Raw genomic sequence first — 55801 nt, 5'->3', positions numbered from 1 at the left:
GTTCGGCCACCCGCTGGCCATCGACTCGTTTTCTCAGGTTCGAACTCATGTCGCCTCCCGGCTTACGGTGGTCGCCCCGGCTCCGTCACGGGCGGGCTGAGTGATCAGGCTGACGACGATCAGCGTCAGCACATTGGCCACGAAGCCCCAGGCGGGAGCGACGATGCCCCACGGCGTACCGATGACATAGGAGAACAGCAGCGCGGTGACCAGTCCGACGATCAGCGCGGCGATCGCTCCCTGCTTGGTCGCCTTCGACCAGAACAAGGCGGCGATCATCAGCGGGAAGAACTGGATCACACCGCTGTAGGTATTCGCCAGAATCGTCCAGAGGAAGGTCGGCTTGGTCAGCGCCGCCGCATAGGCGATCACGCAAGTGATCAGCACGAACGCGCGGGAGACGGCGATGATCCGGGATTCCGATGGACGCTTCTTGACCAATCGCAGATAGAGATCCTGCGCCACTGTCACCCCCTGGGAGTGGGCAAGACTGTTGATCGTCGAGAGCGATGCGGCGATACCGCCAGCGCCCAGGATGGCGATGGTCCAGAGGGGGGCGTAGTCGCCGATCAGCGAGATCAGTGCCGTATCGGGGCTCGCCAGGGAGGGAATCAGGATGGCGGCGGCGAGCGCCCCCAGCACGACGGGTAACTGGCTGGGCACCGAGGCCAGGGTGATCAGCGAACCAACGCGACGGGCATCCCGCGCGGAGCGCGCGGCGACCATGCGCATGTAGAGATGCGGCCACATGTATCCGCCGAGCCCGATGACCCAGGTCTGGGAAAGGAAGTATCCCCACTCGAGATTCTTCGGTCCGGGCAGGGTCAACAATTCGGGAACGCGCGAACGCGCCGCCTCGAAGAAGCTGCCGAACCCGCCGAAGGCATCGAAGAGGATCATGCCGACGACGAACCAGATGCTGGTCACGAAAACGATGCCGAGCAGGACGTCGGTCCAGGCGACGGAAGTCATGCCACCGAAGTAGATGAACAGTGCGCAGATCGCCACGGCGATCAGCGCACCCAGCCAGAACGGTACCAGGCCGTCTGTGAAGATATCGAAGATCAACCCGACGCCAACCACCTGAATGGTGATGTAGGGGATCATGCAGACCGTGCCCACGAGCCCGACGAGAAGCCCCAGCAACCGGCTGTCGAACCGGTGCGCGAAGAAGTCGGCTTGGGTCACGAACCGGTGGCGCTGCCCCAGCGCCTGCATGCGGGGCGCGATGAAATAGAAGACGAGACCCGAGATCGCGGTCGACGTGAACGCGAAGATCCAGCCGATCCCCTTGGCATAGACCTCCGCCACCGCACCGAGAAACAGCGACGAGCTGTACCAGGTCGCCATCGATGTGAAGAAAAGCACCACCGGCCCCATGCCCCGCGAGCCGAGAAAGTACTCGTTGACGCTGAGCGCCTGTTTCGCCTTGCGGTTGAACGCGGGCGCGAGGCCGACCCCCAGCGTCAGGATGAGAACGATGGAAATGCCAATCAACGCCGTCATGATTCGCCCTCTCCTTCCAGGGAGGACACGCGGCTATGCAACACCATCAGGATCCATAGCAGCAGCGGTACCGACCCGCACCACAGCAGGAAGAACGGAATCCCCAGCGGCGATGGGGTGACGCGATTGGCAAGAATGACGATCGGTGTGGCGGTCATGGCGATGACGATCGCCATCAGCAACCACAGGACACGTTGCGTTCGAGAGCGGGACATGAACAGGGCCTTTGTTGATGTTGTCTTCTAACCACTCAACATATAATACATGTTGATGCGACTTATAATACATCAGCGTAAGCAACGCAACGCCGTGGAGGGTCTATCCGGCAATCCAGCCGCCTGGGCCGATAGCCGCCCAAACCTGTATGACATCTCCGAAAGACGCTACACTGCGGGTAATGCACGAATGGAGATAAGAGGGGTTATGGAAGGGATCGATTTCTTCGCTGGTGGCGGATCGCGCCTTTACCGACAAGTGGGCGAACACCTGCTCGCTCGCTTGAATGCTGGCGAGTTTGCCAACAGCGGCCGGTTGCCTTCGGAAAAGAACCTGTGCGAGGCCTACGATGTCAGCCGTACCGTGATCCGCGAGGCGCTCATCATGCTCGAGGTCAAGGGCAAGGTGGAGATCCGCAAGGGCTCAGGCGTTCATGTGGTAGAGGGTGGCGATTCCAACGAGGATCTCGGCCACGACATAGGACCTTTCGAGCTGCTACAGGCGCGCCAGGTTCTCGAGGGCAGCATCGCCCGGCTCGCCGCCCGCACGGCGGGTCCACGCGATATCGCTCGCCTGGAGGCCGCCCTGGCGCTGGAAACCCAGGAGTTTGAGCAAGGGATCTACCAGGGCCAGGGGGATTTCGAGTTTCATCTGGGGGTCGCCGAGGCCACGCAGAACAGCCTGCTGATCGCCACGGTCCATCAGCTCTGGAAATATCGGGAAAAATCACCGATGTGGCAGAAGCTGCAGTCTCATATCGAGAACAAGCAACAGCTCAACTACTGGGTGCCGGACCACCGACGGATCCTCGACGCACTCTCCCGGCGCGATCCGACACTGGCCGAGAGCAGCATGAGCGAGCATCTCGAGCATGTGCGGGAGATGCTTTTCGAACTCTCCGACATCGACCGACCCGACATGGATCGCCAGTTCTTCGCGCCACCGACTCGCTAAGGCAGCACGACCCGAATCCCTATCTCCCGCTCGTCGAGGTTGTCGGCGCCACCGCGATCGACGACCAGAAACTCCCCCTCTTTCTCCAGTACCGAATGGATCGCGTGCCAGGTGCCGGCCCGGTAGTTGACCCCCTGGTGGCCGTCGGTGACGAAGGCGCGAATCGCGTTCGGATCGATAGCGTCGCCCGGCGGCGCCACGACCACGATGAAGCGCTCTTCATGCAGCGGCATGAACGCCTGGCTGCCCAGCGGGTGGCGCTCGAGCAGCTCGATCTCCAGCGGCAGCGACACCGGCTGGCTGACAAACACACTGATCAGCGGCGGCGTCGCGGCGTCACGGATCTCGACCCTGGCCAGCGCATGGTGGCGTCGGGTGCGCCCACCGTTGATCGGAAACGACTCGCTGCCACGCGAGTCGAGCACCTCGCCGAACGCGGCGAAGGCCGCCGGGGTCAGCTTCTGAGCTTTCAATTCCAGCATCGCTTATGTCTCCTCTGTTCTCGTGTCGTCCACCAAGCGCAACCCATCGTATACAAAAAGTGTCGCACGAACTGCACCCGGGTGGTGCAGGACTGTCGCAGACCGTGCATTGAGTGTGCGTTTTCGACCGCCTCGATCGCGATGCGGCTCCATCATGGGCGCGGGCCAGCCCAGCGCTGCTCTCGAGTCGCCGAGCACCGATCTATCCGGACGGGCCTAAAGACTTGAGCATGGGGCAGTTTCCTTGAGGTCATCCATGATCGCCTGGCGATGAGGCTCTCCGACTATTCTTCAATGGCGAATATGGCACGCATCTTGTATACAAAAAGTGCGGATCACAATCACAACACGGCCCCGCGGAGGGCGTTCGCCATGCCACAGCAACCGCATCACTCATCACGCCAGTACAGTAACCGGCTGCATAACGCCGATCTTGCGCCGACGCAACAGAACTGGAACTGGTACAACATTCTCGCCTTCTGGCTTTCCGACGTGCACAGCGTCGGCGGCTACGTGGTCGCTGCCAGCCTGTTCGCGCTGGGGCTGGCCGGCTGGCAGGTACTGATCTCGCTGCTGGTGGGTATCTGCATCGTGCAGATCTTCGCCAACCTGATGGCAAGACCGAGCCAGAAGGCCGCGGTCCCCTTTCCGGTGATCTGCCGGCTCTCGTTCGGCGTATTCGGCGCCAATATCCCGGCGATGATTCGCGGCCTGATCGCCGTGGTGTGGTACGGCATCCAGACCTTTCTCGCCTCCAACGCGCTGACGATCGTGCTACTACGGCTCTTCCCCGGCATGGAGTCGCTGGCCGGCCCCAGCTTCCTGGGGCTCTCCTATCTTGGCTGGATCAGCTTCATGCTGCTGTGGTGCCTGCAAGCGATCGTTTTCTGGCACGGCATGGATTCGATCCGGCGCTTCATCGACTGGAGCGGCCCGGCGGTCTACGTGGTGATGTTCGTGCTGGCGGCGTGGCTGGTGTGGCAGGCGGGCTGGTCCAACATCAGCTTCACCCTCAGCGACATCCAGCTCTCCCCGGGCGAGCAGCTGTGGCAGATGGTGATTGCCGCGGCCATCGTGGCCGGCTACTTCGCCGGCCCGACGCTCAACTTCGGCGACTTCACCCGTTACGCCCGCAGCTTCGAGGACGTCAAGCGCGGCAACTTCTGGGGCCTGCCGGTCAACTTCCTGGTCTTCTCCGCCACCACGGTGATGATGGTCTCGGCGACCCTGCCGGTGTTCGGTGAGATGATCGACGACCCGATCCAGACCGTGGCGCGACTCGACAACACCTTCATCGCCCTGCTCGGTGCCGCGACCTTCGTCACCACCACCATCGGGATCAACATCGTCGCCAACTTCGTCGCTCCGGCGTTCGACTTCTCCAACATGGCGCCCAGCAAGATCAGCTTCCGGACCGGCGGCTTCATCGCTGCGGTGGGCTCGATCTTCCTCACCCCGTGGAACCTGTTCAGCAATCCGGAGATCATCCACTACACCGTGGATCTGCTGGCGGCGGCCATCGGCCCGCTCTACGGCATCCTGATCATGGACTACTACCGCATTCGCCGCGGGCGGATCGACGTCGACGCACTGTTCAGCGTCGACCCCAACGGCCCCTACTGGTACCGCAACGGCTTCAATCCGGCGGCGGTGAAGGCAGTGGTCGCCGCGTCGCTGATCGGCATCGTGATCAACTTCCTGCCGCTGGGTGATCTCGGCCACTTCTCGGTGTTCATCGGCGGCGCACTCGGTGCCTCCTTCTACGCCATGGCCATGCGCCGCGCCACCACAGCGGCAGCGGTCGCCTCCTGACCCCAGTGCCCCGGCGGCTGGCCGCCGGGGCACTGCCGGCTATCTCTCTTGACCCTCTCTGTCTCGGTCGTCGGTAGCTGACGCCCCGCTGCCTCATGCCTAGGCCTTGCGCCCTTCTTCCTTGTCACGGCCGTGGACGCACGACTCCCCTCCGCCGCCTTGTGACAGGATCATCCGCCCCCGACTTCCCGCCGGCTTTCCTTATCCCCTCAAAGATTGTATAAAATCTACAATAGCGAAATCAGCCGCGCGCCTCGATGCCCGTCGGCCGCCACTCCAGCCCGTCCAGACCACGCCCAGATCAGAGGGGAAACCCCCATGCAGCGTATCCATGTCATCGATTCCCACACCGGCGGCGAGCCGACCCGGCTGGTGATGTCGGGCTTCCCGGCGCTGACCGGCGACATGGCCGCCCAGCGCGATCTGCTGCGCGAGCACCACGATCGATGGCGCCGGGCCTGTCTGCTCGAGCCGCGGGGCAACGACGTGCTGGTGGGGGCGCTCTACTGCGAGCCGGTCTCGCCGGAGGCCAGCTGCGGGGTGATCTTCTTCAACAATACGGGCTACCTGGGCATGTGCGGCCACGGCACCATCGGGCTGGTGGCGTCGCTGCACCATCTCGGCAAGCTGAATCCCGGCACCCATCGCATCGACACCCCGGTGGGGCAGGTCAGCGCCATCCTCCATGACGACGGCGCGGTCACCGTGGGCAACGTGCCCGCCTACCGCTACCGCCAGCGCGTGCCGGTCGAGGTGCCGGGCTACGGCGTGGTGCATGGCGACATCGCCTGGGGCGGCAACTGGTTCTTTCTGGTGGGTGAGCACGACCAGGCGCTGTCGCTGGCCAACGAGGAGGCGCTGACGGCCTTTACCTGGGCGATCCGCCAGGCGCTGGACGCGCAGGCCATCACCGGCGAGAACGGTGGCCACATCGACCATATCGAGCTGTTCGCCGCGGACACCCACGGCAACCCGCCGGCCGACAGCCGCAACTTCGTGCTCTGCCCCGGCAAGGCCTACGACCGCTCCCCCTGCGGCACCGGGACCAGCGCCAAGCTGGCCTGCCTGGCGGCGGACGGCAAGCTGGCCCCCGGCGAGACCTGGGTCCAGGCCAGCATCACCGGCAGCCGCTTCGAAGGGCGCTACGAATGGCAGGGCGATCGCATCCTGCCCTTCATCACCGGCAGCGCCCATGTCACCGCCGATGCCACCCTGCTGATCGATGACAATGATCCGTTCGCCTGGGGCATCACCGCGTCCTAGCCGCTCACGCATCACTCCCGACCACGCATCACTTCCGAAAACGCATGACTTCCGAAAACAGTGCCAGAGGACAACCATGAACGACTCCATCTTCACCGGCTGCATTCCCGCGCTGATGACCCCCTGCACCGCAGAGCGCACCCCCGACTACGACGCCCTGGTCGCCAAGGGGCGCGAGCTGGTCGATCTCGGCATGCGCGCGGTGGTCTACTGCGGCTCCATGGGCGACTGGCCGCTGCTCAGCGAGGCCGAGCGCCAGGAGGGCGTGGCCCGGCTGGTCGCCGCCGGCGTGCCGGTCATCGTCGGCACCGGCGCGGTCAATTCGAAGGAGGCGGTCTCTCACGCCGCCCATGCGGCCAAGGTCGGCGCGCAAGGGTTGATGGTGATTCCCCGGGTGCTCTCCCGTGGCACCGCCCCCGCCGCCCAGAAGGCGCACTTCTCGGCGATCCTGGCCGCCGCCCCCGAACTGCCGGCGGTGATCTACAACAGCCCCTATTACGGCTTCGCCACCCGCGCCGAGCTGTTCTTCGCGCTGCGTCGCGAACACCCCAACCTGATCGGTTTCAAGGAGTTCGGCGGTGCGGACGATCTGCGCTACGCCGCCGAGCACATCACCTCCCAGGACGACGATGTCAGCCTGATGGTCGGCGTCGACACCCAGGTGTTCCATGGTTTCGTCAACTGCCATGCCACCGGCGCCATCACCGGGGTCGGCAACGCCCTGCCGAAAGAGGTGCTGCAACTGGTGGCGCTCTGCGAGAAGGCCGCCACCGGCGATCTCGAGGCTCGGCGCCAGGCCCAGGAGCTGGAGTCGGCGCTGGCGGTACTCTCCTCCTTCGACGAAGGCGTGGACCTGGTGCTCTACTACAAGCATCTGATGGTGCTCAACGGCGACAGCGAGTACCGCCTGCACTTCAATGAGAGCGACGCCTTGAGCGAGGCCCAACGCCGCTATGTCGAGACCCAGTACGCGCTGTTCCGTGAGTGGTACGCACAGTGGTCGGCCCAGCTCGGCAAGGCCAGGTAGCGCTCCCGGCCGAGTCGACGGCGAGGCGGACCGGCCTGCCGCCTCGCCTGCCGGAAGCCGGCGGACAGCCACCCGCGCTATCGACACGCGTGGTGGGTGACTTGCGGTTTGCATACAATATCCAAAATACCGCGAGAACGATGACCCCCATGGCAAATTTCAAGACCCGAGCCCAGCATGTCGCCGATGACCTGCGTGAGCGTATTCTCGGCGGTGAATTCAAGGGCGGCTCCCAGCTGCGTCAGGATGCCCTGGCCAAGGACTACGACGTCAGCCGCATTCCCGTCCGGGAGGCCCTGTTGACGCTCGAGTCCGAGGGCCTGGTGGAGTTCCACGCCCATCGCGGCGCCTTCACCACCGAGCTCTCCGTGGCCGCGATTCGCGAGCTGTTCGATCTGCGCGTGCTGCTCGAGACCCATGTACTGCGCTACGCGATCCCGAACCTGAAGGCGGTGGATCTCGAGCACGCCGCGAGCATCCTTCGCCAGTACGACGCCGCGCTCGACGCCGGCAGCCAGATCGACAACTGGAGCGACTACAACTTCGCGTTCCATCACGCGTTGTACGCCCCTTCCGGGCTACCCGAGACGCTGGCCATGATCGGCCAGTTGAACACCAAGTCGGGGCGCTATATCCGCATGCAGCTGGTCTACACCCGCGAAATCGAGAAAGCCGAGCTCGAACATCGCGAGCTGCTCGAGCTGGCGCGCCGCGGCGATGTCGACCAGGCCTGCCGCTTGCTGGAACACCATATCAAGGACGCCGCGGAGGGCATCGCGGCGGTACTGGAAAAGAGCCTGCGCAGCGCCTGAACCGCCGCGCAATCTCTGCTTCCCCAACCCTGTCTCCTGGTCATGAGGTAGCCCATGACGGACCCATCCCCTTCGGCTCTGACCGATGCCGACTTCATCGTCGTCGGTGCCGGCCTCGTCGGCGTGGCGAGTGCCCTGGCGCTGGCGCGCCGGGGCCACCGCGTAAGGGTACTCGATCGCCAGGAGCCGGGGCGGGGCGCCTCCTACGGCAACGCAGGCCATCTGGCCACCGAACAGGTCTTTCCGATCGCCGATGCGTCGATCCTGCGCTCCCTGCCCGGCATGCTGATGGATCCCATGGGCCCCCTGCGGCTGGACTGGAAATATCTGCCCCGCGCGCTGCCGTGGCTGACCCGACTGGTCCTGAACCTGCGCCCGGCACCGTTCCGCGCAAGCGTGGCCGGCCTTCGTGCTCTCAACGAGCGCAGCCTGGCGGCGTGGCAACGCCTGCTGGCATCGGTCGACAGTGCTCACCTGCTCAAGGCGGATGGCTCGCTGCTGGTCTACGAAAAACCCGAGTCGCGCCGTGCTCTCGACACGCTCGAGTCGCGCATGCGCGCCCAGCAGGTGCCGGTGGAACGGTGGGATCGAGAGGCGATTCGGCTTGCGGCACCGCAGCTGTCCAACGACCTGCAGGGCGGGCTGTTCTTCCCCGGTACGGGGCATGTGCTCGACCCCTGGCGCGTGGTCAACACGCTGGTGGACGCGGCCCGGCGCGAAGGCGTCCGTTTCGAGCAGGAAACCGTGCAGTCGGCACGGCTGATCTCGACCGGCGTCGTCGTGACCACCGACGCCGGCGACCGCGAGGCCAGCCAGGTGCTGATCGCCTGTGGCGCCCACTCGGCAGCGTTGACGGCCCAGCTCTCCGGCAAGCGCGTACCGCTGGACACCGAGCGCGGCTATCACCTGATGCTGCCCCGCGAGCATGACCGACTGCCCTTCGCGGTGACCTCGCTGGAGCGACGCTTCATCATGACGCCGATGGAAACCGGGCTGAGACTGGCCGGTACCGTGGAGTTCGCGGGGCTGGTCGCACCGCCCAACATGGAACGGGCCTGGCAGCTTCACCGACTGAGCCGGGGCCTGTTCAAGACCGACCTCGACGCCGGGGACGCCTCGCCCTGGATGGGCTTCCGCCCGTCGCTGCCGGACTCGCTGCCGGTCATCGATCGTCTCGAGCATGGCCGCGTGCTGCTGGCCTTCGGGCATCACCACCTGGGGCTGACCCAGGCGGCGATCACCGCCGAACTGATCGCCGACCTGGCCGGCCCGGCCGAGGGCCACCCATCGACCGAGCCACCTGACCTGCCGCCGCGGGCGCCCTATCGGCTCTCCCGCTTCGACTGAAGCTGGCCGCTCCCCTCAGGAGAGGCCGAGCTTCATGTGCCGGTTGACGTCCTTGTAGAGCAGATAGCGGAACGGCGTCGAACCGGCCGCGTAGCAGGACTGCGGGCAGAAGGCGCGCAGCCACATGTAGTCGCCGGCCTCGACCTCGACCCACTCCTGGTTGAGGTGATAGACCGCGCGCCCCTCCAGCACGTAGAGGCCGTGCTCCATCACATGGGTCTCGTCGAACGGAATCACCCCGCCCGGCTGGAAGGTGACGATGGTGACGTGCATGTCGTGGCGCAGGTCGGCGGGATCGACGAAGCGCGTGGTCGCCCAGCGGCCATCGGTATCCGGCATCGGCGTCGGCGCGATCGTCTGCTCGTTGGTGACGAAGGCCGGCGGCACCTCGATCCCCTCGACGAACGCATACGCCTTGCGGATCCAGTGGAAGCGCACCGGCGCATCGCTCGTGTTGCGCAGCTGCCAGTCGCACCCCGGCGGCAGATAGGCGTAGCTCCCCGGCACCATCTCGTGGTGCTCGTCATCGACGGTCAGACGCATCTCGCCCTCGACCACGAACAGCACGCCCTCGGCACCCTGGTCCGGCTCCGGCCGCTCGCTGCCGCCACCGGGCGCGACCTCCATGATGTACTGGGAGAAGGTCTCGGCGAAGCCGGAGAGCGGCCGCGACAGCACCCACAGCCGGGTCTTCTCCCAGTGCGGCAGGAAGCTCACGACGATATCGCTCATCACCCCCTTGGGGATCACCGCGTAGGCCTCGGTGAACACCGCACGGCCATGGATCAACTGGCTCTGCGGCGGCAAACCGCCATGGGGGGCGTAGTAACTGCGTTGCGGCATGCTCTCTCCTTCTCATCGTCAAATCGGCTATGGGACGCTTGCGCCAAGCGCTGCCCTAAGGGGCGAGTTCGTCCAGGGCCTCGTACAGCTCGGTCACTTCGCCGATCCTGGCTCGCCCCTCGGCCAGCCGACGATGCAGCATGGCATTGGCGAGCAGGCTGACGAGGCTCATGGCGCTGGCGTAACTGTCGAACGCCGAGATCGTCTCCAACGCACACTCCAGCCGCCAGGTGACCCGATCGGCATATTTGGCGGTGGTCGGGTCGCCGATCAGCAGCACGCGATGTTCGCGCTCTTGGAGTGCGCCGATCAGCGTCTCGAACAGCCTGGGCCGGCGACGAAAGCCGATCAGCACGATCAGCGTACCGGGTTCGAGCTGGACCAGCTCCTCGGCCAGTGACTGGTTGGGCGCGGGCAGCAGACGCACGTTACCACGGGCCTGGAGCAGCTGCTGGCGCAGATGCAGCGCCACCGGATAACTGTTGCGATAGCCCACCACGGCCACCGCGGGCGCTTCGTCGAGCGCGTGCACGACCGCGTCGAACAGCACCGGCGTCAACCCTTCGAGGCACTGGCGCAGATTCTCCTGCTCGCGTTCGGCGTGACGGCGGAAGCGCTCGACGCCATCTCCCAGCGCATCGGAACCCGAGGCCAGCGGCACGCCATAGTGGCGCAGCTGGCGCGCATGCGCCTTGACCGCCTTGAAGTCCTGGTAACCCAAGCGCTTGAACAGGCGGGTCACGGTCGCCTTGGAAACACCACTGTAGCGCGCCAGATCGGCCGCGCTGTAGACCGCCAGATCCTCGAGGTGCGCCAGGATGAAACCCGCCACCCGACGCTCCTGCGGGCCCAGCTCGGCAAAATGCTGCTGCAGCCGGCGGCCGATATGTGCCTGCGTATTCGCTCCCGACATGAAAGACTCCCGCATGGACCTACAGAACGGAGGCGATGAACTGACTCAGCTCCGGTGTCCTGGGTTGGGTGAATAGCGTCTGCGGGTCGCCGGATTCATGGATCCGGCCCTGATGCATGAAGACCACGCGGTCACTGACGTCGCGGGCGAACTTCATCTCATGGGTGACCAGGATCAGGGTCATCCCCTCCCTCGCCAGCTCTTCGAGCACGCGCAGCACTTCGCCCACCAGTTCGGGGTCGAGCGCCGAGGTCACCTCGTCGCACAGCAGTACCTTGGGATTCATCGCCAGCGCCCGGGCAATCGCCACGCGCTGCTGCTGGCCGCCGGAGAGCTGGGCCGGATAAGCGTCGACCTTCTCGGACATCCCCACCTTGGCGAGCACCGACTCGGCAATGCGGCGCGCCTCGCCCCGGGGCGTCTGCTTGACCACCAGCGGTGCCAGCATCACGTTCTCGACCACCGTCTTGTGCGGGAACAGGTTGAAGCTCTGGAACACCATGCCGACGTTCTGGCTCAGCTCGCCCGGCGACATCGCGGCACCGTCGAGACGCTGGTCGGCCAGCACGATCGTCCCCCAGTCGTGACGCTCGAGCTGGTTGAGGCAACGCAGCAGGGTACTCTTGCCCGAACCGCTGCGACCGATGATCGATACCACCTCGCCGGCCTCGACCTCCAGATCGATGCCCTTGAGCACCTCCAGCTCGCCGAAGGATTTATGCAGGTCTTTAACGGATACCAGCGCCATAGAGCTTTTTCTCCAGGTGACGGGCATAGCGGGACAGCGGATAGCAGAGGATGAAATATCCGAGCGCCACCAGCGCGAAGATGGTGAAGGGTGCAAACGCCGCGTTGTTGAGCATGGTGCCGGCCTTGGTCAGCTCGACGAAGCCGATCACCGACGCCAACGCGGTACCCTTGATGACCTGTACCGAGAAGCCGACGGTCGGCGGCACCGCCAGGCGCAGCGCCTGCGGCAGGATGACGTGGCGCATCGACTGCAGATAGTTCAGCCCGAGCACCCGGGACGCCTGCCACTGGCCACTGGGTACCGCCTCGACGCAGCCGCGCCAGATGTCGCACAGGAAGGCACTGGTGAACAGCGTCAGCGCCACGCTGGCCGCGGTCCAGGCGGAAACATCGAACCCAAGCACCGCGGCACCGAAGTAGGCCAGGAACAGCTGCATCAGCAGCGGCGTACCCTGGAACAGATCGACGTAGAGCCGGATCAGCCAGCGAATCGGCTTCAAGCCGCCCATCCGCGCCAGTGTCAGTACCAGCCCGACAAGCGCGCCGCCGGCGAAGGCGATCAGAGACAGGACCACCGTCCAGCGCCCTGCCAGCAGCAGGTTGCGGACGATGTCCCACAGCGTGAAATCGGTCATGCCGAACCTCCCTGGCGAAACGCGAACAGGCGGCGCCCGACGAACTCGAACGCCAGTCGCAGCCCCACCGCCAGCAGCAGGTAGATCAGCGTCACCACCAGATAGACTTCGAAGCCGCGGAAGTTGCGGGACTGGATGAAGTTGGCGGCGTAGGTCAGATCGAAGACCGAGATCTGGGACACCACCGCGGAGCCCAGCATCACGATGATGCACTGGCTGATCAGCGACGGATAAACCCGCGAAAACGCCGGCACCAGCACCACGTGTCGAAAGCTCTGCAGACGCGACAGCCCCAGCGCGCGGGCGGCTTCATGCTGGCCTCTCTGGGTCGAGTCGATCCCGGCACGCAGGATCTCGGCGGTATAGGCACCGAGATTGAGGGTCATCGCCAGCAGCGCCGCGACCGTCGCGCTGATCGGGATGCCCAGCGCCGGCAGGCCGAAGAACAGAAAGAACAGCTGCACGATGAACGGCGTGTTGCGGATGACCTCGACATAGCCGCCCAGCAGGCGGCTGACGAGGCTCGGTCGCCCTTTGGAAGCCCCGTCCCGCAGGTAGGCGACGACGATCGCCAGAGCGATCCCGGCCATCGTCGTCACGGCAGTCAGCCACAGCGTCGTCATCAAGCCGTGCAGGATCTGATCCGTGTAGGGCAGCAGCGTGGAGAAATCCAGCGTCATGACTGCTTACCCACTCAGGAGGAGAGATCGTCGGGCAGCGCGGTGTGGAACCACTTCTGCGACATCGATTGCAGCGTGTCATCCTGCTTGGCCTGCTCGATCAGCGCATTGACGCGTGCCTTCAGCGCCTCGTTATCCTTGGCCAGGCCGATATAGCAGGGCGAATTCTTGATCCGGAACACCATGGTCGGCGCCCGCTCGGTGTTGCGCTCGGCGATCTGTGCCGCGACCACGTTACCGGTGGCGATGTAGTCTACCTGGCCGGACAGGAAGGCGGAGATCGTGGTGGCGTTGTCCTCGAAGCGCTGGACGGTGGTATCGCTCGGCACCAGATCGGAGAGCTCCATGTCCTCGACCGAGCCGCGGGTCACGCCGATGGTCTTGCCGGCGAGCCCTGCGGCATCTTCGACCTGTGCGGCATCGGGCGTGCCGAACACGCCGAGGAAGAACGGCGCGTAGGCCTCGGTGAAGTCGATCACCGCGGCGCGCTCGGGGTTCTTGCCCAGGCTGGAGATCACCAGATCGACCTTGTCGGTCTGCAGGAACGGGATGCGATTGGCACTGGTGACGGTTACCAGCTTCAGATCGACATCCATCTGGTCGGCCAGATACTGCGCCATGTCGATGTCGTAGCCCTGCGGTTGCAGGTCGGTGCCCACCGAGCCGAACGGCGGAAAGTCCTGCGGTACCGCGACCCGCAGTGTGCCACGCTGCTCGATGGTCTCCAGGTCGCTGGCCTGGGCCGAGACAGCGGCGAGGCCGGCGGCGATGGTGCAGCAGAGTGCCAGCACCAGCTGGCGCGAGAATCGATTCTTGACGCAGGCGAACATGCCATACCTCCTGAGGAGAGCTTGTACGTTGTTATGCCGACGGAGAAACGATTGGCGACTTCTCCATCGGATGAGAAACGTTTGTTTCACAACACTCCTTAGCAAGCTCGGCGCCAGAATCGGTAGCACTGCCATCGATTCAGGGAGTTAGCCTACACTCGAGGCCCAGATTTATCGCTTCGACAAGCCGGACAGAGTGGAAATTGACCGAATCAGGGGCACGGGATCACCCCCACGCACCATGAAGACGCGTGGTGGATGCCGGGTTCGCTTCACGCGACGCGAACCCGGCAAGACCGAACCGCTACAAGGCCGGGTGGTGGCTGGCCCAGTGGCGGGCGATATCCACACGTCGGGTTATCCACACCCGGTCGTGGGCCTCGAGATGATCGAGGAAGCGCTGCAGTGCACGGAAGCGTCCGGGCCGACCGATCAGCCGACAGTGCAGGCCGATCGAGAGCATCCTGGGTGTTTCTGCTCCCTCTGCGTAGAGCACGTCGAAGGCGTCGCGCAGATACTGGAAGAACGGCTCGCCGTGATCGAATCCGGTCGGCGAGGCGAAGCGCATGTCGTTGCTATCCAGGGTGTAGGGCACGATCAGGTGGCGCTGGCTGCGCCCCTGGCTGTCGTCGACATCGCTCCAGAACGGCAGATCGTCGCCGTAGTAGTCGCTGTCGTAGAGGAAGCCCCCCTCGTCGACCAGCAGCCGCCGGGTATTGGGGCTGTCACGGCCGGTGTACCAGCCCAGCGGGCGCTCGCCGTAGAGCGACTCGAAGATCGCCAGCGCGCGCTGCAGGTGCGCCCGCTCCACCGCCTCCGGCACGTTCTGGTAGTGGATCCAGCGATAGCCGTGGCAGGCCACCTCGTGGCCCAGCTCGCGGAATGCCTGGGCGGCTTCCGGATTGCGCTCCAGCGCCATCGCCACGCCAAACACCGTCAGCGGCAGGCCGCGCCGCTCGAACTCGCGCAGCACCCGCCACACCCCGGCGCGGGAGCCGTACTCGTAGATCGACTCCATGCTCAGGTGGCGCGCCGGATAGGCCTCGGCCCCGGCGATCTCGGAGAGGAACTGCTCGGAATGGGCATCGCCGTGCAGCACGCTGTTCTCGCCGCCCTCCTCGTAGTTGAGCACGAACTGCACCGCCACGCGGGCCTGGCCGGGCCAGTTGGCCTGGGGCGGATTGCTGCCGTAGCCGATCAGATCGCGGGGATAATCTGGGGAGATCATGCGCAACGCCCTTTTGGTCGAGATGCCGGTTTTGGACTGGTCTTCATCGATATTGTATTCAAAGTCGGTTATTTTTGTGGACAAAATAACCGTATCGCGATTCGTTCGAGTCGCCAAGGTGCCATGCCATGCAGATCCACGTCATCAACCCCAACACGACCGCCAGCATGACCGACAAGATCGGTGCCTGCGCCAACCGGGTGGCCGCGGAGAGCACGCGGATCCACGTCAGTCAGCCGGAGAGCGGTCCGGTCTCGATCGAGAGCCACTTCGACGAGGCGATCAGCGCCGTCGGCGTGCTGGAGGAGATTCGCCGCGGCGAAACCCTGGCAATGGATGCCTACGTCATCGCCTGTTTCGGCGATCCGGGGCTGCTCGCGGCGCGCGAACTGACCCGGGCGCCGGTGATCGGTATCGCCGAGGCCGGTTTCCATCTGGCCACGCTGATCAGCACCCGCTTCTCGGTGGTGACCACGCTTTCGCGCACCGCGATCATCGCCGAACATCTGCTCGACCAGTATGGCTTCGGCGAGCACTGCCGACGGGTACGCGCCACCGACCTGCCGGTGCTGGAGCTGGAGAACCCGGCGGGCAATGCCTATCAGGCGCTACTGGAAGAGTGCCAACGAGCCCGGGACGAGGATGGCATCGGCGCCATCGTGCTTGGCTGCGGTGGCATGGCGGATCTCACCGAGCGCCTCACCCATGACCTGCAGATGCCGGTGATCGAAGGCGTCAGCGCGGCGATCAAGCTGGCGGAGTCGCTGGTCTCGCTGGGGCTGGGGACCAGTAAGCACGGCGATCTCGCCTTTCCCCGGCCCAAGCCGTTCGCGGGGCGCTTCGCCGACTGGGGCCGATAGCTGGACCGGCGCTGGGCATCAGCCGAAGATCGCGTTCAGGTCCGGTGCCTCGTCCACGCTCTCCTCGATCGACAGCGACGCCTCGATCGCCTTGAGGTGGCGCTGCATGAAAGCGATCGCGCGCTCCTCCTTGCCGGCTTCCAGCAGCGTGACCAGCTCGTCGTGGTCGTGGGATTCGCAGCCCAGGTGCCCGGAGGCGCCGTAGACGGCGAGGATCAGTGACGAGCGCGAGCAGAGCCGGGCGACGAACTCCGCCAGCGGCGTGTTGCCGGAGAGCTCGGCCAGGCGTTGGTGGAACTGGGCGGAGAGCTGGATCGCCCGGCTCTGCTGGCCGGCGCGCAGGGCCTGGCGCTCGTCGACGGCCAACTGCCGGAGTGCCTTGGCATCCGCCGGTTTCAGCCGCCGTGCGACCCACGGCATCAGTTGACACTCCACCAGTTGGCGCGCGGCGAAGACATCCCGCGCCTCCTCGATGGTCGGCCGGCTGACGCTGGCGCCACGCCGTGGTGTCAGCGTGACCAGATGCTCAAGCGCAAGACGCTGCAGGATCTTGCGGATGCCGGTACGGCTGACCCCGAACGCTTCCGCCAGCGCGTCCTCGCGCAGCCGTGCCCCCGGCTTGAGCCGGTGCTCGACGATCGCCTCGCGAATCTGCTGATAGATCGCTTCATGGCGCTCGGCGCCATCGCCCGCCTTGCCCGCCCCACGACCCCGCTTCGCCTCGGCAGGCTTGCTCGTGCTGCTCGCTGCGTTCGCGCTTTTTGCCATTGTCGTTCGCTCCACCCAGCGCCGGCCGCACCGATGATTGACTTCGTCATCGATTGTATACGGCCCGCCGCCAGATGACAGCCGCAAGGGCACGGATGCTCAGCCCGAGACCAGCCGGCTGGCACTGGCGTTGTGTCTGGCCACCATCGTCTCGAGATCGTGTCCCAGCAGCACGCCGTTCTCGACGCGGCGCACGCCATTGACGATGGAGAGATCGACCGTCGGCGGCTGGCAGAACACCAGCGATGCCAGCGGGTCATGCAGCGCGCCACCGGCCAGCGCCAGCGAGTCCAGCCGAAAGCCGATGATATCGGCGGCCTTGCCCACCGCGAGCTGGCCGATATCGTCCCGGCCCAACACCGCAGCGCCGCCACGAGTGGCGAACCACAGCATCCGGCGCGCGCTGAATTCATCCATGTCGCCCTGGAGCCGGCCCAGCAGCATCGCCTGGCGTGCTTCCGCCAGCAGGTGCGAGCCATCGTTGGAGGCACTGCCATCGACGCCGAGGCCGACCCGCATGCCGGCCTGGTGCATCGCCATCACCGGGGCGATGCCGGAACCGAGACGCATGTTGGAACTGGGACAGTGCGCCGCGCCGCAGCAGTGGCCGCCGAGGCGCACGATCTCGTCGGCATGGGGATGCACCATGTGGGCGAACCAGACATCGCTGCCGACCCAGCCGACCTGCTCGGCGTACTCCACCGGCGTGCAGCCGAAGCGCTCGCGACAGTATGCTTCCTCGTCGCGGGTTTCGGCCAGGTGGGTGTGCAAATGCACGCCATAGTGACGGGCCAGTTCGGCACTGTTGACCATCAGCTCGCGGGAGACCGAGAACGGCGAGCAGGGCGCCACCACGATACGGGTCATCGCCCGCTCGGCGGCGTCGTGATAGCGCTCGATGGCGCGCTGGGTATCGTCGAGGATCGCCTGTTCGGATTCGACCACGCTGTCCGGCGGCAGCCCACCCTGGGATTCGCCCACCGACATCGAGCCGCGCGAGGCATGAAAGCGCAGCCCGAGCTCGGAGACCGCCGCGATCTGATCGTCGATGCGGGCGCCATTGGGCCATAGATAAGTGTGATCCGCCGCCGTGGTGCAGCCGGAGAGCAGCAGCTCCGCCGCGGCGACCTGGCTGCTGGCGAACAGCGATTCGGGGTCGAGTCGCGCCCAGATCGGGTAATGGGTCACCAGCCAGTCGAACAGCGCGGCGTTCTGCCCGGCGGGCAGGTTGCGCGTCAGGGTCTGATAGAAGTGATGGTGCGTGTTCACCAGTCCCGGCAGCAGGACATGACCGCGCGCATCGATGACCTCGTCTGCCGGCGCCTCGAGCGCGGCCGCGACCTCCTGCGCCGAGCCGATCGCGACGATGCGATCGTCTCTGATGAGCAGGCTGGCATCGCGCAGCTCGCGCTCGGCATCGTCGAAGGTCGCGATCAGCTCGGCATTGCGGATCAGTGTCGTTGTCACGATGGATCTCCGGGAACATGAAAACTTCGCTAACCGAGAAAAGCGGCGAGCGATGGCCAGGCGAGACAACGATTGTCGAGTCGCCGAAGCGGTCGATGAGCATGGCGGAAGCGCTTTTGACGACGCCCGGCCGAGCCCAGCGCTTTTCTAGCTGCCCCGGTAGGTCGAATAGCTGAACGGAGAGAGCAGCAGCGGCACGTGGTAGTGCTCGTTGGGCGCGTCGACCGTGAACTGCAGCGGGATACGATCGAGAAAATGCCCCGCGGGCGCCTCGTCGGCACGGAGATAATCCCCGGCATGGAAAAGGAGTTCGTAGACCCCGGCGATGAAATCCGCCCCTTCCAGCAGCGGTGCGTCGCAGCGACCGTCGGCATTGGTCTTCACATCGGCCAGCCGCAATCGGGTGCCGCCCTCCAGCCGGTAGAGTTCGATGCGCAGATCGCTGGCAGGGCGACCGCGCGCCGTGTCCAGCACGTGGGTGGTCAGATAACCTTGGGGGGCGTCGCTCATGGCTTCCTCGCGAAGTCGGTTGTCATGGTCGAAAAGGGTGGATCGACGGGCGGTGTCGCGCTAGCCTCATTCAAGTGTTTTTGTATACAAAGGTCAACCGGAGCCGCCATGTCTGCCGCCCTGCTCTCGCCTCGCCCCAGCCAGCTCGACCGTGACGCGTTCATCGCCCGCTATGGCGACATCTACGAACACTCGCCGTGGATCGCGGCGCAGGCCTGGGAGCTCGGGCTCGAGGCGGCCCAGGACACGCCCGCCGGACTGGCCGAGCGGCTGCGCGAGCCGGTCGACGCCGCCTCGGCCAATGCCCAGCTGGCGCTGATCCGGGCCCACCCCGATCTGGCCGGCAAGGCAGCGATTGGCGGCAAGCTGACCGACGACTCCCGCTCGGAACAGGCCGGCGCTGGCCTGGACCAGTGCACGCCGGCGGAGTTCGCCCGTTTCGAGCAGCTCAACCGGGCCTACCGCGATCGGTTCGACTTCCCGTTCGTCATCGCCGTGCGCGGACTCGATCGCCACGCGATCCTGGCCGCCTTCGAGACCCGCCTGAACCATACCCGGGAGCAGGAACGCCGGACCGCCATCGCCCAGATCCACCGGATCGCGCGATTGCGGCTGGAGCAGCGCGCGGCCGAAAGTCTTAACCGATAGCGCGCAGACACCAGGGGATCGAGCGGTTATCCTGAGCGCCTGATATGAGCGGACACGAGAGCGGCGACGGGTGACGGACGAAGAGCGGCATCGGGCGACTGAACAGCAGCAAAATCGGGCGACGGAAACCAAACGCAGGGCCGTCGGCCGGCCCGCGGGCGGCAAGAGCAGCGGCGGTCACAGTCAGTCGCTGGTCCGCGGCCTGAACATCCTGGAAATGCTGGCGGCAACCCCGGATGGACTGGCCCTTTCCGATGTCGCCGAGGACGTCGGCCTGGCCCCCTCGACCACTCACCGTCTGCTGCAGGCCCTGTTCCAGCAAGGCTTCATCACCCAGGACGTCGAGAGCGGGCTGTGGAAGATCGACGTCAAGACCTTCCGTATCGGCAACAGTTTTCTCGAAGCGAGGGATTTCGTCGCCACCGCCCGCCCCTTCCTGCGCCAGCTCACCGCCACCAGTGGCGAAACCGCCAATCTCGGCATCCGCGATGACGGCATGGTGGTCTACCTGGCCCAGAGCGAATCGAAGCAGATGATGCGCATGATCACCCGGCTCGGCTCGCGAGCGCCGTTACACGCCTCCGGTGTCGGCAAGGCACTGCTGGCGTGGATGCCGCCCCGGGAGTTCGAGCAGGTCGTCGCCGGTCGCACCCTGGAGGGCGAAACGCCCAATACGCTGACCGACGTCGAGACGCTTCGCGACCAGCTGGTCGAGATCCGCCGACAGGGTTACGCCGTCGACCGCGAAGAGCACGCCATCGGCCTGAATTGCGTTGCGGCCACCCTGCATGACGAAAGCGGCCTGCCGCTGGCGGCGATCTCGGTCTCCGGCCCGGTGGCCCGGATCGACGACTCCCGCCTGCCCGAACTCGCCGCGCTGGTTGCGGAAACCGCCCGCGAGATCACCGCCAAGATCGGCGGCAAGACCCCCACTGAACCGCCAGCGTAGGTTCATGGTCCGAGAAGTCGCCGAGCGATAGTCAGCCCTAGGCCCGTTCCCTACGGGCCAACGCACTTCCCATATCCCTGTGGGTCGCAAGGCAAAAATCGGCGAAGACGGACCGGGCTGGCGCCCCGGTCTACGTGTTTGTAAATGAGTATCTTAAGCCGATTTTTAACGCAGTATGGGCGAGCGCAGGCACTTTTCGTCAGGTATTCAGGATCACCCCGCCATTCAGATGGATAGTCTGTCCGGTCATGTAGGAAGACTCCTTGCTGGCCAGGTAGACGTAGGCAGGCCCCATCTCGCTGGGCTGCCCGGCGCGCTTCATCGGCACCTGCCCGCCGAAGCCCTCGACCTTCTCGTCGTCGAAGCTGGCCGGAATCAGCGGCGCCCATACCGGCCCCGGCGCCACCGCATTGACGCGAATCTCGCGATCCACCAGCGATTGCGCCAGCGAACGCACGAATCCCTGGATCGCCCCTTTGGTCGCTGAGTAATCGATCAGAGTGGCGTTGCCCTTGAAGGCGTTGACGGAGGACGTGGCGATGATGGTATCGCCGGCCCCCAGATGCGGCACCGCCTCGCGCACCAGGTAGAAATGGCTGAAGATATTGGTGGCAAACGTCCGCTGCAGCTGCTCGTCGGTGATCTTGGTCACGTCGTCCCAGTCGTGCTGCTCGGCGGCATTGTTGACCAGGATATTGAGACCGCCCAGCTCCCGGCGGGTGCGCTCGACCACGTCGCGACAGAAGCCGGAGTCGGCGATGTCGCCCTTGAACAGCAGACAACGCCGACCCTCGGCCTCGATCAGCGCCTGGGTATCTTCCGCATCGCGCTCCTCATCGAGGTAGACCACGGCGCAGTCGGCGCCCTCGCGCGCGTAATGGACCGCGACGGCACGACCGATGCCGCTGTCGCCACCGGTGATGAGCGCCACCTTGCCCTTGAGCTTGTCGGTGCCACGGTAATCGGCACGAATGAACTCCGGCTCGGGGTGCATCTCGTGCTCGTTACCCGGCTGATGGGTCTGATGCTGTGGTGGAAAATGCGATTCGGACATTCCGGCTCCCTCCCGAATGAGTCGAATGAAATATACCCGGCCGTCGCGGCATCCTCCCGTGAATCACCGCGACGCTCTCCCAGCATAGAAAGCCTGGCGGTTTTCTTCCAAACCGCGGTATCGATATTTAACCCAGGTTAATTAACAGCTCGCATCACGATCGTCAGGGGGCGGTCTTGCCGCCCCTCTCGGCGACGCCGCGGCATCGCGCCCCTCCGGGCGTGAAGCCGGCCGCCAGCGGCGCTACACTATCGCCGCCGCACGCGCTGTCACATTTGCCCGCCAAAGAGGTCTCACGATGCCTTCGCACCTGCTCTCCGTCGATTCGCTCTCCCGCGATGCCGTCGACCACCTGATCCGCATCGCCGAGCGCATGGAACCGATCGCCCAACGGCGCAAGGTGACTCGCGTGCTCGAAGGCGCGGTGCTCGGCAACCTGTTCTTCGAGGCCAGCACGCGCACGCGGATCAGCTTCAATGCCGCCTTCTGTCGGCTTGGCGGCAGCGTCTGCGACACCACCGGCTTCACCTTCTCGTCGATGGCCAAGGGCGAGTCGCTCTACGACACCAGCCGGGTGATGGGCGGCTATGTCGACGCCATCGTCATGCGCCACCCCGAGCAGGGCTCGGTGGCGGAGTTCGCCGAGGCGACCCAGGTGCCGGTGATCAACGGCGGCGACGGCCCCGGCGAGCATCCGAGCCAGGCGCTGCTGGACGTCTACACCATCACCAAGGAGTTCGCGCGGCTGGGCAAGCCGTTGGCGGGCGCCCATCTGCTGCTGACCGGCGACCTGAAATACGGCCGCACGGTGCACTCGCTGATCAAGCTGCTGTCGCTCTACGAACCGCTGCGCATCACGCTGGTCTCGCCGCCGGGGCTGGAGATGCCCCAGCACCTGATCGATCTGGTGGCGTCGCGGGGGCATCGCATCGAGACGCGACCCAACCTCGCCGAGTCGTTCGACGACGTGGACGTCATCTACGCCACGCGAATCCAGCGCGAGCGTTTCACCGCGGAGATGTCGGACAGTTTCGCCGAGCTGACCTCGGACTTTGTCGTCGATCGCGGCTTCCTCGACCGCCGCTGCTCGCCAACCACCATCGTCATGCACCCGCTGCCCCGGGACAGCCGCCCCGGCGCCAACGACCTCTCTACCGACCTCAACGGCGACCCGCGCCTGGCGATCTTCCGCCAGACCGACAACGGCATTCCCATGCGCATGGCGATCTTCGCCCATCTGCTGCAGGTGGAGGGTCTGATCGAGAAGGATCTACGCGACGTGGGTTGGTTCGTGCCGCCGAGCTTCGGTGTCGACGACGCCAGCTTCTAGGGCTTAGGCTTCGCCTGAAAAGTTGGCGAGCGATGGCCAGGCAAAAATGAGCGAGAAGGCGGCGTTTACGGGTTGTAAATGAGTCCTTTGAGCTCATTTTCAACGCCGCATGGACGAGCGCAGCACTTTCGAGGCAAGCCTAACGGCGCGCCTGCCAGAACAGCGAAAACAGCTCCGACTGGGAATTGACCCCCAGCTTGGCGTAGAGATGCTTCTTGTGGGCGCGGACCGTTTCGACGGAGATCGCCAGACGCCGGGCGATCTCCTTGGTCGAGCTGCCGCCCAGCATCAATTGGCTCACTTCGCGCTCGCGTTCGGTCAGTGCATAGCGGGAGTCGAATTCCAGCGCTCGTTCCGGTAGCGGATGCCAGGGATGAGGCCCGGCCTCCCCATCGCCCTCCGGCTCGAAATGCATGCGCAAGCGCATCAGGGCCAGCAGCCACGGCTGCATCAGCGCGAGACTGCCCAACGCCTGACGGGAAAAGGAACGGGTCGAGCCCAGCGACAGGCAAAGGGTTCGGCGAGTATCCAGCGTCTGATTGAAGTGAATTTCGTCGGCGACGATGTTGCGTCGAAAATAGCGCTGATAGTACTCGGTGCGGGTGAAGTGCTGAGGCGCCACTTCCGCCAGCGTGAACAGACCGCAGCGATCGCGCTCGCAAGCATCGATGTAGAACGGATCGAGTAGATACAGGCCGCGCTGATAGTCCTGAAACAGCGCGTCGTCGGCGCCATCGTCCTCGTCGCTCTCGGCGAGAATACGAGGCGGCTGCCGGCGGTCGAAAACCAGTGCCACCCAGGTATCGAAATGCACCTCCCCCGCCAACCGCCGCACCAATGCCAGCCAGAAGCCGGCACGATCGACGTTTTCCGCCAACTGCCCGAAGGCCCGATGCCACTCCAGACTCTCCAGCGGCGTCATGTCGTCGGCACTTGTCCTCGGCCGGGGTCGATGCGTCATCGTTTCTCTCTCTGAGGCTGCGCCTTCCTGACGCCGCATCGCTTCAACACGACCGGCGAGCTGCTCCTTCCCCCGATCGGGTTACCCCGCTCGCGGGATAGGCAGCGGCGCGGGATTGGGGATACTGGAGATCATCGGCTCCCGTTCCAATCACAACTCCCGGAGTGTTCCATGCAGCTTGTTCTGGCACAACTCGCCAGCCGCGAAGGCGACATCGCGCACAACCTCGCCAGAGCGCTGGAAATCGTGCATGCCGCCGACGAAGGCACGGCGCTGATCGTCTTTCCCGAAACGCACCTGAGCGGCTTTGCCGAACCCGGGCATGTGCTCGACCGCGCCCTGACGCTCGACGGCCCGGAGTTGCAGGCGTTGATCGGCGCCAGTCGCGAGCGCGACATGGCGATCGCCATCGGCCTGCTGGAGCGGGATGGCGATGCCGTATTCAACACCACCGTGCTGATCACGCCCGAAAGCGGGATCGCCCTGCGTTATCGCAAGACTCACCTATGGCCGGATGAACGCACCCTGGTCGAGCCCGGCGAGGCGCTGCACTGCCTCGAATGGCGCGGCCGATGCATCGGACTGCTGATCTGCTACGACCTGGAATTTCCCGAACCGGCGCGGGCGCTGGCCGCCATGGGGGTCGATCTGCTGGTGGTGACCAACGGCAATATGGACCCCTACGGCCCCGTACACGCCCGCGCCGCCCAGGCCAGAGCCCAAGAGAATCAGTGCTTCCTGGCCATGAGCAATCGGGTCGGCCAGGGCGCCGGACTCACCTTCGCCGGCGAAAGCGCACTGGTCGGCCCCGACGGCGAGCTGCTGTTCCGGGCCGGTCGCGAGGAAACGATCCAGCCGCTGCAGCTGGATCCGGCACGCCTGTCCAGCGCCAGGCAGGAGTACGACTACCACCGGGACCGGCGCCTGAGCCTCGCGGGTCACCTCGAAACCCAGGGCCCCCACCGCAGTTGGCATTTCGGCTGAGCGCCGTTGCTCTGCCCTGCTGCCAGCGCCACAGCGGCAACGCGTCGCAATGACCGCGTATCTCTAAATAACCGCGAATCTCAAAATAACCACAACAGGAAACGATGATGTCGGAAATGAAGAAGACCCTTACCCTCTCCCAGGTGGTGCTGTTCGGCCTGGCCTACATGACCCCGATCATCGTGCTCGGCACCTTCGGGGTACTGGCGGTGGTCACGCAGGGGGCGGTGGCGGGCGCCTACCTCGCCGCCCTGGTGGCCATGCTGTTCACCGCCCACAGCTACGGTCGCATGGCCGCTGCCTATCCCGTCGCCGGCTCCGCCTATGCCTACGTTCGTCACGCCATCGACGATCGCCTGGGTTTTCTCGCCGGCTGGGCCATCCTGCTCGATTACCTGTTCCTGCCGATGGTGATCTGGCTGATCGGGGCGGCCTATCTGAACTCCGCCTTCCCGAGCATTCCGACGGCGCTGTGGCTGTTGGCGTTCATCGCGGTCACCACGGTGATCAACGTGCTCGGCCTGAAACTGGCCAGCCTGGTCAACAGCGCCATGATGCTGATCCAGATGCTGGTGCTGGTGGCCTTCGTCGGGCTCAGCCTGCATTACATCCTCGGCGACCCCACGCAGCCGCTATTCAGCCTGGCGCCGTTTCTCGGCAGCGACGGTGGATCGCTACCGGTACTGATGGCCGGTGCGGCCGTCGCCTGCTACTCGTTTCTCGGCTTCGATGCCGTCACCACGCTGACGGAGGAGACTCGGGATCCGCAACGCACGCTGCCGCGAGCAATCCTGCTGATCACGCTACTGGGCGGGCTGATCTTCGTCGTCGTCTCTTACTGCGTCCAGCTCGCTGCACCGGGCTTCGACTTCGCCAACCCGGACGCCGCAGCCTATGCCATCGCGCGCAATATCGGCGGCGACGTGTTTGTGTCGATCTTCCTGATCGGGTTGGTCGTCGGCCAGTTCGCCTCCGGCATCGCCGCGCAGGCCAGCGGCGCACGACTGATCTACGCGATGGGACGGGACGACGTGCTGCCGCGGCGCTGGCTGGGGACGCTGGGTCGCTATGGGACGCCACTGGGAGGGCTGGTGCTGAGCGCCCTGGTGGCACTGCTGGCGCTGACGATGGACGTGCTGTCAGCGGCCTCGTTCATCAACTTCGGCGCTTTCCTGGCCTTTGCCCTGGTCAACCTGGCGGTGATCTTTCATTACTATCTCAAGGAGCGCCGCCGTGGCCCGGGCGATACCCTGCGCTTTCTGGTCTGCCCGGCGATCGGACTCGTTGCCATCGTATGGCTGCTGTTCAGCCTCGACCACAGAGCGATCATGCTTGGTTCGATATGGCTACTGGCAGGATTGGGCTGGCTGGCGTGGCTGACCCGTGGCTTCCGCCGCCCGACGCCGGAGCTGCACATCGACGCTTGAGGTGGAGGAGATGACACGCGACCTGCGCGAGGTGCGCTGGTCCGTGCCGAAAACTGACGGCATCGACGCAGAGAGTCCAAAAGCGGGCTCACGACGCGCCATCGATACCCGGAACCGGGTCATCCGTTGGTTTGACGGCGCTGTGGCGCGCACCCAGCGACAGTCCGGCCGATCGATCCAAGGCGGCCGATGCCCTTCATCGGCTGTCTGATTCAACGCCGCTGTCGATTATTCCACTACTTACCCAGCCTCTCTCGGGGCCGACCCAGGACTGCCGGACGGTACAGGCCGACCCCGACCTCAATTGTCAGGTCGTGAAAAATAGCATTGAAAGGCGAAGGAACGCGCTACGCCTATCCTTTCCGATGGAAATAAACCCAACAAAAAGTGGCGAGGCGTCTACCGGACCTCATCTCTTCCGGCCAAAAATAGTGTTATTAAATAGTTGACATAAACTACGAAACGAGTGACACACTGAGTAGGTCACGTCACTCTTTAGACATGACAGAATCAACAATTACAAGCGCAGCGCGCAACCCAAGACGGACTTCCTATGACAGTTTATTCGTCGTCGGCGACAACCTCCTCCTGGTATCGGGACTCCATCGCCGTCGAGCTCGAGCCGGCGCTCCCGCTGGAGGGCGATCACCGCGCCGATGTGTGCGTGATAGGCGCAGGCGTTACCGGTTGCTCCGCCGCGCTGCACCTGGCTCAGCGGGGATATCGCGTCATCCTGCTCGAAGCACTGACCGTGGGCCATGGGGCCTCCGGACGCAGCGGCGGGCAGATACTGCCTGGCCTGGGCACCGACATACACACCGTCGAGAAGGCCTTGGGGCTATCGGCCGCCCGTGATATCTGGGAAATGAGCCGTGAAGCCGTCAGCCTGACTGCCCATCTCGTCGAGCATCACCAGATCCCCTGCGAGATGTCCTGGGGTTACCTTCACGCGGCGGTCAAACCTCGCCATGTCGTCGAACTCAGGCAGTCACAGGAGCGCATGGCCCGCGATTTCGACTATCACGGGCTCGAGTGGCGGGAAGGCGACGCGCTGCGCGAACATGTCGTCACCGATGCCTACCCGGCGGCGCTCTGGGAGCGCGAAGCGGGCCACCTGCATCCACTCAATTACACGCTCGGCCTGGCCCGAGCCGCTCAACAGGCCGGAGCGATCCTTCATCAGTTCAGCCCCGTGGTCGATATCCAGCACGGCAAGCCGGCCAACGTCGTGACCGCGCGCGGCCGGGTCACTGCCGATCACGTCGTGATCGCCACCAACGCCTACGGCGATAGGCTGGTGCCCGCCATGAGCGGACGCATCATGAAAGTGGCCAACTACATGATCGCCACCGCCCCCATGACCGAGCAACAGGCCGCTCAGGTTCTCCCGAAAAACGACGCCTTGTCGGATGCCAACTTCGTACTCGACTATTATCGCCTGTCGAGAGACAGGCGCCTGATCTACGGCGGGGAAGTGAGTTACGACGGCCGCCCACCGCAAGGTCTGGAGGCACGCACCGACGCCAAGATACGGCGTCTGTTCCCGGTGTTGAAAGAGATCGATATCGAATATCGCTGGGGAGGAGACGTGGCCATCACGATGAATCGCGCACCTGACTTCGGCCGGCTGGCGCCCAATGTCCTTTATGCCCAGGGCTACTCCGGCCACGGGATGGCGTTGGCGGGGCTGGCCGGCCAACTGCTGGGCGAGACCATTGCCGGGCAAAGTGAGCGCTTCGACATCTTTGCCGCCATGCCCCACCGGACGTTTCCGGGCGGCCGATGGTTACGGACTCCCCTGCTGGTACTGGCGACCCATTTCTACAAGCTTCGCGACCGGCTGTGACCAGCGGCAAGAACGACGAGGACGGCCCAATGACCGATTTGACGAACACCGTGAAAACCACCGATCGAGCGGACGTGACAGATACGGCGTCGAGAGACAAACGCGGTGCTTCCTCGATCAGGATGCAGGGGTTACGCAAGCAGTTCGGGCGCGATTCCGTTGCACTGGCGGGCGTCGACCTGGATATCAACGCCGGTGAATTCTTCACCCTGCTGGGGCCATCCGGGTGTGGCAAGACGACCTTGCTGCGCATTCTCGCCGGCCTGGAAGAGGCCGATGACGGCCAACTGACGATCGGCGGGAAGGATGTCATCGACATGCCGCCGCATCGGCGCAGCGTCAATACGGTCTTCCAGTCCTACGCGCTATTCCCGCACCTTTCCGTGCGCGACAACCTGGCGTTCGGCCTGCGCATGCGTGGCGAACCGGCCGCCGAGCGCGACCGCAAGGTGGCGGAGGTAGCCGAATTCATCAAGCTCGGCTCGCTGGTCGAGCGCCGCGTCGACCAGCTGTCGGGAGGCCAGAAGCAGCGTATCGCCCTGGCCCGGGCGCTGGTCTGCGAGCCCGACGTGCTGCTACTGGACGAACCGCTGTCGGCCCTGGATGCCGGCCTGCGCGGCCAGTTGCAGGTCGAACTGCAACGCCTGCAGAAGCGCCTGGGCGTAACCTTCGTATTCGTCACCCACGACCAGGACGAGGCCATGGTGATGTCGGATCGCATCGCGGTGCTCGACAGTGGCATCATCCAGCAGGTGGGTACCCCCAGCGAGATCTACGAGCATCCGGCCAACGCCTTCGTCGCCCGATTCATGGGACACGACAACCTGTTCGCCATCACCGCCAGCGAAAGCAACTGGGTGGACACCGGGCTGGGACGGCTGCAGCTGGATCCCGCCGAGCAACGCGACACCCCTGACGGATGGCTGCTGATCCGCCCCGAGACCCTGGAGCTGGGCGGCGACGTTCCCGCGGACTACAACCGGCTCGAGGGCACGGTGGAAGAGCGCCTCTATCGCGGCAGCCGCATCGAATACCGGCTGACCGTCAACGATCACCCCCTGACGGCGGTGGCCGGCAATCTCGGCCAGCGCATACACGACGTCGGCGACCGGGTGACCATCGGCATCTGTCCGGAAGACCTGGTCCGCGTCGCGGCCTGAGGAGAAGCGACATGCTGCAGACATCCCAGACCGCCTCGCGGCGCCATGCGGTGGTCAGCGAAACCCGCCACCTGCTCTTTACGGTGACCCCGGGCGCCGCCTGGATCATCCTCTTTCTGGTGCTGCCGAGTCTCTATCTGATGGCCGTGGCGTTCATGACCAACGGCCCCTACGGACTGCCGCAGTTGCCGCTGTCGCTGAGCTCGTTCGAGCAGCTGGCGGGCGTCGGCTTTCTGGGCTGGAGCCCGGGCAATCTCTACACGCTGCTGCGCTCGCTGTGGCAGACCGTCGTCGCCACCGGCCTGGTGGTGCTGGTCGCCTATCCCATCGCCTATTACATCACCACCTGCCGGGCGCGGTGGCGACCGATCATGCTGCTGCTGGTGGTCGTACCGTCCTGGACCAATCAGGTGATTCGCACCTTCGGCTGGATGAATCTGCTGGCGCCGGGCACGCCGCTCTCCAACCTCGCCGAGATGATGGGCCTGATCTCGCCCAACATGGGGCTCTATCCGTCCAACTTCGCGGTGACACTGGGTCTCGTCTACAACTTCCTGCCGTTCATGGTACTGCCGCTCTACGCCGCCTTCGAGAAGCTCGACACCGCCCAGGTCGAAGCGGCGCAGGATCTTTACGCCAAGCCGGTCCGGGCGTTCTGGCACGCCGTCTTCCCGCAGACACTGCCGGGCCTGCTCGCGGGCGTGGTGCTGGTGGCGATCCCCGCGTTCGGCATGTACGTGATTCCGGAGCTTCTCGGCGGCGGCAAGGCGATGATGCTCGGCAACCTGGTGGCGACGCAGTTCTCCGGCGGCTCGAACTGGCCGCTGGGCGCCGCTGGCGCGATCCTGATGCTGATCGCGACTTTCATCGGTCTGTTCGCGATGCGCCGCATCGGCAAGCGTCTCGGCGGCGGCGAGGAGGTGGTGATATGAGAAAGCGCACGCTCAAGCGCGGCCTGACGGCGTTTTGGTGGCTGACGCTGATCTTCCTCTACCTGCCGCTTGCCGTGGTGGTGCTGTTCTCGTTCAATGCCGCCAACAGCGCCGCTCGATTGACCGGGTTCTCGCTGCGCTGGTATCACCAGTTGCTGGGCAACGAACAGATCATCACGGCATTTGGTAACACGTTGATTCTGGCGACCTGTTCCTCCGTCATCGCGCTCGCCATCGGCTGCCTGATCGGCTACGGCATGTACCGGCACCGCCATCGCAAGCTCGGTTGGCTGATCGTGCTGATCTACCTGCCGATCGTGTTGCCGGATATCGTCTTCGGCATCTCCGAGATGGCGTTCTTCGTCCAGTTTCACCGTCTGACCGGACTGCTGCAGCCGGGGCTTGGGACCATGGTCATCGCCCATGTGACCTTCCAGATCCCGTTCGTCGCGCTGATCGTCTACTCGCGCTTCGTCGGGCTCGACCCCAGCCTGTTCGAAGCGGCCAAGGATCTCTACGCCACGCCGTTGAAGCGGGTCATTCACTTCATGCTGCCGACCATCAAGCCGGCGCTGATCTCCGCGTTCTTCCTGTCGTTCACGCTATCGGTGGACGATTTCGTGATCAGCTTCTTCACCGCCGGGCCGGAGAGTGCCACGCTGCCGATCTACATCTGGAGCGCGATCAAGAAAGGCGTCACGCCGGAGATCAATGCCATTGCCACATTGATGATCGGCGCGGTGGCCCTGGCCGCCGTGATCAGTCTCGCATTCAACCGCCAGCGCAAGGTCTGAGGAGAAGCCCCGCGCCGGGCCCGCTCGGAAAATTGTCAAGAAAAGCCGTCGAACAACAAGGAGAAGAACCGATGTCAAAGCCCGTCACCAACGCCATCACCGCCGCCTTCTGCAGCCTGCTGCTCGTCAGCCAGGCCCAGGCCGCGAACGACAAGCTCTACCTGTTCAACTGGACCGAGTACATGGACCCGGAGATCATCACGGCGTTCGAGCAGAAATACGACGTCGAGGTGGTGCAGAACTACTACAACTCGCTGCCGGAAATGTTCGCCAAGCTCAATGCCGGCGGTGCCTCCCAGTACGACATTATCGTGCCCTCGAACTACTACGTGCCACGCTTGATCCAGACCGGCCTGGTCCAGAAGCTCGATCACGCCAGGATCCCCAATTTCGCCAACGTGAAGGCGCAGTTCCAGGATCCGAGTTTCGACCCGGGTTCCGCCTACTCGGCGCCGTATCAGTGGGGCACGACCGGGATCATCTACAACACCGATACCTTTCCGGACGCGCCCCGCAGCTGGTCGCTGATGTTCGATCCCGAGGTCAATTCCGACTACCCCTTCGCGATCATGGGCGACGGCCAGGTTGCCATGGGCGCCGCCTGCGCGGCGCTGGGCAAACCCTACGACTGCGATGAACTCGACAGTTGGCGCGACGCCGCCAAGCTGATGATCGAAACCAAGCATCGCGACAACTTTTCCGGCTTCTCCGACGGCACCCCCGCACTGCAGCAGCTCGCGCGCGGCGTGACCCATGTCGGCATGTCCTACAACGGCGACTATCTGCTGTACAAGAGCGAGGATCCGGAGACCTTCGCGCACCTCGACTTCATGATTCCCGAGGAGGGCGCCGAGATGTGGGTCGACTCGATGATGATTCCGTCCCAGGCGCCCCACCCGGATCTGGCCTACAAGTTCATCAACTTCATTCTCGACGCCAAGATCGGTGCCCAGCTCTCCAACTACAATTTCTATGCCAGCCCCAACGCCGCCGCCGAGCCCTACCTGGAAGAGGCTCTGAGGCAACCGCCAGCCCAGCCCACCGACGAAGAGATGAAAGTGCTGCGTTTCACCCCGAGCCTCGAGGGCGAAAAACTGCAGACCTTCCAGCAACTGTGGTCGGAAGTGCAGGCTCGGTAGCGCCGCCGCTTCCCCATCTCACTGCCCGGCACGGCCGCTGGCCGCGTCCGGGCAACCCATCACCACACGGAACGCTCACATGGGTCACCGTCAGGAAACGCCAGCGCTCAAAGACTGGTTCCAACAGCACGGCATCACCGAAGTCGAATGTCTGGTTACCGATCTCACCGGCATCCTCAAGGGCAAGATCATGCCCGCCAGCAAGTATCTCGATGGCGGGCAGCCACGATTGCCGGACTCGATCTTCATCCAGACCGTCACTGGCGGCTATCCCGACGACGAGGATATCCGCTTCTGGAATCCCGCCGAGCGGGACATGGAGCTGGTCCCCGATCCCGATGCCGCCTTCCTGGTACCCTGGGCCGAAGATCCCACCGCGCAGATCATTCACGACTGCTACTACCTCACCGGCGAGCCGGTCGATCTCTCGCCCCGCCACGTACTCAAGCGCGTCCTGGAACTCTACGAACAGCGCGGCTGGCGCCCGGTGGTCGCCCCGGAGGTCGAGTTCTACCTGGTCAAGACCAATACCGACTCCGACTACCCACTGGAGCCGCCGATCGGCCGTACCGGACGCCAGGAGAGCAGCCGCCAGTCGTTCTCCATCGACGCGGTCAACGAATTCGATCCCCTGTTCGAGGAGATGTACGACTACTGCGAGGCGATGCACCTCGATCTGGACACGCTGATCCACGAAGAGGGTGCCGGCCAGATGGAGGTCAACTTCCAGCACGGCAATCCGCTGGCGCTGGCCGATCAGGTGGTCATGTTCAAGCGTGTGCTGCGGGAAACCGCGCTGCGCCACGGCATGTACGCCACTTTCATGGCCAAGCCGATGGCCAACGAGCCGGGTAGCTCCATGCACATTCACCAGAGCCTGGTCGACGCCAAGGGCAACAACCTGTTCGCCTCTGGCCTCAGCGGGATCGGGGACAACCCCACCAGCCCCCTGTTTCATCATTTCATCGGCGGTTTGCAACGCTATCTGCCCTCGGCGATGCCGCTGCTGGCCCCCAACGTCAACTCCTATCGCCGACTGATGCGCCACGAGGCGAGTGGTTCCGCGCCGGTCAACGTCGACTGGGGAATGGACAACCGCACCGTGGGCTTGCGCGTGCCGGTCTCCTCGCCCGCCGCCACCCGGGTCGAAAACCGCCTCGGCGGCGCCGACGCCAACCCCTATCTGGTGCTGGCGGCCTCGCTGGCCTGCGGCTATCTCGGCATGGTCGGCCAGCTGGAACCCCGTCCGCCGATGGTCGGTTCGGCCTGGTCCAGTGGCAGCAAGCTGCCGGACGACATCGGCCCGGCACTGGATCGGCTGCGGGAGTGTCCCGAACTGGCCGACATTCTCGGCGAACGCTTCACCAACAGCTATCTCGCGGTCAAGCGCGCCGAGCACCGCGCCTACTTCCGCGTGATCAGCTCGTGGGAGCGCGAGCACCTGCTGCTGCGAGTATGAACACCGCAAGGCGAGAAGTTCGGTGAAGGAACCTCGACCGCTATGACAACCTGGGGGATACCATGAAATACGCGAACTGGATGATCGCGATCGCAGCCGGCCTGATAGGCAGCGGCGCCCTGGCCGACGATCAGGAAAAACAGTTGAACCTGTTCAACTGGACCGACTACATGGATCCCGAGATCATCGCCGACTTCGAGGCCGAAACCGGCATCGACGTGGTACAGAACTACTACAACTCCAACGCCGAGATGCTGGCCAAGCTGAACGCCGGCGGCGACGCCCAGTACGATATCGTCATCCCCTCGGACTACTTCGTGCCGCGCCTCATCGGGGCAGCGCTGATCCAACCACTCGTTCCGGAAGGTCAATCGCAGGAAGGCCAGGCGCTGCAAGGCATCGACAATATCATGTCGGATTTCCGCCACCCGGCCTACGACCCGGAAGACACCTACACCGTGCCGTACCAGTGGGGGGTGACCGGCATCGTCTACAACACCGACACCTTTCCCGACCCGGACCCTAGCTGGGGACTGCTGTACGATCCCGCTGTCAACGCCGACTACCCCTTTGCGCTACTCAAGGGCGATGCCCAGTTCACCTTCTCGACCCTCTGCGCGTACCTTGGCAAAGGGTTCGACTGCGTCGGCCAGGCCCCTTGGGTCGAGGCGGCCAAGCTGGTGGTTGCCACCCGTGAGCGAGACAATTTCGTCGGCTTCGTCGACGCCACCGCGACCATCGAGCAGATCGCCAGCGGCGTGATCCACGCCGGCATTGCCTACAACGGCGACCTGGCCGGCAAGCAGAGCGAAGACCCGGAGCTCTACGGCAATATCGGCTTTTTCGTACCCAGGGAAGGCTCGCAGCGCTGGGTGGACGTGATGGCCATCCCGGCCCGGGCACCGCATCCGGACAACGCACGCCGTTTCATCGAATACCTGCTGCGCCCCGAGGTCGCGGCCCGGCTCTCCAACTACAACCTGTACACCTCGCCCAACGCGGCGGCACAACCGATGCTGTCCGCCGAACTCCGCGAGCCGCCAGTGATGCCCGATGCCGACACCCGCTCCCGGCTGTCGCTGACGCCCTCCGTCGACGGCGAGCAGTTGCAGCTGCTGCAGCAGTTGTGGTCGGAAGCCCGGTCTCGCTGATCGGGCTTTATCCTCCCATCCGTCCTTTCATGCATGGAGTCCAGGATGTCCGCGCCTTCCGACGCAAAGCCCCCGTCACAGCTCGAGCACGCCGCCTCCTGGTACGCGGCCTCGGCCAACGCCGCGCCAGCGCGACCGGCACTGTCGGCCGACGTCAGCTGCGATGTGTGCGTGGTGGGGGCCGGCTTCACCGGGCTGTCATCGGCACTGCATCTGGCCGAGAAAGGTCTGAAGGTGATCGTGCTGGAAGCCGCGCGCGTCGGCTATGGCGCCTCGGGGCGCAACGGCGGCCAGATCGTCAACAGCTACAGCCGCGACATCGACGTGATCGAGTCGAAATACGGCCAAGCAACCGGCCGGGCGCTGGGCGACATGGCCTTCGAGGGCAACCGGATAATCCGCGAGCGAATCGCGACCTATGGCATCCAGTGCGACCTCCGCGACGGCAACCTGTTCGCCGCCTGCAACACCAAGCAGCTCCAGGCCCTCAGACACCACCAAGCCCTGTGGCAGCGTTACGGCAACGACAGCCTCGAACTGCTGGAAGGCGACGCCTACCAGCGTGAGGTCGGCAGCAACCGCTACACCGGCGTGCTGATCGACCACTCCGGCGGCCACCTACATCCGCTGAACCTGGCGCTGGGCCAGGCTGCCGCCCTGGAATCGAGGGGCGGCGTGGTTTACGAGCAGAGCCCGGTCGTCACCCTCGAGCACGGCGCCCCGGTCACGGTGAAGACCGCTGAAGGCACCGTCAGGGCCGACCGCGTCGTCATGGCCGGCAACGCCTATCTGCACGGGGTCATGCCGGAGCTCGAGCGAAAATCCATGCCCTGCGGTACGCAGATCATCACCACCGAACCCCTCGGGGAAGCGCTCGCCCGGCGCCTGCTGCCCAACGGCATGGCGGTGGAGGACTGCAACTACCTGCTCGACTACTATCGGCTGACTCGCGACAACCGGCTGCTGTACGGCGGTGGCGTCAACTATGGCAGCGAGGGGCCGGCGGATATCGAGGCGGTGATTCGCCCCAAGATGCTCAAGACGTTTCCGCAGTTGAAAGACGTCAAGGTGGACTACGCCTGGAGCGGCAACTTTCTGATGACGCTGAATCGCCTGCCGCAGTTCGGCGTGATCAACGACAACGTCTACTACGCCCAGGGCTACTCCGGCCACGGCGTGACCTGCACGCACCTTGCCGGTCGCCTGATCAGCGAAGTGATGACGGGGCGCGACGATCGATTCGACGCCTTCGCCGGGCTGCCGCACCAGCCTTTTCCCGGCGGACGGATGTTGCGCGTGCCGCTCTCGGCGCTGGGAGCCTGGTATTACGAGGCGCGCGACCGACTCGGCATCTAGGTGGCTCGACATCCAGATGCTGTCAGGCGTACGGAGGGGTTACCGTTCAGATCCAGGCGAGCGCTGGCGGTGCCCGTCATTGCGGCTGACAGGCGCGGGCAAACCCTTGGAAGATCGCGTCGTAGAGCGCGTTGTTCCCGGGCTCCCACTCGGGGTGCCACTGCACCGCCAGGGTAAAGCCAGGCGCTTCCGGCAGCGAAACCGCCTCGACCAGACCATCCGGGGCCACCGCCTCCACGAACAGCCCCTCCGCCAACCGGTCTATGCCCTGCTGATGCAGCGAATTGACCCGTGCCTTCAGCCCTTTCTGGCATTCGCCGTAGAGGCTGGCCAGGCGGCCGCCGGGCCGGATTTCGACCTCGTGGCTCGGCGCATACTGCTGGGCCTTCGACCCTTCCGGCTCGCGGTGATCCATGAGGCCGGGCACACGCTGGACGGCCTGATGCAGCGTCCCGCCAAGGGCCACGTTGAATTCCTGAAAGCCGCGGCAGATCCCCAGTAGCGGCAGACGGCGCTCCAGTGCCAACGGCACCCACAGCATGGCGGCGTGATCGCGATCCAGGTCGTCCCGCGTGTTTTCAGGCGCCCGCGCCGCCTGGTATCGACTCGGCAGCACGTTGGTGTAGCTACCGGTCAGCATCAGGCCGTCGAGACGATCCAGCAACGCGTTGGCAGCGTCGGCATCGCTGTCGCGCCAGACCGGCAGGATGACCGGCTCCAGCCCATACGCCCGCAGCGCGCTGAGATACTTGTCGGTGACCATGTGGGCAGGGTGGCCTTCCACCTCACGGCGGCAGGCAATGACACCCACCAGGGGACGCTTGTGCATGATGCCTCCTCGAAACCGGGATCCGTTATGTTTTCACCAACAGGCCTTGGTCTATTTTTCTTTCCAGACATCGATCATGAAAAGCAAATAAGATTCCAATAAATTATTAAATATCAATTATTTAAATAATGTAGCACCGATTTTAAGCCGAAAAGAAGCGAATAAAACGTAAATAATTTGACAACAATACCGGGCAGCCGGAACACTATCAACGACCACAACAAACGATCTCAGGTGACATCATGTCCTCCCTTCCCGTCGACGAGGCTCGTGACTTCCTGGCGCGTAACCCCGCTATCGACAGCATCGATCTCTTGCTGAGCGACCTCAATGGCGTGTTTCGCGGCAAGCGGATTCCCCGGGAAAATCTCGAAAAGGCCTACGTCAACGGTATCAATCTCCCCGGCTCGGTCTTCGCGCTGGACATCACCGGTAACACGATCGAAGCGACGGGCCTGGGCCTGGACATCGGCGACTGCGACCAGGTCTGCCGCCCGATTCCCGGCACCCTGATGCCGACACCCTGGCTGCGGGACGGCTGCCAGGGGCAACTGCTGATGACCATGCGCAACGAGCATGATGGCCCCTTCTTCGCCGACCCGCGCAACGTCCTGGCCCGACAGGTACAGCGCCTGGCGGCAATGGGGTTCACCGCCGCCGTCGCGCTGGAACTCGAGTTCTATATCGTCGATCGCACGCGGGACGAGCTGGGCAGAGTGCAGCCGCCCCGCTCGCCGGAGACCGGCGAACGCGCCACCACCAGTCAGGTGTATTCGATTTCGGAGCTCGACGAATATGCCGCGTTCCTGGGCGACATCCAGGCCGCGGCCGCGGCCCAGAACCTGCCGCTGGACACGGCGCTGAAGGAGTGCGCCCCGGGCCAGTTCGAGATCAACCTGCTGCACGGCAGCGACGTACTCAAGGCAGGCGATAGCGCGGTGCTGCTCAAGCGCCTGATCAAGGGCATCGCCGTCAACCATGGCTTCGAAGCGACATTCATGGCCAAACCCTACGACGAGGAAGCCGGCAACGGCATGCACGTCCACATCAGCCTGCTCGATGCCCAAGGTCGCAACGTCTTTGCCGCCGTCGATGAAAATCCGCTGGGCACCGAAACGCTGCGCCACGCCATCGGCGGCCTGCTCAGGCTGATGCCGGAATCGGTCGCCCTGATGGCCCCGAACCTCAACTCCTTTCGCCGTTTTCAGCCGGGCCTCTATGTTCCCATGGCACCGACCTGGGGCTTCGACAATCGCTCCGTGGCCCTGCGCATTCCCTCCGGGCCAAATGCCGCACGACGGATCGAGCACCGTGTCGGCGGTGCCGATGCCAACCCCTACCTGCTGCTGGCCGCCCTACTCGCCTCGGTCATCCACGGCATCACCCACCGGATCCCGCCCGAGGAGATCGTCACCGGCAATGCCTACGAGCAGTTCGACCCGGTACTCACCAACAGCTGGTCTCGAGCACTGGAACTGCTCGAGCAATCCGAGGTGCTGAACGAGGCACTGGGTCAGGACTTCCTGAATGTGTTCCTGGCGAACCGCCGTGCCGAACGAACGTCCGCCATGCAAGTGGTCAGCCGGCTCGAATACGACTGGTATCTGCGCCACGTCTGACCCTTGGAGCGACGCCAAGAGGATGTTGCCAGGGCCATCAAACCGGGTACGCCCGCCCCAGAGGAGCACGCCATGAGACCGCCCGACGCCGCAGGACTCAAAGCGCTCGATCGCGATCACTACCTGCACCCCTCCACCGACTTCAAGGCGCTGGGTGACGAAGGCAGTCGACTCATTACCGCCGCCAATGGCATCTACATCGAGGATGACGGAGGCCGAAGGCTCCTGGACGCGATGGCGGGACTGTGGTGCGTCAACCTGGGCCACGGCCGTCAGGAACTGGTCGATACCGCGAGCCGCCAGTTGCAGCAGTTGCCCTACTACAACAGCTTCTTCAACACGACGAACCCGCCAGCGGCCGCGCTGGCCGAAACGACACGCCGGCTGCAGGCCCGAGGGGCCGCCATCACGGCAACGAAGGAGACATCCACATGAGCCCGACGCCAACGCTGGCCGACTGGCAGGCCAAAGCCGCCGTCCTTAGCGCCAATCTCGAGACGCGCGCCTTCATCGACGATGAGTTCGTCGCGGCCGAAAGCGGCAAGACCTTCGCCACGATCAATCCCGCGACGGGGGCAATCCTGGCCAATGTGGCGAGCTGCGACGCCGCCGATGCCGACAAGGCCGTGACCATGGCCCGCGCGGCGTTCACGCGCGGCAGCTGGGCGCGGCTGGCGCCTACCGAGCGCAAGCTCGTCATGCTGCGCCTGGCCGGGCTGATGGAGCGCCATCGCGATACGCTGGCCCTGCTCGACACGCTGGACATGGGCAAGCCGATCAGCAGCGCCCAGAGCGATGTCAGCGGCGCCATCGGTTGCATTCGCCATCAGGCCGAGTCGATCGACAAGCTCTACGGCGAGGTGGCGCCGACCGGCGACGATACCCTGGCGCTGGTGCTGCGCGAACCGCTGGGCGTCGTCGCCGCCATCGTGCCATGGAATTTTCCCCTGATGATGACGGCCTGGAAGATCGGCCCGGCGCTCGCCGCGGGCAACAGCGTCATCCTCAAGCCCTCCGAGAAGTCGCCGCTCTCCGCGCTGTATCTGGCCTCGCTGGCGCGGGAGGCGGGTCTGCCGAGCGGGGTTTTCCAGGTACTTCCGGGGTTCGGCCACACGGTCGGCAAGGCCTTGGCGCTGTCCATGGAGGTCAACTGCCTCGCCTTCACCGGCTCGACCGGCGTCGGCAAGCAGCTGCTGCAGTACGCGGGGCAATCCAACCTCAAGCGGGTGTACCTGGAGTGTGGCGGCAAGAGCCCGAATATCGTCTTCGCCGACTGCAAGGACCTAGACAGCGTGGCCCGCCACGCCGCCGAGGCGATCTTCTACAACCAAGGTGAGGTGTGCATCGCAGGATCACGTCTGCTGGTGGAAAACAGTGTGCGCGAAGCCTTCATCGACAGGCTGCTCGCCGCCGCCGAATCGATGCAACCGGGCGATCCGCTGGATCCCGCCAGCTTCATGGGCGCGATCGTCGACCGCACTCAGTACGAACGGGTCCTGGACTACATCCGTCAGGGCGTGGAAGAAGGAGCGCGGCTGCGCATGGGCGGCAAGGCGCAAGCAGGGCCCGGCCTTTTCATTGGCCCAACCGTCTTCGACGACGTCACCGACGACATGGTCATCGGCCGGGAGGAGATCTTCGGTCCAGTGCTGTCGGTATTCGGCTTCGATACGGAGGAGCAAGCGATCGCGATGGCCAACGACAGCGACTACGGATTGGCGGCCGGCTTCTGGAGTCAGGACATCGATCGCATCATGCGGGTCACCCGGCGCCTCCAGTCTGGTCAGGTCTTCGTCAACAACTGGGCTGGCGGCGACCAGACCGTGCCCTTCGGCGGCGTCAAGCAGTCCGGCAACGGCCGCGACAAGTCGCACCATTCGCTGGAGGAGTACTCCGAGCTCAAGAGTGTGTGGATGTCGCTTTCGTCGTGAGCCGGGATCGCGCGCGGCAGGTCGCCGCGGGCGATCAGAACGTCTTGGCGGGAGTGGCGCAACTGACGAGCCGGCAGGCCGACTTGCCGGGGTTGCGGAAGCGGTGCGGAATGTTGGTATTGAAGTAGTAAGCCTCGCCCGGCGCCAGTGTCCGCGTCTGGGCACCGATCGTGATCTCGATCTCCCCTTCGAGCACGACCCCGGCTTCCTCGCCCTGATGGGCGATCATCTCGCGCCCGGTATCGCTGCCGGCCGGATAGGTCTCGACCATGAACGACAACGCCCGCGACTCCCGGTTGGCTCCCACCAACTTGTAGATCACGTCTCCGGTGCCAACGTCGGTCAACTCGTCGGCGCCAAAGAAGACCTGGTTCCGATTCTCCAGATCCATGGTGAAGAAATCCCCCACGCTCATCGGAATGGCGTCGAGGATCTTCTTCAGCGAGCTGATGGAAGGGCTGACCTTGCCCTGCTCGATCAGCGACAGGCTGGAGTGCGTTACCCCACAGCGCTTGGCCAGTTCGCGCTGGGAGATGCCGCGAAAGGTTCTCAGAGCTCGCAGGCGGGCGCCGACATCATCAGACATCCGTTCTCTTCCTCAAGCGATGGTCAGCTTACGTCGGGTGTCCCTGACGGGAGCGACTCGCGGTTGAACCAGTTCTCCAGAATCAACTGGGCGGCGATGCCGTCGACGCCACGATCGCGGTAGTTGCCCTTGTGGCCCTGCTCCCTGGCGATCTGCTTGGCGGCGCGGGTCGTGCCGCGCTCGTCGAACATCTCCACCGGCTTGCCGAAACGGCCATGCAGCCGATTGCCGAACTTGCGCGCCCGTACGCTCATGTCGGATTCGCTGCCATCGTCGTGGATCGGCAGACCCACCACCAGCAGGTCCGGCTGCCACTCCTTCAAGAGCTTCTCGACCAGGACCCAGTCAGGGATGCCATCGCGGGCGGGCAGCGGCTCCAGTCCACTGGCAGAGCGCAGCATCTCATTGCCGACCGAGACACCGATCCGCCGGGTGCCGTAATCGAAGGCCATCACCAGGCGCTGACCGACCCGGTCGCCGGTTGCCGATGCCATCAGGCGTGTCCGGCGTCGCGGGTCATCAGGTTGAGATCGACGCCGAGAATGCCGGCGGCGGCACCCAGGCGCTGCTCCGGCGGGCGATCGAACAGGATCGCGGCGTCACCCTCGGCGATCAGCCAGGTGTTCTGCTTGAGTTCATCCTCGAGCTGGCCGGATTTCCACCCCGCGCAGCCCAGCGTGACCAGATACTGCTCCGGGCCCCGCCGCTGGGCGATCGCCTGCAGCATGTCCATCGATGTAGTCAGCGCCAGACCGTCGGCGACCTGGATACTGGAATCCCAGTCGCTGGCATTGCCACGGTGCAGGATGAAACCGCGATCGCGGTAGGTCGGCCCGCCGTTATAGACCAGCACGTCGTTGTGCGGGCCGGGCTCGGATTCGATATCGAGCTGTTCGAACAGTCCGTCCAGGGTCAGCTCGGAGGGCCGATTGACGATCACCCCCAGGGTGCCATCGTCATCATGGTCGCAGAGGTAGGTCAGCGTCCCGGCAAAATTGGGGTCTTCCAGATGCGGCATCGCCATCAGGAAGTAGTTCTTGAGGCTCTGCATCGGCGTGGGCATGGATGTTGGCCTGGTCGTTGGCATAGGACTCCATCGGACATCGCGCAGCGATCCGGCGCTCGAGTTGCGAGCGCCGGTCATAGAGGAAATGGGCTTATTGTAACATCTCTGCCCCGTGGGGCTGGATCAGCCCTGGACTTCCAGCCGTCTGGCGATCGCGGCCATCAACTGCGCGGCGATGTCGGTGCCGCGCTGGTCGTCGATCTCGCGTACGCAGGTGGGGCTGGTGACGTTGATCTCGGTGATGTAGTCGCCGATCACGTCGAGGCCGACGAACAGCAGCCCCTTTTCGCGAATCATCGGCTGCACCTGCTCGACCAGCCAGTAGTCGCGATCGGTCAGCTCCCGGGAGACACCGCGGCCACCGGCGGCCAGGTTGCCGCGGGTCTCGCCGGCGCTGGGGATGCGCGCCAGCCCGTAGGGCACCGGCTCGCCGTCGACCAGCAGAATGCGGGTGTCGCCATCCTTGATCTCCGGCAGGTAGCGCTGGGCCATGATCTGACGCTGGCCGCGCTCGGTGAGCTGCTCGATCACCGCGCCGAGATTGCGTCCCTCCGGACCGATGTGGAAGATGCCGGTGCCGCCCATGCCATCCAGCGGCTTGAAGATCGTGTCGCCATGCTCGGCCTGGAAGGCACGCAGCACCGCGTCGCGACAGGAGACCACCGTCGGCGGGATGCAGTGGGCGAACTGCTGGGCGAACAGCTTTTCGTTGCACTCGAACAGCGCCCGGGTCGGGTTGACCACCAGGGTACCCTCGCGCTCGGCGAACGCCAGCAGGTGCACGGCGTTGAGGAAGTGGCCATCCACCGGCGGGTCCTTGCGCATCAGAATCACGTCGAGCTCCCCCAGCGGCATCGCCTCCCGCTCGCCCAGCTCGAACCAGCGCGCCGGGTCGCGGAACACCTTGAGCGAGCGCGCGCTGCCCATGGCGCGGCCCTCGTAGAGATAGAGATCCTCCTGCTCGAAATAGTAGAGCGACCAGCCCATCGCCTCCGCCGCCCACAGCAGGGTCAGCGTGGTGTCCTTCTTGTAGGTAATGTCGGCGATGGGGTCCATCACCACGCCAAGCCTCACCGTTTTCTGGCTCATCGATCAGATCTTCCCAAAGAGAGATTGAATGGGTCGCAGTATGACGCAGCCCACGTCTCATCTGTAGGGGGCGGGGAAACCGAAGTTGGGGCGATCCGTCGCGGCGCCCGATCACCGCGACTTCGATGGCCGCCGACGGCAACCGACGGGACTAAAGGTTAAGGCGCCCGGCGCTTCGAAGCGACCAACGTATAATGTATACATTGATCGATTGGGCGCAATCTCTCTCTGGAAGAGCATCGAGGGAGCGGCGGCCGCGAGAGGCCATCCCTGGCCGATATCGCCCGGCGCCAAAGGCATCTCGGTACAGCGCACGCCGGTTTCGAAACCGATCTCTTCAGGCACAGCGCTTGTCTCTCGTGCCACGGCGTGTTGATCGCTGGGTCGACACGTCAGCTGGATGCCCTCAATCGGAGATCGCCTGCATGACCGTCCAGAACCCAACGTCACGCCCTCTTCTCGCTACCCTGATGACCGCTGCGACGGTGCTCTTGCCATTCGCCAGCGCCCAGGCCGCCACGACACTCAACTTCGCCCACACCCATCCGGTGGAGGACGCCCAGCATCTCGCTGCGGAGCATTTTGCCGATCTCGTCGACGAACGCAGCGGTGGCGACCTGCAGATCCGCGTCTTCCCCAGCGGACAGCTGGGCAGCGACACCGCCCTGGTGGCCAGCGCCCGCGGCGGCCAGGTCGATATCGTGCTGACCGGCAATCCCTACTACACCGGACTGGTCGGCGAGCTGAACGTGCTCGATCTGCCGTTTCTGTTCGACGACTACGCCCATGCCTATGCCGTACTGGATGGCGATATCGGTCAATCCCTGCTTGCCAGACTCGGCGACCATGACCTCAAGGGGCTGGCGTTCTGGGAGATCGGCTTTCGCAACCTGACCAACTCCCGACACCCGGTGGAGACCGCGGACGACATCAAGGGACTGACGCTTCGCACCACCCCCAACCCGGCTCATATCGCCGCTTTCAAGGCCCTGGGCGCCAACCCGACGCCGATGCCGTTCACCGAGCTGTTCACGGCGCTGGAAACCCGCACGGTGGATGGGCAGGAGAATCCGGTCAGCCTGATTCGCTCGGCCAATTTCTATGAGGTCCAGGACTACCTGTCGCTCACAGCGCACGCCTATACCGCGGCGCCCCTGGTCATGAACAAGGCCAAGTTCGAGAGCTTGAACCCGGAGAACCAGCAACTATTGGTCCAGGCCGCCATCGACTCGGCAACGTTCGAGCGCGAGGAACTCGCCCGACGGATGACCGGCGACCTCGAGTTTCTCAAGCAGCAGGGCATGCAGATCGTGGAGGAGCCGGATCGCGATTCGATGCGGGATATCGTCGCCGCACCGGTACAGGCCAGCTTCGCCGAGCAGTACGGCAGCGAGCTGATCGAGGCCATCGAGGCGGCAAGGCCCAACACGGAATAGATCGGCGCCGCGGCGGCTGCCCAACACGATCGACCACCGATTGCGAGAAGAGACCCATCATGTCCAGACCGGCACAAGCGAGCGTCCGCGCGCCCCATGGCTCGCTCCAGACCACACTATGTCGTTTGTCGCACCTCACCGAAAAGGTTCTCAACCTGGCGATGGTGCTGGCACTGGTGGCAATGATCGCACTGGTATTCGCCAATGTCGTACTGCGCTACGGCTTCAATAGCGGCATCTCGATCAGCGTCGAGCTGTCGCGGTTCCTGTTCGTATGGGTGATCTTTCTCGGTACCGTCGTGGGCCTGATGCGACACGAGCACCTCAGCGTGACAACGTTCTCGGATCGCCTGCCGGGCAGGGCGCAGGCCGTGTTGCAACGGCTGGTGACGCTGGTGATGCTGATCTGCTGTCTGATGCTGGTCAAGGGCAGCTACGCCCAGACACTGCTCAACTGGAGCGACCTTTCCCCGATCAGCGGTATCCCCGTGGGCGTCTTCTATCTGGCCGGGCTGGTCGCCGGGATTCTGATGTCGCTGATGCTGACGTTGCGATTGCTGCTGCCGGCTCCGCTGACGTCGATGCAGGACCGCGAGGAGATGGCACCATGACGATAGGTCTGTTCCTCGCCTCGCTGCTGGCCTCGATCGGGCTCAGCCTGCCGATCGCCTTCGCCCTGCTGGTCAGCGCCGTGGTGCTGATGCTGCATCTGGGGCTGTTCGATTCGCAGATCCTGGCCCAGAACCTGATCAATGGCGCCGACAGCTACACGCTGCTGGCGATTCCCTTTTTCCTGGTCGCCGGCGAGGTGATGTCGCGCGGCGGCCTGTCGAAGCGCATCGTGCTGCTGGCGATGAGCCTGGTGGGGCACCGCAAGGGCGGGCTTGGCTTCGTCGCCATCTTCGCCGCCATCGTCATGGCCAGCCTGTCCGGCTCGGCCGTCGCCGATACCGCGGCGCTGGGTTCGATGCTGCTGCCGATGATGCGCCAGGCAGGCTACCCGCAGGGCCGCTCCGCCGGGCTGATGGCGGCCGGTGGAATCATTGCCCCGATCATCCCGCCCTCCATTCCGCTGATCATCATCGGGGTGGCCGGTAGCATCTCGATCAGCAAGCTGTTCCTGGCCGGCATCGTACCGGGGCTGATCATGGGCGCGACCCTGGTGCTGATGTGGATGTTCATCACACGCAAGGAAACGTTGGTGGTTGCCGAGAAAGCGTCCGGTACCGAGCGCTTGGCCGCGTTGCGCCGGAGCTTCTGGGCAATCCTGCTGCCGGTGATCATCATCGGCGGCATCAAGACCGGGATTTTCACTCCCACCGAGGCCGGCGTGGTCGCGGCCGTCTACGCCATGCTGGTATCCACCCTGATCTACCGGGAGCTCAATCTCGCCGAACTGTACGAAGTGCTGGCACAGGCTGCGCGCAACACGGCAGTGGTGATGTTCCTGGTGGCGGCGGCCAGCGTCGCCTCCTGGCTGATCAGTATCGCCCAGTTGCCAATGATGGTGGCCGGCCTGCTGGCACCGCTGGCCGACCACCCCCGGCTGCTGATGCTGGCGATCATGGCCATCGTGTTGATCGTCGGCATGGTGATGGACCTGACGCCGACGATCCTGGTGCTGACGCCGATCCTGATGCCGATCGTCAAGATCGCCGGCATCGACCCGGTCTACTTCGGCATCATGTTCGTACTCAATTGCGCCATCGGCCTGATCACGCCACCGGTGGGCAACGTGCTCAACGTCATCACCAGCGTGGGCCGGATCAAGTTCGAGAAAGCGGTCATGGGCGTACTGCCCTTCGTCACGGCCTACGTCTTACTGCTGCTGCTGTTCGTGGCGTTCCCGCAAATCATCACCCTGCCACTCGACTGGCTGGCAAGCTGAGGTCATCCCCATGAGCGAACAGCTCCTGATCGATAGTCATCACCACTTCTGGGCGCTGGATGGCAGCGTGCACTACCCATGGCTCGAGGATGAGATCGACGACCACTTCTTCCTCGGTGATTACGCCGCCATTCGCCAGCCGTTCCTGCCGGCGGACATCCGGGCGCTGATCCCCCCGGGCTATCACCTGGCGGGCACGGTGCACTGCGAGGCCGAATCGACTCGCCAAACGCCGGAGGTGGAGACCCGTTGGCTGACGCAGCTGTCCGAGCAGCAGGGGCTGCCGGTGGCACTGGTGGGTTGGGCGGCCTTCGCCGATCCGGCCTGCGAAACGCAACTCGATCGTCAGATGGATTCGCCGCTGTTTCGTGGCGTGCGCGCCAAACCGGTGACGGCCGCGCGCCCCGATCGATACGACGATACGCTCGGCGCGCCCGGTTCATTGCAGGATGCCGGCTGGACCCGCGGGCTGCGAATGCTGGAAGAGCGCGACCTGTCGTGGGATCTGCGGGTGCCGGCCTGGCATCTCGCGGATGCTGCCAGGACGCTGGAAGCCACCCCGAACCTGCGGGTGATTCTCAACCATACCGGCCTGCCCTGGGACCGCAGCGAGCCGGGACTGGCAAGCTGGCGCGAGGGGATGAGAGCGCTGGCAGCCAACCCCAATGTCGCGGTCAAGCTCTCGGAGCTGGGAAGCCCCATGGCTGACTGGGACGAGCGTCAGAATATCGCCCTGCTCGCCGAAACGATCGGTATCTTCGGAGCCCGACGCTGCCTCTTTGCCAGCAACTTTCCGGTCACCGGGCTCAATGCCAGCTACGCGACCTGGCTCGCCATGATCGAGCAAGCCATCGCCGATGCCGCACCGGGCGCCCGCCAGCCGATCCTCCACGACAACGCTGTCCGCTGGTATCGGCTTCCGGCGCCGACCATGGCGGGCTGACTGCCGCCGCGATGGCGGCAGCCGGTTGCGACAGCCCTACCCGGCCTTGCCCAGTCGATCCCACAGGAACCGCCATGCCAGCGCGCTCAGCTTCGCCCGCTGGGCGTTGTCCGCCGCGCCGCCATGGCCGCCTTCGGTGTTCTCGTAGTAATGGACGTCCCCGGCGTTCATCGCTTCCATGCGCGCCATCATCTTGCGGGCGTGGCCTGGGTGGACCCGGTCGTCGCGGGTCGAGGTGGTGAACAGCACGGAGGGGTAGCCCACGCCTTCGCGCAGGTTGTGATAGGGCGAATAGTCCTTCAGGAAGCCTTCCCAGTCGTCGCTGTCCGGATCGCCGTATTCGGCCATCCACGACGCACCCGCCAGCAGTTGGTGATAACGCTGCATGTCGAGTAGCGGCACTTCACACACCGCGGCGGCGAAGTGATCCGGATAACGCGTGATCATGTTGCCGACCAGCAGTCCCCCGTTCGAACCGCCCTGGATGCCCAACTGACGCGGCGTGGTGATGCCGGTCGCCACCAGGTCTTCGGCGACGGCGGCGAAATCCTCGAAGGCCTTGTGGCGTTCGCCCTTGAGCGCGGCGCGATGCCAGCGCGGGCCATATTCGCCACCGCCCCGGATATTGGCCACCACGTAGGCGCCGCCGCGCGAAAGCCAGCTGCGCCCGGCCCCGGCGATATAGTGGGGTGTCAGCGAGATCTCGAAGCCGCCGTAGCCGTAGAGCAGCGTCGGCAAGGGCGCATTCGGCCTCTCTTGCTCCACATCCGCCGGCAGCACCAGAAAATAGGGAATCGACGTGCCGTCCAGGCTGGTGGCGAAACGTTGCGTCACCTGCATGCCGTCGGCCTCGAAGAAGCTCGGCGCGCGCTTGATCGTTTCCGCGTCGCTCTCCGGCCGAGCCGCCTGGGTCTGTGCCAGATCCATCTTCAACAGCGATGTCGGGGTGAGATAGTCGGTAACGATCAGAAAGACCTCGTCGCTCTCTTCGTCGTCCACCGCCGCGACACCGATCTCGCCGGTGGCGGGCAAGCCGACCAGCGGACGCGGCGACCAGTCGTCGCCCTGCCCCGGCGTCAGCACCTGCAGCCGGTGCTTGACGTCCTCCAGGATATCCAGCACCAGGTAGTGGCGCGTCCACTCGAAACCTTCCAGCGAGCGGTGGGCATCCGGCGTGAACAGCGTGGTGAAATCCCGACCACCGCGCTTGAACGCGTCGTAGTCGATCGCCAGCAGTGCGCCGCTTTGGAAATTCCGGTCGTTCTCTTCGAGTCGCCAGTCGTCGCGCAGATGCACCAGCAGCCATTCACGATGCACCACCGCCTGCGCCGACAGCGGCACCTCGATGGGGAACGTCTCGCCGTCGGGCATGAGTTCGATCAGGCGCTGCTCGTAGAAGGCCAGCGCGTGATGGATGAAATCGCGCTCGAAGCCGCGGGTGCTGTCGTGGAACGCCAACGCCATCAGGTCCTGTCGGTCCGCCTCGAACAGCGTTTCGGCAGCACTCAGTGGCTCGCCCCGCCGCCAGCGCTTGACGCAGCGCGGGTAGCCGGAGCTGGTCAGGGAGTCCGCACCGAAATCGGTATAGACGAACACCGTGTCGCGATCGATCCAGCTCATGCCACCCTTGGCCTCCGGGCGCTCGAAACCGGCCTCGCCGTGATCGTCGCGCCCGACCCAGCGCTTGTCGATCAGGTCGAACTCGCGGGTCACGTCGGCATCCGCGCCACCGCGGGAGAGCGATACCAGCGCCCGCTCCCAGGGAGCGTCCGGCGTCTTCGGCTCCAGGCAACTGGCGCCATGCCAGACCCAGTTCTCGCCCTCGGCGGCGTTGAGCGCGTCGACGTCGATCAGCACTTCCCACGCCGGCCGTGACTGGCGGTAGGACGCCCACGTGGTGCGCCGCCACAGGCCACGGGGGTGCTCGGCGTCCTGCCAGAAGTTGTAGTAGTGCTCGCCGCGCTTGACCACGAACGGAATCCGGTCGTCGGCGTCGAGAATCTGGCGCAATCCCGTCTGCAAGGCGTCGAACTCGGCGTCCTCGAAGCGTGCCAGTGTCCGCTGGTTCTGCGCCTCGACCCAGGCCAGCGCCTCTGGGCTGTCGACCGCTTCCAGCCAGCGATACGGATCCTCGCCCGGCGAACCGGCGATATCCGGATCGGCCGAGCGATAACGATAAGGGGGGAAGCGAAGCATGGCGTTCTCCAGACCATCAGGGTGCCGTCGAGCCTAGCATGCGTCGGTCGACGGCAAGACGAGTTTAGAACCGATCCACGCCGGCAGCCCGCCATTCGGCTTGCCACACCTCGGGCACATCGTCGCCGAGCAACTGGCCGGCCTCCAGCGCCGGCATTTCGAATTCACCGTAGCCGCGAGCCGGCGCGTAACTGCTGCGATGCCGAATGTGGTCAGGGGTCAGCTCGTCGAAGTGCGAGAGCCCCATGGCACCGGTGAGCGCGGCGAAGCCATCCAGCGTGGCCTGATGATAGCGAGCCACCCGCTCGGCCTTTTCCGGCACGTTGATCGCCCGGGAGCGCTTGGGGTCCTGGGTCGCCACGCCGGTCGGGCACTTGTTGGTATGGCAGCGACGCGCCTGGATGCAGCTCCCGGAACGTCTCGGCGTCGAAGCGGCCATTGTCATGGCGGCAGCCGAAGTAGGCCGTGCCCAGCTCCCAGATCAGATCGCCGCCATGCTTCTCGTGGTAGGGACTGATCGCGCCCTCGCCGGTGTCGTGGGCAAAGCCGCCCTGCTTGGCGCCCAGATTCATCGCCTCGATGGCGTTGCCCGAGAGCGAGCCGAAGCTCATTGCCGAGATGTTGAGCCGCGACGAACGATAGGGCCGGGTGCATTGGGGCCCACCAATGGTGATCCAGCGGGCCTCTTCCGGCACCTTGCCGGGCTGGATGGAATGGTAGAGGAGAGGTTGTAGCCGGGCGCGTCGACATCCCGGATGGTACCGAAGGGCGAGGTATCCCCGGTACCGTCGGCGCGCGCATTGATCAGGTTACGTTGCTCGCGCGAAAACGGCCGGCCGCTGGTCTCGGATTCGAAGAAATATTGACGGAGTTCCGGGCGCACGAACTCGAGCATATAGCGCAGATGACCGATCAACGGATAGTTGTACAGCACGTTGTGCGGCGAGCGCAGGTCCCGCCAGCCGATGAGTGCCAGCGGTATCCAGAGAAGCAGCAGCCACAGTAGCGGGGACCAGAAAATGCCGATGACGAGAGTGGCCGCGATCAACGCAGCCGTCAGAAAATAAAAATATTGGCGATACATGGTTGGCTGTCCGACGATGAGGGTGACCATTCAAGTGTTGATCGCACCTGAGGAGTGTTCAAATTATCGAGCCTGTCGGCCTCCGACGTAGTAAAAACACCACGTTACCGATACCGAGACGACCACCCTCCGGCGCCGTCGAGCGAGCAGGAGGGTGAGAACGACAAACCAATGTCGTATTTTTAGACATATGACTTCATGCAACCGTGGGACGGTAACCACCCCTTCCGGGAGAGCTTCATGGACGACTGGACGCAAACCCTGACCGCAGGGCCGTTGCTCGGCATCGCCGCCGCCGCGATCGCCCTGCTACTGGTATTGATCATCCGCTTTCATCTACACGCCTTTCCCACCCTGGTGTTGGTCAGCCTGCTGACCGCCTTTGCCACCGGCATCCCGGCCGGTGCCATCGTCGATACCATGACCGACAGCTTCGCCGGCACGCTGGGCTCGGTGGCGCTGCTGGTCGGTTTCGGCGCCATGCTCGGCAAGCTGGTGGAGCACTCCGGCGGCGCCCAGGTGCTGGCCGAACGGATGGTGTCGCTGTTCGGCGAGTCGCGCGCCCCGTTCGCGCTGGGTATCGCCTCGCTGATCATGGGCTTCCCGATCTTCTTCGACGCAGGGCTGATCGTGATGCTGCCGATCATCTTCGCGGTGGCCAAGCGCCTCGGCGGCCCGGTGCTACTCTACGCCCTGCCGGCGGCGGCGGCGTTTTCGGTGATGCACGTGTTCGTGCCGCCCCACCCCGGGCCGGTCACCGCCACCGAGCTCTACGGTGCCAACCTGGGCCTGGTGTTGCTGGTGGGGATCCTGATCGCGTTCCCGATGTGGTACCTCTCGGGTTACCTGTGGGGGCGTTTCGCCGCCAGCCGTTTCGACTTCAAGCTGGAAGTCAGCCTGTTCGGCGGCCAGGACAACGACACCATCGAGAACCCGCCCAGCGTGGGTACGGTCATCGCGCTGCTGCTGTTGCCGCTGGCGCTGATCTTTCTCAACACCGGGCTCGATTTCGCCCGCGCCGCCGGCGTGGCCGACAGCGACGCCACCTGGTTCCAGATCCTCTCCTCGCTGGGCGAAACGCCGATCGCACTGCTGATCTCGGTGCTGGTGGCGATCTACGTGCTGGGCAGCCGCCGCGGCGAAGGCGGCAGCGCGCTGGAGAAGATCGTCGACTCCTCGCTGGGGCCGATCTGCTCGGTGATCCTGATCACCGGCGCCGGCGGCATGTTCGGCGGCGTGCTGCAGGCGTCCGGCATCGGCGATGCGTTGTCCGATTCGATGAGCGATCTGGGCATGCCGGTGATCGTCGCCGCCTATCTGGTCGCGGTGGTGATGCGCCTGGCCCAGGGCTCGGCCACGGTGGCGCTGGTCACCGCCGCCGGGCTGATGGCACCCGCCGTCGCCAGCGGCGACTTCTCGGCCATGCAGATCGTCGCGATCACCCTCGCTACTGCCGCCGGCTCGGTGTTCGCCGGCCACGTCAACGACTCCGGCTTCTGGCTGGTGGGGCGGCTACTGGGCATGGACGTCAAGACCACGCTGATGACCTGGACCGTGCAGCAGGCGCTGGAGTCGGTGGTGGGCTTCCTGCTTGCCGGCATCGTCTATCTGATTTTCTAAGCCATTGACCCGCCAGATCCGTTCTTGGCCGCAAGGAGTACCGATGAAAGACCTTTTCGACATTCGCGACCGGCTGGCGCTGGTCACCGGCTCGACCCGCGGCCTGGGCAACGCACTGGCCCGCGGGCTGGCCGAGCGCGGCGCTCGTGTCATCCTTCACGGACGTCGCCAGGAAGCCGCCGACGAGGCCGCGCGGACGCTGGCGGCAGAGACCGGGGCCCAGGTCGACGCCGTGGCCTTCGACGTCACCGATGCCGAGGCCGTGAAAGCCGCCACTGCCGCGCTGATCGAACGACTCGGCGTACCGGACATCCTGGTCAACAACGCCGGCCTGCAGAAACGGGCGCCCTTCAACGACTTCGACCCCGCCGACTGGGACGCCGTGCTGGCGACGAACCTCTCCAGCGCCTTCTACGTCTCCAGGGCGCTGAGTCCGGCGATGTCCGAGCGCGGCAGCGGCAAGATCGTCAATGTCGGCTCGGTGCAGTCGAAGCTGGCCCGCGAAACCATCGTGCCCTACGCCGCCTCCAAGGGCGGCGTGGCGCTGCTGACCCAGGGCATGGCGGCGGACCTGGCGCGCTACGGCATCCAGGTCAACTGCCTATCCCCCGGCTACTTCCAGACCGACATGAACCAGGCCTTGTGGCAGGACGCCGATTTCAACGCCTGGATCGAGAAGCGCACGCCGGCCCAGCGCTGGGGCCAGGTCGAGGAGCTGGTCGGCACGCTGGTCTACCTCTGCTCCGGGGCGTCCAACTTCGTCTCCGGGCAGAACGTGTTCGTCGATGGCGGCATGACCTCGGTGGTGTGAATCGACCGGCGATTCGGCCCGGCCCGCGATAGATTCCCTCTATCGACGCGGTCGTCAGGTTTCATTATTGGCCAGCTAATCGTTTCCTAGACTTTGGTCCATTCGAGCGAGCCCTTTCGGGCTCGCTCTGCGTTTGGCCGGCCATTACCGCGGCCGAACGTCGGCATAACAAGGAGTTCACGATATGACATCGCTATTCGAACCGTTCGATCTTGCCGGTACGCGCCTCAACAATCGCATTGTCATGGCCCCGATGACCCGGGCCCGCGCCAAGGGCGACATTCCCGACGAGATGGGCGCCCTCTACTACCGCCAGCGCGCCAGTGCCGGGCTGATCATCTCCGAGGGCAGCCCGATCTCCCGCGAGGGCCAGGGTTACCTGTTCAATCCGGGCATCTACGGGCCGGACCAGATCGCCGGCTGGAAGAAAGCGACCCAGGCCGTTCACGAGCGCGGTGGGGTCATCTTCTGCCAGACCTGGCACGTCGGCCGTGTCTCGCACACCTCGATCCAACTCAACGGCGCCGCACCGATCAGCAGCTCTGCCAAGCAAGGCGGCATGGCGTTCGGCTACAACGAAGACGGTCAGCCCGACATGCTGGCGGCGACGACGCCGCGCGCGGCCACCACCGAAGAGTGCCGCCGGCTCGTCGACGACTTCGCCCAGGCGGCGCTGAACGCGCGTAATGCCGGCTTCGACGGCGTCGAACTGCACGGGGCCAACGGCTACCTGCTCGAGCAGTTCATCAACGCCGGCCTCAACGACCGCACCGACGACTACGGCGGTTCGCGCGAGAACCGTTGCCGGCTGCTGCTCGAGGCGATCGACGCCTCGATCGCGCTGATCGGCGCGCATCGTGTCGGCGTGCGCCTGACGCCTTACGGCACCCTGTTCGATATGCCGAGCTATGACGATATCGAGGGGACCTATCTCTATCTCGCCGCCGAGCTGAGCAAGCGCGGCCTGGCCTACGTCCACCTGATGGACCAGGGCGCCCAGGGGCAGGATGGCCTGCCGCGGGAGTTCCTGCGTCAGTTCCGCGACGCCTATCGCGGCACGCTGCTGTTCGCCGGCAATCTCGACAAAGCGGAAGCGCAGAAGCTGGTCGATGAAGGTGTCATCGATCTGCCGGTATTCGGTCGCCACTTCACCTCCAACCCGGACCTGGTCGAGCGCCTGCAGCACGACTGGCCGCTTGCCGAGTTCGACCCGGATACCTTCTACGGCGGCGATGCCCGAGGCTATGTCGACTTTCCCACCTACGAGGAAGAGCAGGCACGTCTGGCGCGCGAAAAGATGATCGAGGAAAAATCCTGATCGCCTGACCCGCCGTAATCCCGGCGCCTCGCTGGCAGGATCTTGCCGCTGAGATGAAAACGCCCCGCCATCGCGGGGCGTTTTTGATGGCGAGACCGCCGGCATCAGCCGTCGCTGGGGATTCGTGCCACCACCTTGATCTCGAAATCGAATCCGGCCAGCCAGTTCACGCCCACGGCGGTCCAGTTGGGATAGGGCGGCGCCGGGAAGTGACGCGACTTGGTCGCCAGCACCGTCTCGAACTGATGCTCCGGATCGGTATGGAAGGTCGTGACGTCGACGAGATCCTCCAGCCCGCAACCGGCGGCGGCCAGCACCGCTTTTAGATTGTCGAAGGCGAGCGCGACCTGGCGTTCGAAATCGGGCTCCGGCGAGCCGTCCTCCCGGCTGCCGACCTGGCCGGAAACGAACAGCAGGTCGCCGGAGCGAATCGCGGCCGAGTAGCCGTGCTTCTCATAGAGCGCGCTACGGTTGGCCGGAAAGACCGGCTGCGGTGACTGCGTAGGCTGAGCTTGCAACATGGTTTGACTCCTTGGGAGAGCGTGACACGCGGGGCGTCAGGATATTGACATACGGAGCGTATATTAATGACACATACGAAGCGTATGTCAAATCAATATACGCGGCGTATGTCATTTATTTTTGCGCTGCGATACTCTCCGCGGCGTGAATTCCGCTTTGAAGACAGGAGACACCATGGCCCGACGCCGTCGCGCCGAGATGCTGGAAGAGACCCGCGCCAAGTTGATCGATGCCGCGCGAGCGGCCTTCGCCGAGAAGGGCTACGCCGGTGCCTCGATGGACGAGCTCACCGCCCGTGCCGGCTTGACCCGAGGCGCGCTCTATCATCATTTCGGTGACAAGCGGGGTCTGCTCGCCGCCGTGGTCGACCGGCTCGATAGCGAGATGGCCGCCCGCGCCCATGAGATCGGGCAGCGCCATGCGAACGCCTGGGAGGGACTGCTGGCGGAGGGCGGCGCCTACATCGAGCTGGCGCGCGATCCGGAGATCCAGCGCATCGTGCTGCTGGATGGCCCGGCGGTGCTGGGCGATCCCTCCCAGTGGCCGAGCCAGAACCGCTGCCTGCTGGCGACGATGACGACGCTGGAGGCGTTGAGCAGGGAAGGAGTCGTCAAGCCGGTGGACGTGGAAGCCGCCGCCCGGCTGATCAATGGCGCGGCGCTCAACGCCGCGCTCTGGGTCGCCGCCAGCGACGATGCCGACGTGCTGGACAGGGCCACCGACGCTTTCCGCCAGTTGGCCTCGGGGCTATTGGCGCTCGCCCCTTCCAC

56 protein-coding genes and 1 pseudogene (2 of these 57 only partly in view) are annotated in these 55801 nt (G+C 64.8%); 31 read left to right on the top strand and 26 right to left on the bottom strand.

Features of this window, described 5'->3' with window-relative positions:
* The 3 genes in view from DOM54_RS05985 to DOM54_RS05975 are tightly spaced (each overlapping or abutting the next) and all read right to left on the bottom strand, a layout consistent with a single transcriptional unit that may run on beyond the window.
* A protein-coding gene (locus DOM54_RS05985; protein ID WP_110715473.1) for a M20 family metallopeptidase crosses the window boundary here: on the bottom strand, positions 1–49 show its 5' portion. The gene continues 1142 nt to the left of window position 1, outside the view; only the first 49 of its 1191 coding nucleotides appear in the window; it begins with the start codon at positions 47–49; the stop codon falls past the left edge of the window.
* The gene (locus DOM54_RS05980) at positions 46–1506 is read right to left on the bottom strand and encodes a sodium:solute symporter family protein (RefSeq protein WP_110715472.1); all 1461 of its coding nucleotides are present in this window, start codon (positions 1504–1506) and stop codon (positions 46–48) included. Before DOM54_RS05980 ends, DOM54_RS05985 begins: the two co-directional genes overlap by 4 nt.
* On the bottom strand, positions 1503–1721 hold the full coding sequence (locus tag DOM54_RS05975; RefSeq protein ID WP_157958452.1) for a hypothetical protein: 219 nt from the start codon (positions 1719–1721) through the stop codon (positions 1503–1505). Before DOM54_RS05975 ends, DOM54_RS05980 begins: the two co-directional genes overlap by 4 nt.
* Positions 1722–1929: 208 nt before the next feature.
* Here DOM54_RS05975 and DOM54_RS05970 point away from each other — a divergent pair, with 208 nt between their 5' ends.
* Positions 1930–2676 carry an FCD domain-containing protein gene (locus DOM54_RS05970; RefSeq protein ID WP_162302634.1) on the top strand — a complete coding sequence of 249 codons (747 nt, stop codon included), beginning with the start codon at positions 1930–1932 and terminating at the stop codon, positions 2674–2676.
* Here the strand turns inward: DOM54_RS05970 and DOM54_RS05965 are convergent.
* Complete coding sequence (locus DOM54_RS05965; protein ID WP_110715470.1) at positions 2673–3158, bottom strand: ureidoglycolate lyase; 486 nt, start codon at positions 3156–3158, stop codon at positions 2673–2675. The two genes, DOM54_RS05970 and DOM54_RS05965, sit on opposite strands and share 4 nt — an antisense overlap.
* A gap of 372 nt (positions 3159–3530) precedes the next feature.
* Between DOM54_RS05965 and DOM54_RS05960 the strand changes: the two genes are divergently transcribed.
* From DOM54_RS05960 to DOM54_RS05940, 5 genes are all read left to right on the top strand, one after another.
* Positions 3531–4970: an NCS1 family nucleobase:cation symporter-1 gene (locus tag DOM54_RS05960; protein WP_110715469.1), complete on the top strand. Its 1440-nt coding sequence runs from the start codon at positions 3531–3533 to the stop codon at positions 4968–4970.
* Positions 4971–5288: 318 nt separating this feature from the next.
* Positions 5289–6233: a 4-hydroxyproline epimerase gene (locus tag DOM54_RS05955; protein ID WP_110715468.1), complete on the top strand. Its 945-nt coding sequence runs from the start codon at positions 5289–5291 to the stop codon at positions 6231–6233.
* Positions 6234–6309: 76 nt separating this feature from the next.
* A complete protein-coding gene (locus tag DOM54_RS05950) occupies positions 6310–7260 on the top strand; it encodes a dihydrodipicolinate synthase family protein (protein WP_110715467.1) in 951 nt (316 codons plus the stop codon).
* A 149-nt stretch (positions 7261–7409) separates the two neighbouring features.
* Entirely contained in the window at positions 7410–8072 is a 663-nt protein-coding gene (locus DOM54_RS05945; RefSeq protein WP_110715466.1) for a GntR family transcriptional regulator, read from the top strand.
* A gap of 54 nt (positions 8073–8126) precedes the next feature.
* On the top strand, positions 8127–9419 hold the full coding sequence (locus DOM54_RS05940) for an NAD(P)/FAD-dependent oxidoreductase (RefSeq protein WP_110715465.1): 1293 nt from the start codon (positions 8127–8129) through the stop codon (positions 9417–9419).
* Positions 9420–9434: 15 nt separating this feature from the next.
* On the opposite strand, the gene DOM54_RS05935 is transcribed toward DOM54_RS05940, so the two are convergent.
* The 7 genes from DOM54_RS05935 to puuE all read right to left on the bottom strand — a co-directional run bounded on the left by DOM54_RS05935 (position 9435) and on the right by puuE (position 15298).
* The gene (locus DOM54_RS05935; protein WP_110715464.1) at positions 9435–10262 is read right to left on the bottom strand and encodes a bifunctional allantoicase/(S)-ureidoglycine aminohydrolase; all 828 of its coding nucleotides are present in this window, start codon (positions 10260–10262) and stop codon (positions 9435–9437) included.
* A gap of 55 nt (positions 10263–10317) precedes the next feature.
* Positions 10318–11175 (bottom strand): MurR/RpiR family transcriptional regulator, encoded by an 858-nt coding sequence (locus tag DOM54_RS05930; protein WP_110715463.1) that lies wholly within the window; start codon positions 11173–11175, stop codon positions 10318–10320.
* 19 nt (positions 11176–11194) lie between these two features.
* Positions 11195–11923 carry an amino acid ABC transporter ATP-binding protein gene (locus DOM54_RS05925; protein ID WP_110715462.1) on the bottom strand — a complete coding sequence of 243 codons (729 nt, stop codon included), beginning with the start codon at positions 11921–11923 and terminating at the stop codon, positions 11195–11197.
* Complete coding sequence (locus tag DOM54_RS05920; RefSeq protein ID WP_110715461.1) at positions 11904–12560, bottom strand: amino acid ABC transporter permease; 657 nt, start codon at positions 12558–12560, stop codon at positions 11904–11906. The genes DOM54_RS05925 and DOM54_RS05920 overlap by 20 nt, the downstream gene beginning before the upstream one ends.
* Positions 12557–13240: an amino acid ABC transporter permease gene (locus DOM54_RS05915; RefSeq protein WP_110715460.1), complete on the bottom strand. Its 684-nt coding sequence runs from the start codon at positions 13238–13240 to the stop codon at positions 12557–12559. The genes DOM54_RS05920 and DOM54_RS05915 overlap by 4 nt, the downstream gene beginning before the upstream one ends.
* Positions 13241–13254: 14 nt before the next feature.
* Positions 13255–14070, bottom strand: coding sequence for a transporter substrate-binding domain-containing protein (locus DOM54_RS05910; protein WP_110715459.1), 816 nt, complete (start codon positions 14068–14070; stop codon positions 13255–13257).
* A gap of 304 nt (positions 14071–14374) precedes the next feature.
* Positions 14375–15298, bottom strand: coding sequence for an allantoinase PuuE (gene puuE / locus DOM54_RS05905; RefSeq protein WP_110715458.1), 924 nt, complete (start codon positions 15296–15298; stop codon positions 14375–14377).
* Between the two features lie 128 nt (positions 15299–15426).
* Between puuE and DOM54_RS05900 the strand changes: the two genes are divergently transcribed.
* The gene (locus DOM54_RS05900; RefSeq protein WP_110715457.1) at positions 15427–16158 is read left to right on the top strand and encodes an aspartate/glutamate racemase family protein; all 732 of its coding nucleotides are present in this window, start codon (positions 15427–15429) and stop codon (positions 16156–16158) included.
* An 18-nt stretch (positions 16159–16176) separates the two neighbouring features.
* Here DOM54_RS05900 and DOM54_RS05895 read toward each other — a convergent pair whose 3' ends face one another.
* The 3 genes from DOM54_RS05895 to uraH all read right to left on the bottom strand — a co-directional run bounded on the left by DOM54_RS05895 (position 16177) and on the right by uraH (position 18903).
* Entirely contained in the window at positions 16177–16926 is a 750-nt protein-coding gene (locus DOM54_RS05895) for a GntR family transcriptional regulator (protein ID WP_110715456.1), read from the bottom strand.
* A gap of 99 nt (positions 16927–17025) precedes the next feature.
* Complete coding sequence (locus DOM54_RS05890) at positions 17026–18393, bottom strand: 8-oxoguanine deaminase (protein ID WP_110715455.1); 1368 nt, start codon at positions 18391–18393, stop codon at positions 17026–17028.
* A gap of 147 nt (positions 18394–18540) precedes the next feature.
* Positions 18541–18903, bottom strand: a complete 363-nt coding sequence (gene uraH / locus DOM54_RS05885) for a hydroxyisourate hydrolase (RefSeq protein ID WP_110601976.1) — start codon at positions 18901–18903, stop codon at positions 18541–18543.
* 108 nt (positions 18904–19011) lie between these two features.
* On the opposite strand from uraH, the gene uraD reads away from it, so the two are divergent.
* Both uraD and DOM54_RS05875 read left to right on the top strand, forming a co-directional pair.
* Complete coding sequence (gene uraD, locus DOM54_RS05880; RefSeq protein WP_110715454.1) at positions 19012–19551, top strand: 2-oxo-4-hydroxy-4-carboxy-5-ureidoimidazoline decarboxylase; 540 nt, start codon at positions 19012–19014, stop codon at positions 19549–19551.
* 70 nt (positions 19552–19621) lie between these two features.
* Positions 19622–20500, top strand: a complete 879-nt coding sequence (locus DOM54_RS05875) for an IclR family transcriptional regulator (protein ID WP_110715453.1) — start codon at positions 19622–19624, stop codon at positions 20498–20500.
* Between the two features lie 199 nt (positions 20501–20699).
* Here DOM54_RS05875 and DOM54_RS05870 read toward each other — a convergent pair whose 3' ends face one another.
* Positions 20700–21554 (bottom strand): SDR family oxidoreductase, encoded by an 855-nt coding sequence (locus DOM54_RS05870; RefSeq protein WP_110715452.1) that lies wholly within the window; start codon positions 21552–21554, stop codon positions 20700–20702.
* A 250-nt stretch (positions 21555–21804) separates the two neighbouring features.
* Here DOM54_RS05870 and DOM54_RS05865 point away from each other — a divergent pair, with 250 nt between their 5' ends.
* Positions 21805–22884, top strand: coding sequence for an aspartate carbamoyltransferase (locus DOM54_RS05865; RefSeq protein WP_276309669.1), 1080 nt, complete (start codon positions 21805–21807; stop codon positions 22882–22884).
* Between the two features lie 139 nt (positions 22885–23023).
* On the opposite strand, the gene DOM54_RS05860 is transcribed toward DOM54_RS05865, so the two are convergent.
* Entirely contained in the window at positions 23024–23845 is an 822-nt protein-coding gene (locus tag DOM54_RS05860; protein WP_206019026.1) for a response regulator transcription factor, read from the bottom strand.
* A gap of 171 nt (positions 23846–24016) precedes the next feature.
* Between DOM54_RS05860 and DOM54_RS05855 the strand changes: the two genes are divergently transcribed.
* The 10 genes from DOM54_RS05855 to DOM54_RS05810 all read left to right on the top strand — a co-directional run bounded on the left by DOM54_RS05855 (position 24017) and on the right by DOM54_RS05810 (position 36093).
* Positions 24017–24829, top strand: a complete 813-nt coding sequence (locus DOM54_RS05855; protein ID WP_110715449.1) for a carbon-nitrogen hydrolase family protein — start codon at positions 24017–24019, stop codon at positions 24827–24829.
* 116 nt (positions 24830–24945) lie between these two features.
* On the top strand, positions 24946–26256 hold the full coding sequence (locus tag DOM54_RS05850; RefSeq protein WP_240613790.1) for an APC family permease: 1311 nt from the start codon (positions 24946–24948) through the stop codon (positions 26254–26256).
* Between the two features lie 553 nt (positions 26257–26809).
* Positions 26810–28102 carry an NAD(P)/FAD-dependent oxidoreductase gene (locus DOM54_RS05845; protein WP_110715447.1) on the top strand — a complete coding sequence of 431 codons (1293 nt, stop codon included), beginning with the start codon at positions 26810–26812 and terminating at the stop codon, positions 28100–28102.
* A gap of 29 nt (positions 28103–28131) precedes the next feature.
* Positions 28132–29262: an ABC transporter ATP-binding protein gene (locus DOM54_RS05840; RefSeq protein ID WP_110715446.1), complete on the top strand. Its 1131-nt coding sequence runs from the start codon at positions 28132–28134 to the stop codon at positions 29260–29262.
* Positions 29263–29273: 11 nt separating this feature from the next.
* Positions 29274–30194: an ABC transporter permease gene (locus DOM54_RS05835; protein ID WP_110601961.1), complete on the top strand. Its 921-nt coding sequence runs from the start codon at positions 29274–29276 to the stop codon at positions 30192–30194.
* Positions 30191–30988 (top strand): ABC transporter permease, encoded by a 798-nt coding sequence (locus tag DOM54_RS05830; RefSeq protein WP_110601960.1) that lies wholly within the window; start codon positions 30191–30193, stop codon positions 30986–30988. Before DOM54_RS05835 ends, DOM54_RS05830 begins: the two co-directional genes overlap by 4 nt.
* Positions 30989–31059: 71 nt before the next feature.
* Positions 31060–32127, top strand: coding sequence for an ABC transporter substrate-binding protein (locus DOM54_RS05825; RefSeq protein WP_110715445.1), 1068 nt, complete (start codon positions 31060–31062; stop codon positions 32125–32127).
* 79 nt (positions 32128–32206) lie between these two features.
* Positions 32207–33586 carry a glutamine synthetase family protein gene (locus DOM54_RS05820; protein ID WP_110715444.1) on the top strand — a complete coding sequence of 460 codons (1380 nt, stop codon included), beginning with the start codon at positions 32207–32209 and terminating at the stop codon, positions 33584–33586.
* A gap of 62 nt (positions 33587–33648) precedes the next feature.
* Positions 33649–34737: a polyamine ABC transporter substrate-binding protein gene (locus DOM54_RS05815; RefSeq protein WP_240613789.1), complete on the top strand. Its 1089-nt coding sequence runs from the start codon at positions 33649–33651 to the stop codon at positions 34735–34737.
* Between the two features lie 45 nt (positions 34738–34782).
* Entirely contained in the window at positions 34783–36093 is a 1311-nt protein-coding gene (locus DOM54_RS05810; RefSeq protein ID WP_110715443.1) for an NAD(P)/FAD-dependent oxidoreductase, read from the top strand.
* Positions 36094–36169: 76 nt separating this feature from the next.
* Here the strand turns inward: DOM54_RS05810 and DOM54_RS05805 are convergent, their stop codons facing one another.
* Positions 36170–36922: a gamma-glutamyl-gamma-aminobutyrate hydrolase family protein gene (locus DOM54_RS05805; protein ID WP_110715442.1), complete on the bottom strand. Its 753-nt coding sequence runs from the start codon at positions 36920–36922 to the stop codon at positions 36170–36172.
* 242 nt (positions 36923–37164) lie between these two features.
* Between DOM54_RS05805 and DOM54_RS05800 the strand changes: the two genes are divergently transcribed.
* From DOM54_RS05800 to DOM54_RS05790, 3 genes are all read left to right on the top strand, one after another.
* Positions 37165–38541: a glutamine synthetase family protein gene (locus DOM54_RS05800; protein ID WP_110715441.1), complete on the top strand. Its 1377-nt coding sequence runs from the start codon at positions 37165–37167 to the stop codon at positions 38539–38541.
* A 72-nt stretch (positions 38542–38613) separates the two neighbouring features.
* A complete protein-coding gene (locus tag DOM54_RS05795) occupies positions 38614–38976 on the top strand; it encodes an aminotransferase class III-fold pyridoxal phosphate-dependent enzyme (protein WP_110715440.1) in 363 nt (120 codons plus the stop codon).
* Positions 38973–40472 (top strand): aldehyde dehydrogenase, encoded by a 1500-nt coding sequence (locus DOM54_RS05790; RefSeq protein WP_110715439.1) that lies wholly within the window; start codon positions 38973–38975, stop codon positions 40470–40472. The genes DOM54_RS05795 and DOM54_RS05790 overlap by 4 nt, the downstream gene beginning before the upstream one ends.
* Before the next feature lie 34 nt (positions 40473–40506).
* Here the strand turns inward: DOM54_RS05790 and DOM54_RS05785 are convergent, their stop codons facing one another.
* The 4 genes from DOM54_RS05785 to gshB all read right to left on the bottom strand — a co-directional run bounded on the left by DOM54_RS05785 (position 40507) and on the right by gshB (position 43213).
* Positions 40507–41058, bottom strand: a complete 552-nt coding sequence (locus DOM54_RS05785) for a cupin domain-containing protein (protein ID WP_110715438.1) — start codon at positions 41056–41058, stop codon at positions 40507–40509.
* Positions 41059–41081: 23 nt separating this feature from the next.
* Complete coding sequence (gene ruvX, locus DOM54_RS05780; RefSeq protein WP_110715437.1) at positions 41082–41552, bottom strand: Holliday junction resolvase RuvX; 471 nt, start codon at positions 41550–41552, stop codon at positions 41082–41084.
* Complete coding sequence (locus DOM54_RS05775; protein ID WP_110602123.1) at positions 41552–42109, bottom strand: YqgE/AlgH family protein; 558 nt, start codon at positions 42107–42109, stop codon at positions 41552–41554. Before DOM54_RS05775 ends, ruvX begins: the two co-directional genes overlap by 1 nt.
* Before the next feature lie 138 nt (positions 42110–42247).
* Positions 42248–43213, bottom strand: a complete 966-nt coding sequence (gene gshB / locus DOM54_RS05770) for a glutathione synthase (protein WP_110715436.1) — start codon at positions 43211–43213, stop codon at positions 42248–42250.
* 425 nt (positions 43214–43638) lie between these two features.
* Here gshB and DOM54_RS05765 point away from each other — a divergent pair, with 425 nt between their 5' ends.
* From DOM54_RS05765 to DOM54_RS05750, 4 genes are read left to right on the top strand one after another with little or no spacing between them, the layout of a single operon-like run.
* A complete protein-coding gene (locus DOM54_RS05765; RefSeq protein WP_110715435.1) occupies positions 43639–44649 on the top strand; it encodes a TRAP transporter substrate-binding protein in 1011 nt (336 codons plus the stop codon).
* 59 nt (positions 44650–44708) lie between these two features.
* A complete protein-coding gene (locus DOM54_RS05760) occupies positions 44709–45260 on the top strand; it encodes a TRAP transporter small permease (protein WP_206019025.1) in 552 nt (183 codons plus the stop codon).
* Positions 45257–46537 (top strand): TRAP transporter large permease subunit, encoded by a 1281-nt coding sequence (locus DOM54_RS05755; RefSeq protein WP_110715434.1) that lies wholly within the window; start codon positions 45257–45259, stop codon positions 46535–46537. The genes DOM54_RS05760 and DOM54_RS05755 overlap by 4 nt, the downstream gene beginning before the upstream one ends.
* A 10-nt stretch (positions 46538–46547) precedes the next feature.
* Positions 46548–47480, top strand: coding sequence for an amidohydrolase family protein (locus tag DOM54_RS05750; protein WP_110715433.1), 933 nt, complete (start codon positions 46548–46550; stop codon positions 47478–47480).
* Positions 47481–47516: 36 nt separating this feature from the next.
* Here DOM54_RS05750 and DOM54_RS05745 read toward each other — a convergent pair whose 3' ends face one another.
* The 4 genes and pseudogenes from DOM54_RS05745 to DOM54_RS20390 form a co-directional block, all read right to left on the bottom strand.
* Positions 47517–49676: a prolyl oligopeptidase family serine peptidase gene (locus tag DOM54_RS05745; RefSeq protein WP_110715432.1), complete on the bottom strand. Its 2160-nt coding sequence runs from the start codon at positions 49674–49676 to the stop codon at positions 47517–47519.
* Between the two features lie 64 nt (positions 49677–49740).
* The gene (locus DOM54_RS20400) at positions 49741–50121 is read right to left on the bottom strand and encodes a glutamate synthase-related protein (protein ID WP_240613788.1); all 381 of its coding nucleotides are present in this window, start codon (positions 50119–50121) and stop codon (positions 49741–49743) included.
* Positions 50122–50179: 58 nt separating this feature from the next.
* Positions 50180–50248, bottom strand: a pseudogene (locus DOM54_RS20395) (hypothetical protein); the annotation flags it as partial.
* A 35-nt stretch (positions 50249–50283) separates the two neighbouring features.
* Positions 50284–50790: a hypothetical protein gene (locus DOM54_RS20390; protein ID WP_240613787.1), complete on the bottom strand. Its 507-nt coding sequence runs from the start codon at positions 50788–50790 to the stop codon at positions 50284–50286.
* A gap of 210 nt (positions 50791–51000) precedes the next feature.
* Here DOM54_RS20390 and DOM54_RS05735 point away from each other — a divergent pair, with 210 nt between their 5' ends.
* The 3 genes from DOM54_RS05735 to DOM54_RS05725 all read left to right on the top strand — a co-directional run bounded on the left by DOM54_RS05735 (position 51001) and on the right by DOM54_RS05725 (position 54509).
* Entirely contained in the window at positions 51001–52380 is a 1380-nt protein-coding gene (locus DOM54_RS05735) for a GntP family permease (RefSeq protein ID WP_110715431.1), read from the top strand.
* Positions 52381–52423: 43 nt separating this feature from the next.
* The gene (locus tag DOM54_RS05730; RefSeq protein WP_110715430.1) at positions 52424–53191 is read left to right on the top strand and encodes a glucose 1-dehydrogenase; all 768 of its coding nucleotides are present in this window, start codon (positions 52424–52426) and stop codon (positions 53189–53191) included.
* 184 nt (positions 53192–53375) lie between these two features.
* Positions 53376–54509 carry an alkene reductase gene (locus tag DOM54_RS05725; RefSeq protein ID WP_110707229.1) on the top strand — a complete coding sequence of 378 codons (1134 nt, stop codon included), beginning with the start codon at positions 53376–53378 and terminating at the stop codon, positions 54507–54509.
* Positions 54510–54613: 104 nt separating this feature from the next.
* Here DOM54_RS05725 and DOM54_RS05720 read toward each other — a convergent pair whose 3' ends face one another.
* Positions 54614–55030, bottom strand: coding sequence for a RidA family protein (locus DOM54_RS05720; RefSeq protein WP_110715429.1), 417 nt, complete (start codon positions 55028–55030; stop codon positions 54614–54616).
* A gap of 175 nt (positions 55031–55205) precedes the next feature.
* Here DOM54_RS05720 and DOM54_RS05715 point away from each other — a divergent pair, with 175 nt between their 5' ends.
* Positions 55206–55801 carry the 5' portion of a TetR/AcrR family transcriptional regulator gene (locus tag DOM54_RS05715; RefSeq protein ID WP_110715428.1) on the top strand. The gene runs 13 nt beyond the window's last position, so 596 of the gene's 609 nt are visible here — the first part of the coding sequence; the start codon lies at positions 55206–55208; its stop codon lies off the right edge, out of view.

This window comes from Salinicola acroporae (assembly GCF_003206615.1).
Taxonomy (GTDB): Bacteria; Pseudomonadota; Gammaproteobacteria; order Pseudomonadales; family Halomonadaceae; genus Salinicola; species Salinicola acroporae.
The sequence above is the reverse complement of the archived record's forward strand: the minus strand, read 5'-3'. Positions and strand labels throughout refer to the sequence as shown.

Excerpts from the sequence above, each read along its gene's own strand:
- DOM54_RS05980 (WP_110715472.1), bottom strand. The coding sequence starts at position 1,506 with ATGACGGCGTTGATTGGCATTTCCATCGTTCTCATCCTGACGCTGGGG.
- DOM54_RS05975 (WP_157958452.1), bottom strand. The coding sequence starts at position 1,721 with ATGTCCCGCTCTCGAACGCAACGTGTCCTGTGGTTGCTGATGGCGATC.
- DOM54_RS05970 (WP_162302634.1), top strand. The coding sequence starts at position 1,930 with ATGGAAGGGATCGATTTCTTCGCTGGTGGCGGATCGCGCCTTTACCGA.
- DOM54_RS05965 (WP_110715470.1), bottom strand. The coding sequence starts at position 3,158 with ATGCTGGAATTGAAAGCTCAGAAGCTGACCCCGGCGGCCTTCGCCGCG.
- DOM54_RS05960 (WP_110715469.1), top strand. The coding sequence starts at position 3,531 with ATGCCACAGCAACCGCATCACTCATCACGCCAGTACAGTAACCGGCTG.
- DOM54_RS05955 (WP_110715468.1), top strand. The coding sequence starts at position 5,289 with ATGCAGCGTATCCATGTCATCGATTCCCACACCGGCGGCGAGCCGACC.
- DOM54_RS05950 (WP_110715467.1), top strand. The coding sequence starts at position 6,310 with ATGAACGACTCCATCTTCACCGGCTGCATTCCCGCGCTGATGACCCCC.
- DOM54_RS05945 (WP_110715466.1), top strand. The coding sequence starts at position 7,410 with ATGGCAAATTTCAAGACCCGAGCCCAGCATGTCGCCGATGACCTGCGT.
- DOM54_RS05940 (WP_110715465.1), top strand. The coding sequence starts at position 8,127 with ATGACGGACCCATCCCCTTCGGCTCTGACCGATGCCGACTTCATCGTC.
- DOM54_RS05935 (WP_110715464.1), bottom strand. The coding sequence starts at position 10,262 with ATGCCGCAACGCAGTTACTACGCCCCCCATGGCGGTTTGCCGCCGCAG.
- DOM54_RS05930 (WP_110715463.1), bottom strand. The coding sequence starts at position 11,175 with ATGTCGGGAGCGAATACGCAGGCACATATCGGCCGCCGGCTGCAGCAG.
- DOM54_RS05925 (WP_110715462.1), bottom strand. The coding sequence starts at position 11,923 with ATGGCGCTGGTATCCGTTAAAGACCTGCATAAATCCTTCGGCGAGCTG.
- DOM54_RS05920 (WP_110715461.1), bottom strand. The coding sequence starts at position 12,560 with ATGACCGATTTCACGCTGTGGGACATCGTCCGCAACCTGCTGCTGGCA.
- DOM54_RS05915 (WP_110715460.1), bottom strand. The coding sequence starts at position 13,240 with ATGACGCTGGATTTCTCCACGCTGCTGCCCTACACGGATCAGATCCTG.
- DOM54_RS05910 (WP_110715459.1), bottom strand. The coding sequence starts at position 14,070 with ATGTTCGCCTGCGTCAAGAATCGATTCTCGCGCCAGCTGGTGCTGGCA.
- puuE (WP_110715458.1), bottom strand. The coding sequence starts at position 15,298 with ATGATCTCCCCAGATTATCCCCGCGATCTGATCGGCTACGGCAGCAAT.
- DOM54_RS05900 (WP_110715457.1), top strand. The coding sequence starts at position 15,427 with ATGCAGATCCACGTCATCAACCCCAACACGACCGCCAGCATGACCGAC.
- DOM54_RS05895 (WP_110715456.1), bottom strand. The coding sequence starts at position 16,926 with ATGGCAAAAAGCGCGAACGCAGCGAGCAGCACGAGCAAGCCTGCCGAG.
- uraH (WP_110601976.1), bottom strand. The coding sequence starts at position 18,903 with ATGAGCGACGCCCCCCAAGGTTATCTGACCACCCACGTGCTGGACACG.
- uraD (WP_110715454.1), top strand. The coding sequence starts at position 19,012 with ATGTCTGCCGCCCTGCTCTCGCCTCGCCCCAGCCAGCTCGACCGTGAC.
- DOM54_RS05870 (WP_110715452.1), bottom strand. The coding sequence starts at position 21,554 with ATGTCCGAATCGCATTTTCCACCACAGCATCAGACCCATCAGCCGGGT.
- DOM54_RS05860 (WP_206019026.1), bottom strand. The coding sequence starts at position 23,845 with ATGACGCATCGACCCCGGCCGAGGACAAGTGCCGACGACATGACGCCG.
- DOM54_RS05855 (WP_110715449.1), top strand. The coding sequence starts at position 24,017 with ATGCAGCTTGTTCTGGCACAACTCGCCAGCCGCGAAGGCGACATCGCG.
- DOM54_RS05850 (WP_240613790.1), top strand. The coding sequence starts at position 24,946 with ATGAAGAAGACCCTTACCCTCTCCCAGGTGGTGCTGTTCGGCCTGGCC.
- DOM54_RS05845 (WP_110715447.1), top strand. The coding sequence starts at position 26,810 with ATGACAGTTTATTCGTCGTCGGCGACAACCTCCTCCTGGTATCGGGAC.
- DOM54_RS05840 (WP_110715446.1), top strand. The coding sequence starts at position 28,132 with ATGACCGATTTGACGAACACCGTGAAAACCACCGATCGAGCGGACGTG.
- DOM54_RS05835 (WP_110601961.1), top strand. The coding sequence starts at position 29,274 with ATGCTGCAGACATCCCAGACCGCCTCGCGGCGCCATGCGGTGGTCAGC.
- DOM54_RS05830 (WP_110601960.1), top strand. The coding sequence starts at position 30,191 with ATGAGAAAGCGCACGCTCAAGCGCGGCCTGACGGCGTTTTGGTGGCTG.
- DOM54_RS05825 (WP_110715445.1), top strand. The coding sequence starts at position 31,060 with ATGTCAAAGCCCGTCACCAACGCCATCACCGCCGCCTTCTGCAGCCTG.
- DOM54_RS05820 (WP_110715444.1), top strand. The coding sequence starts at position 32,207 with ATGGGTCACCGTCAGGAAACGCCAGCGCTCAAAGACTGGTTCCAACAG.
- DOM54_RS05815 (WP_240613789.1), top strand. The coding sequence starts at position 33,649 with ATGAAATACGCGAACTGGATGATCGCGATCGCAGCCGGCCTGATAGGC.
- DOM54_RS05810 (WP_110715443.1), top strand. The coding sequence starts at position 34,783 with ATGTCCGCGCCTTCCGACGCAAAGCCCCCGTCACAGCTCGAGCACGCC.
- DOM54_RS05805 (WP_110715442.1), bottom strand. The coding sequence starts at position 36,922 with ATGCACAAGCGTCCCCTGGTGGGTGTCATTGCCTGCCGCCGTGAGGTG.
- DOM54_RS05800 (WP_110715441.1), top strand. The coding sequence starts at position 37,165 with ATGTCCTCCCTTCCCGTCGACGAGGCTCGTGACTTCCTGGCGCGTAAC.
- DOM54_RS05795 (WP_110715440.1), top strand. The coding sequence starts at position 38,614 with ATGAGACCGCCCGACGCCGCAGGACTCAAAGCGCTCGATCGCGATCAC.
- DOM54_RS05790 (WP_110715439.1), top strand. The coding sequence starts at position 38,973 with ATGAGCCCGACGCCAACGCTGGCCGACTGGCAGGCCAAAGCCGCCGTC.
- DOM54_RS05785 (WP_110715438.1), bottom strand. The coding sequence starts at position 41,058 with ATGTCTGATGATGTCGGCGCCCGCCTGCGAGCTCTGAGAACCTTTCGC.
- ruvX (WP_110715437.1), bottom strand. The coding sequence starts at position 41,552 with ATGGCATCGGCAACCGGCGACCGGGTCGGTCAGCGCCTGGTGATGGCC.
- DOM54_RS05775 (WP_110602123.1), bottom strand. The coding sequence starts at position 42,109 with ATGCAGAGCCTCAAGAACTACTTCCTGATGGCGATGCCGCATCTGGAA.
- gshB (WP_110715436.1), bottom strand. The coding sequence starts at position 43,213 with ATGAGCCAGAAAACGGTGAGGCTTGGCGTGGTGATGGACCCCATCGCC.
- DOM54_RS05765 (WP_110715435.1), top strand. The coding sequence starts at position 43,639 with ATGACCGTCCAGAACCCAACGTCACGCCCTCTTCTCGCTACCCTGATG.
- DOM54_RS05760 (WP_206019025.1), top strand. The coding sequence starts at position 44,709 with ATGTCCAGACCGGCACAAGCGAGCGTCCGCGCGCCCCATGGCTCGCTC.
- DOM54_RS05755 (WP_110715434.1), top strand. The coding sequence starts at position 45,257 with ATGACGATAGGTCTGTTCCTCGCCTCGCTGCTGGCCTCGATCGGGCTC.
- DOM54_RS05750 (WP_110715433.1), top strand. The coding sequence starts at position 46,548 with ATGAGCGAACAGCTCCTGATCGATAGTCATCACCACTTCTGGGCGCTG.
- DOM54_RS05745 (WP_110715432.1), bottom strand. The coding sequence starts at position 49,676 with ATGCTTCGCTTCCCCCCTTATCGTTATCGCTCGGCCGATCCGGATATC.
- DOM54_RS20400 (WP_240613788.1), bottom strand. The coding sequence starts at position 50,121 with ATGACAATGGCCGCTTCGACGCCGAGACGTTCCGGGAGCTGCATCCAG.
- DOM54_RS20390 (WP_240613787.1), bottom strand. The coding sequence starts at position 50,790 with ATGGTCACCCTCATCGTCGGACAGCCAACCATGTATCGCCAATATTTT.
- DOM54_RS05735 (WP_110715431.1), top strand. The coding sequence starts at position 51,001 with ATGGACGACTGGACGCAAACCCTGACCGCAGGGCCGTTGCTCGGCATC.
- DOM54_RS05730 (WP_110715430.1), top strand. The coding sequence starts at position 52,424 with ATGAAAGACCTTTTCGACATTCGCGACCGGCTGGCGCTGGTCACCGGC.
- DOM54_RS05725 (WP_110707229.1), top strand. The coding sequence starts at position 53,376 with ATGACATCGCTATTCGAACCGTTCGATCTTGCCGGTACGCGCCTCAAC.
- DOM54_RS05720 (WP_110715429.1), bottom strand. The coding sequence starts at position 55,030 with ATGTTGCAAGCTCAGCCTACGCAGTCACCGCAGCCGGTCTTTCCGGCC.